The sequence below is a fragment of the Curtobacterium sp. RIT-PI-V genome (assembly GCF_025642935.1).
Lineage (GTDB): Bacteria > Actinomycetota > Actinomycetes > Actinomycetales > Microbacteriaceae > Curtobacterium.
Map to the genome: position 1 here is coordinate 55,045 of NZ_JANZKM010000010.1, position 52,318 is coordinate 107,362.

General features: G+C 71.1%; 49 protein-coding genes (1 of these 49 cut by a window edge). 25 read left to right on the forward strand and 24 right to left on the reverse strand.

Annotated features, from left to right (window positions below):
• Nucleotides 1-580, forward strand: partial view of an FAD-dependent oxidoreductase gene (locus OGL88_RS08345; RefSeq protein WP_263091149.1) — the end only. It extends 1,664 nt beyond the left edge of the window; the window shows 580 of its 2,244 coding nt (coding positions 1,665-2,244); the start codon falls outside the window, past its left edge; the stop codon is at nt 578-580.
• A gap of 29 nt (nt 581-609) precedes the next feature.
• Nucleotides 610-1,386, forward strand: coding sequence for an IclR family transcriptional regulator (locus OGL88_RS08350; RefSeq protein WP_263091151.1), 777 nt, complete (start codon nt 610-612; stop codon nt 1,384-1,386).
• 105 nt (nt 1,387-1,491) lie between these two features.
• On the opposite strand, the gene OGL88_RS08355 is transcribed toward OGL88_RS08350, so the two are convergent.
• Together OGL88_RS08355 and OGL88_RS08360 are read right to left on the reverse strand one after the other, a co-directional pair.
• Nucleotides 1,492-2,142 carry a GntR family transcriptional regulator gene (locus tag OGL88_RS08355; RefSeq protein WP_263091152.1) on the reverse strand — a complete coding sequence of 217 codons (651 nt, stop codon included), beginning with the start codon at nt 2,140-2,142 and terminating at the stop codon, nt 1,492-1,494.
• 12 nt (nt 2,143-2,154) lie between these two features.
• Complete coding sequence (locus OGL88_RS08360) at nt 2,155-4,275, reverse strand: MMPL family transporter (RefSeq protein ID WP_263091153.1); 2,121 nt, start codon at nt 4,273-4,275, stop codon at nt 2,155-2,157.
• A gap of 110 nt (nt 4,276-4,385) precedes the next feature.
• Between OGL88_RS08360 and OGL88_RS08365 the strand changes: the two genes are divergently transcribed.
• Together OGL88_RS08365 and OGL88_RS08370 are read left to right on the forward strand one after the other, a co-directional pair.
• A complete protein-coding gene (locus OGL88_RS08365) occupies nt 4,386-4,799 on the forward strand; it encodes a MarR family winged helix-turn-helix transcriptional regulator (protein ID WP_194648946.1) in 414 nt (137 codons plus the stop codon).
• Between the two features lie 78 nt (nt 4,800-4,877).
• Nucleotides 4,878-5,918, forward strand: coding sequence for an LCP family protein (locus OGL88_RS08370; RefSeq protein ID WP_263091155.1), 1,041 nt, complete (start codon nt 4,878-4,880; stop codon nt 5,916-5,918).
• Nucleotides 5,919-5,984: 66 nt separating this feature from the next.
• Here OGL88_RS08370 and OGL88_RS17795 read toward each other — a convergent pair whose 3' ends face one another.
• From OGL88_RS17795 to OGL88_RS08405, 6 genes are all read right to left on the reverse strand, one after another.
• The gene (locus OGL88_RS17795; protein ID WP_276583056.1) at nt 5,985-6,677 is read right to left on the reverse strand and encodes a LysM peptidoglycan-binding domain-containing protein; all 693 of its coding nucleotides are present in this window, start codon (nt 6,675-6,677) and stop codon (nt 5,985-5,987) included.
• A gap of 302 nt (nt 6,678-6,979) precedes the next feature.
• Nucleotides 6,980-8,131, reverse strand: a complete 1,152-nt coding sequence (gene rlmC / locus OGL88_RS08385) for a 23S rRNA (uracil(747)-C(5))-methyltransferase RlmC (protein WP_263091157.1) — start codon at nt 8,129-8,131, stop codon at nt 6,980-6,982.
• A gap of 7 nt (nt 8,132-8,138) precedes the next feature.
• Nucleotides 8,139-9,014: an SMP-30/gluconolactonase/LRE family protein gene (locus OGL88_RS08390; RefSeq protein ID WP_276583074.1), complete on the reverse strand. Its 876-nt coding sequence runs from the start codon at nt 9,012-9,014 to the stop codon at nt 8,139-8,141.
• Nucleotides 9,015-9,054: 40 nt separating this feature from the next.
• The gene (locus OGL88_RS08395; RefSeq protein ID WP_263091160.1) at nt 9,055-9,675 is read right to left on the reverse strand and encodes a DedA family protein; all 621 of its coding nucleotides are present in this window, start codon (nt 9,673-9,675) and stop codon (nt 9,055-9,057) included.
• A 66-nt stretch (nt 9,676-9,741) separates the two neighbouring features.
• On the reverse strand, nt 9,742-10,401 hold the full coding sequence (locus OGL88_RS08400; RefSeq protein WP_263091162.1) for a FadR/GntR family transcriptional regulator: 660 nt from the start codon (nt 10,399-10,401) through the stop codon (nt 9,742-9,744).
• Nucleotides 10,398-11,120: an SDR family oxidoreductase gene (locus OGL88_RS08405; protein ID WP_263091163.1), complete on the reverse strand. Its 723-nt coding sequence runs from the start codon at nt 11,118-11,120 to the stop codon at nt 10,398-10,400. Before OGL88_RS08405 ends, OGL88_RS08400 begins: the two co-directional genes overlap by 4 nt.
• Before the next feature lie 58 nt (nt 11,121-11,178).
• On the opposite strand from OGL88_RS08405, the gene OGL88_RS08410 reads away from it, so the two are divergent.
• On the forward strand, nt 11,179-11,928 hold the full coding sequence (locus OGL88_RS08410; protein ID WP_263091164.1) for an SDR family NAD(P)-dependent oxidoreductase: 750 nt from the start codon (nt 11,179-11,181) through the stop codon (nt 11,926-11,928).
• A gap of 4 nt (nt 11,929-11,932) precedes the next feature.
• Here the strand turns inward: OGL88_RS08410 and OGL88_RS08415 are convergent, their stop codons facing one another.
• Complete coding sequence (locus tag OGL88_RS08415) at nt 11,933-12,340, reverse strand: MarR family winged helix-turn-helix transcriptional regulator (protein WP_111085883.1); 408 nt, start codon at nt 12,338-12,340, stop codon at nt 11,933-11,935.
• A gap of 81 nt (nt 12,341-12,421) precedes the next feature.
• Between OGL88_RS08415 and OGL88_RS08420 the strand changes: the two genes are divergently transcribed.
• The 8 genes from OGL88_RS08420 (at nt 12,422) to OGL88_RS08455 (ending at nt 21,100) form a co-directional block, all read left to right on the forward strand.
• The gene (locus OGL88_RS08420) at nt 12,422-13,366 is read left to right on the forward strand and encodes a quinone oxidoreductase family protein (protein WP_263091165.1); all 945 of its coding nucleotides are present in this window, start codon (nt 12,422-12,424) and stop codon (nt 13,364-13,366) included.
• Nucleotides 13,367-13,475: 109 nt separating this feature from the next.
• The gene (locus OGL88_RS08425) at nt 13,476-16,388 is read left to right on the forward strand and encodes a Na+/H+ antiporter subunit A (RefSeq protein WP_263091166.1); all 2,913 of its coding nucleotides are present in this window, start codon (nt 13,476-13,478) and stop codon (nt 16,386-16,388) included.
• Nucleotides 16,385-16,837 (forward strand): Na(+)/H(+) antiporter subunit C, encoded by a 453-nt coding sequence (locus OGL88_RS08430; protein WP_308202611.1) that lies wholly within the window; start codon nt 16,385-16,387, stop codon nt 16,835-16,837. Before OGL88_RS08425 ends, OGL88_RS08430 begins: the two co-directional genes overlap by 4 nt.
• A complete protein-coding gene (locus OGL88_RS08435) occupies nt 16,834-18,525 on the forward strand; it encodes a Na+/H+ antiporter subunit D (protein WP_263091167.1) in 1,692 nt (563 codons plus the stop codon). The genes OGL88_RS08430 and OGL88_RS08435 overlap by 4 nt, the downstream gene beginning before the upstream one ends.
• A complete protein-coding gene (locus OGL88_RS08440; protein WP_263091168.1) occupies nt 18,522-19,106 on the forward strand; it encodes a Na+/H+ antiporter subunit E in 585 nt (194 codons plus the stop codon). The genes OGL88_RS08435 and OGL88_RS08440 overlap by 4 nt, the downstream gene beginning before the upstream one ends.
• Nucleotides 19,103-19,447: a sodium:proton antiporter gene (locus OGL88_RS08445; RefSeq protein WP_263091169.1), complete on the forward strand. Its 345-nt coding sequence runs from the start codon at nt 19,103-19,105 to the stop codon at nt 19,445-19,447. Before OGL88_RS08440 ends, OGL88_RS08445 begins: the two co-directional genes overlap by 4 nt.
• A gap of 5 nt (nt 19,448-19,452) precedes the next feature.
• A complete protein-coding gene (locus OGL88_RS08450) occupies nt 19,453-19,800 on the forward strand; it encodes a cation:proton antiporter (protein WP_228505532.1) in 348 nt (115 codons plus the stop codon).
• 67 nt (nt 19,801-19,867) lie between these two features.
• Entirely contained in the window at nt 19,868-21,100 is a 1,233-nt protein-coding gene (locus OGL88_RS08455; protein ID WP_263091170.1) for an ATP-binding protein, read from the forward strand.
• 55 nt (nt 21,101-21,155) lie between these two features.
• Here the strand turns inward: OGL88_RS08455 and OGL88_RS08460 are convergent, their stop codons facing one another.
• Nucleotides 21,156-22,421 carry an MFS transporter gene (locus OGL88_RS08460; RefSeq protein WP_263091171.1) on the reverse strand — a complete coding sequence of 422 codons (1,266 nt, stop codon included), beginning with the start codon at nt 22,419-22,421 and terminating at the stop codon, nt 21,156-21,158.
• Nucleotides 22,422-22,627: 206 nt separating this feature from the next.
• Here OGL88_RS08460 and OGL88_RS08465 point away from each other — a divergent pair, with 206 nt between their 5' ends.
• A complete protein-coding gene (locus OGL88_RS08465) occupies nt 22,628-23,674 on the forward strand; it encodes an aldo/keto reductase (protein WP_263091172.1) in 1,047 nt (348 codons plus the stop codon).
• 8 nt (nt 23,675-23,682) lie between these two features.
• On the opposite strand, the gene mgrA is transcribed toward OGL88_RS08465, so the two are convergent.
• A complete protein-coding gene (gene mgrA, locus OGL88_RS08470; protein ID WP_205463631.1) occupies nt 23,683-24,726 on the reverse strand; it encodes an L-glyceraldehyde 3-phosphate reductase in 1,044 nt (347 codons plus the stop codon).
• A 138-nt stretch (nt 24,727-24,864) separates the two neighbouring features.
• Between mgrA and OGL88_RS08475 the strand changes: the two genes are divergently transcribed.
• Both OGL88_RS08475 and soxR read left to right on the forward strand, forming a co-directional pair.
• Nucleotides 24,865-25,911 carry a YdcF family protein gene (locus tag OGL88_RS08475; RefSeq protein ID WP_263091173.1) on the forward strand — a complete coding sequence of 349 codons (1,047 nt, stop codon included), beginning with the start codon at nt 24,865-24,867 and terminating at the stop codon, nt 25,909-25,911.
• Between the two features lie 79 nt (nt 25,912-25,990).
• Entirely contained in the window at nt 25,991-26,473 is a 483-nt protein-coding gene (soxR, locus tag OGL88_RS08480) for a redox-sensitive transcriptional activator SoxR (RefSeq protein WP_263091174.1), read from the forward strand.
• Here soxR and OGL88_RS08485 read toward each other — a convergent pair.
• Nucleotides 26,470-26,919: a MarR family winged helix-turn-helix transcriptional regulator gene (locus OGL88_RS08485; RefSeq protein ID WP_263091175.1), complete on the reverse strand. Its 450-nt coding sequence runs from the start codon at nt 26,917-26,919 to the stop codon at nt 26,470-26,472. The genes soxR and OGL88_RS08485 overlap by 4 nt on opposite strands.
• A gap of 46 nt (nt 26,920-26,965) precedes the next feature.
• Here OGL88_RS08485 and OGL88_RS08490 point away from each other — a divergent pair, with 46 nt between their 5' ends.
• Nucleotides 26,966-28,207: a multidrug effflux MFS transporter gene (locus OGL88_RS08490; protein WP_263091177.1), complete on the forward strand. Its 1,242-nt coding sequence runs from the start codon at nt 26,966-26,968 to the stop codon at nt 28,205-28,207.
• Nucleotides 28,208-28,288: 81 nt separating this feature from the next.
• Here OGL88_RS08490 and OGL88_RS08495 read toward each other — a convergent pair whose 3' ends face one another.
• Nucleotides 28,289-28,987: a phosphatase PAP2 family protein gene (locus tag OGL88_RS08495; RefSeq protein ID WP_263091178.1), complete on the reverse strand. Its 699-nt coding sequence runs from the start codon at nt 28,985-28,987 to the stop codon at nt 28,289-28,291.
• 89 nt (nt 28,988-29,076) lie between these two features.
• Between OGL88_RS08495 and poxB the strand changes: the two genes are divergently transcribed.
• Nucleotides 29,077-30,801 (forward strand): ubiquinone-dependent pyruvate dehydrogenase, encoded by a 1,725-nt coding sequence (gene poxB / locus OGL88_RS08500; RefSeq protein WP_205463627.1) that lies wholly within the window; start codon nt 29,077-29,079, stop codon nt 30,799-30,801.
• 66 nt (nt 30,802-30,867) lie between these two features.
• Here the strand turns inward: poxB and OGL88_RS08505 are convergent, their stop codons facing one another.
• Nucleotides 30,868-31,551, reverse strand: a complete 684-nt coding sequence (locus OGL88_RS08505) for an SDR family NAD(P)-dependent oxidoreductase (protein WP_263091179.1) — start codon at nt 31,549-31,551, stop codon at nt 30,868-30,870.
• A 101-nt stretch (nt 31,552-31,652) separates the two neighbouring features.
• Between OGL88_RS08505 and OGL88_RS08510 the strand changes: the two genes are divergently transcribed.
• Nucleotides 31,653-32,495 (forward strand): helix-turn-helix transcriptional regulator, encoded by an 843-nt coding sequence (locus OGL88_RS08510; protein ID WP_263091180.1) that lies wholly within the window; start codon nt 31,653-31,655, stop codon nt 32,493-32,495.
• A gap of 145 nt (nt 32,496-32,640) precedes the next feature.
• Here the strand turns inward: OGL88_RS08510 and OGL88_RS08515 are convergent, their stop codons facing one another.
• Nucleotides 32,641-32,940: a Dabb family protein gene (locus OGL88_RS08515; RefSeq protein WP_263091181.1), complete on the reverse strand. Its 300-nt coding sequence runs from the start codon at nt 32,938-32,940 to the stop codon at nt 32,641-32,643.
• Between the two features lie 29 nt (nt 32,941-32,969).
• Entirely contained in the window at nt 32,970-33,857 is an 888-nt protein-coding gene (locus OGL88_RS08520; RefSeq protein WP_205463624.1) for an SDR family oxidoreductase, read from the reverse strand.
• Between the two features lie 187 nt (nt 33,858-34,044).
• On the opposite strand from OGL88_RS08520, the gene OGL88_RS08525 reads away from it, so the two are divergent.
• Together OGL88_RS08525 and OGL88_RS08530 are read left to right on the forward strand one after the other, a co-directional pair.
• Nucleotides 34,045-35,811, forward strand: a complete 1,767-nt coding sequence (locus tag OGL88_RS08525) for a hypothetical protein (protein ID WP_263091182.1) — start codon at nt 34,045-34,047, stop codon at nt 35,809-35,811.
• Between the two features lie 17 nt (nt 35,812-35,828).
• Complete coding sequence (locus tag OGL88_RS08530) at nt 35,829-36,662, forward strand: glycoside hydrolase family 16 protein (protein ID WP_263091183.1); 834 nt, start codon at nt 35,829-35,831, stop codon at nt 36,660-36,662.
• A 98-nt stretch (nt 36,663-36,760) separates the two neighbouring features.
• Here the strand turns inward: OGL88_RS08530 and OGL88_RS08535 are convergent, their stop codons facing one another.
• From OGL88_RS08535 to OGL88_RS08545, 3 genes are all read right to left on the reverse strand, one after another.
• Nucleotides 36,761-37,492: a S1 family peptidase gene (locus OGL88_RS08535; protein WP_111085905.1), complete on the reverse strand. Its 732-nt coding sequence runs from the start codon at nt 37,490-37,492 to the stop codon at nt 36,761-36,763.
• A gap of 307 nt (nt 37,493-37,799) precedes the next feature.
• On the reverse strand, nt 37,800-39,938 hold the full coding sequence (locus OGL88_RS08540) for an Ig-like domain repeat protein (protein ID WP_263091184.1): 2,139 nt from the start codon (nt 39,936-39,938) through the stop codon (nt 37,800-37,802).
• Between the two features lie 93 nt (nt 39,939-40,031).
• A complete protein-coding gene (locus OGL88_RS08545) occupies nt 40,032-41,327 on the reverse strand; it encodes a HupE/UreJ family protein (RefSeq protein WP_263091185.1) in 1,296 nt (431 codons plus the stop codon).
• A gap of 122 nt (nt 41,328-41,449) precedes the next feature.
• On the opposite strand from OGL88_RS08545, the gene OGL88_RS08550 reads away from it, so the two are divergent.
• Nucleotides 41,450-42,172 carry a hypothetical protein gene (locus OGL88_RS08550; RefSeq protein WP_263091186.1) on the forward strand — a complete coding sequence of 241 codons (723 nt, stop codon included), beginning with the start codon at nt 41,450-41,452 and terminating at the stop codon, nt 42,170-42,172.
• 23 nt (nt 42,173-42,195) lie between these two features.
• Here the strand turns inward: OGL88_RS08550 and OGL88_RS08555 are convergent, their stop codons facing one another.
• The 5 genes from OGL88_RS08555 to OGL88_RS08575 all read right to left on the reverse strand — a co-directional run bounded on the left by OGL88_RS08555 (nt 42,196) and on the right by OGL88_RS08575 (nt 48,602).
• Nucleotides 42,196-43,119, reverse strand: a complete 924-nt coding sequence (locus OGL88_RS08555; RefSeq protein WP_263091187.1) for an ROK family protein — start codon at nt 43,117-43,119, stop codon at nt 42,196-42,198.
• A complete protein-coding gene (locus OGL88_RS08560) occupies nt 43,116-44,804 on the reverse strand; it encodes a dipeptide ABC transporter ATP-binding protein (RefSeq protein ID WP_263091188.1) in 1,689 nt (562 codons plus the stop codon). Before OGL88_RS08560 ends, OGL88_RS08555 begins: the two co-directional genes overlap by 4 nt.
• Nucleotides 44,804-45,697 (reverse strand): ABC transporter permease, encoded by an 894-nt coding sequence (locus OGL88_RS08565; RefSeq protein ID WP_263091190.1) that lies wholly within the window; start codon nt 45,695-45,697, stop codon nt 44,804-44,806. The genes OGL88_RS08560 and OGL88_RS08565 overlap by 1 nt, the downstream gene beginning before the upstream one ends.
• 55 nt (nt 45,698-45,752) lie before the next feature.
• Nucleotides 45,753-46,712, reverse strand: a complete 960-nt coding sequence (locus tag OGL88_RS08570; RefSeq protein WP_263091191.1) for an ABC transporter permease — start codon at nt 46,710-46,712, stop codon at nt 45,753-45,755.
• A 93-nt stretch (nt 46,713-46,805) separates the two neighbouring features.
• The gene (locus OGL88_RS08575; RefSeq protein WP_263091192.1) at nt 46,806-48,602 is read right to left on the reverse strand and encodes a peptide ABC transporter substrate-binding protein; all 1,797 of its coding nucleotides are present in this window, start codon (nt 48,600-48,602) and stop codon (nt 46,806-46,808) included.
• A gap of 216 nt (nt 48,603-48,818) precedes the next feature.
• Here OGL88_RS08575 and OGL88_RS08580 point away from each other — a divergent pair, with 216 nt between their 5' ends.
• The 3 genes from OGL88_RS08580 to OGL88_RS08590 are packed head-to-tail and all read left to right on the forward strand — an operon-like array spanning nt 48,819 to nt 52,289.
• The gene (locus OGL88_RS08580; RefSeq protein ID WP_263091193.1) at nt 48,819-50,003 is read left to right on the forward strand and encodes an ROK family transcriptional regulator; all 1,185 of its coding nucleotides are present in this window, start codon (nt 48,819-48,821) and stop codon (nt 50,001-50,003) included.
• The gene (locus tag OGL88_RS08585; protein ID WP_263091194.1) at nt 49,996-51,552 is read left to right on the forward strand and encodes a M81 family metallopeptidase; all 1,557 of its coding nucleotides are present in this window, start codon (nt 49,996-49,998) and stop codon (nt 51,550-51,552) included. Before OGL88_RS08580 ends, OGL88_RS08585 begins: the two co-directional genes overlap by 8 nt.
• Nucleotides 51,549-52,289 (forward strand): copper homeostasis protein CutC, encoded by a 741-nt coding sequence (locus tag OGL88_RS08590; protein ID WP_133938931.1) that lies wholly within the window; start codon nt 51,549-51,551, stop codon nt 52,287-52,289. The genes OGL88_RS08585 and OGL88_RS08590 overlap by 4 nt, the downstream gene beginning before the upstream one ends.
• Nucleotides 52,290-52,318 lie beyond the last annotated feature (29 nt).

Here is a 52,318-nt window from a genome sequence, read left to right on the forward strand (position 1 = left end):
CCTGGTCCTGACCGACGGCCACCCCTACGGCGTGATGGCCCTGCGCGCCCGCACCGCCGACGACGAGCAGTTCGACGACCACATCCCCGAGGAGTCCGGACAGCCCGTGACGGACTGGGAGGCGCGCGCCCTGCGCGGACACGCGTTCGCGTTCACCGCAGCCGGCGAGACGGACGCGTGGCGGGCCTCCCGGGTCAGCGACGGCCACCAGCGCCCGTTCGGCGGACCGCACATGTGGTCGTCCGACGCGGGTGCCGGCGCAGCCGTGCTCTCGCTCGACTGGGCGGAGCCCGTCGACGTCCGCCAGGTGCGCATCGTCTGGAACGACGACGTCGACGCCGACCTCGTCAACCTGCACCACCACCGCACCCCCTGGGACGCCGTGCCCACACTCGTCCGCGACTACCGGATCGAGGCGTGCGTCGACGGGACCTGGCGGACGCTCGCCGCGGTCGACGCGAACCGGCACCGCCACCGCGTCCACGACGTCGATCCGGTGCGCACGGCCGCCCTGCGGGTCGTCGTGACCGCGACGAACGGATCCCCGTTCGTCACCGCGAGCGCCGTGAAGGTCTCCTGACGCGCGCCGGGACGGGCCAGAATGAGGGGATGGCAACCACCCCTCCGAACCAGAGCATCGAGCGAGCCGCAGCGGTCCTCGGTGCGCTCGGCGCGTCCGAGGGCGCGGTGCGCGCCTCTGACATCGCGCGGGCGATCGGACTGGGGACCTCGACCACCGGGCGGCTCCTGGCGACGCTCGAGTCGCTCGAGTACGTCCGACGCGACGCGGAGACCCAGGCCTACTCGGTCGGTCGGGCCGTGCTCGAGCTCGCCAGCCAGGGGCTCAACCACAACCCGGTGCACCGCGAGAGCCGCTCGGCGGCGCAGGAACTCGCGCAACGCGTCGGCCTGACCGCCAACGTCGGCGTGCAGGACGCCGCGTCGTGCATCTACCTCTGCCACTTCGAGGGGTCGCTCGCGCCGAAGTCGCACACGATGATCGGGATGCGGCAGCCGATGCACGCGTCCGCACTCGGCAAGGCGCTGATGCTCGACCTGTCGCCGGACGAGCGACGCTCGCTGCTCGGGGACGACCTGGCCCGGTACACCGACCACACGATCACGACGCACGACGCCCTGACGGCCGATCTCGCCGCCTCGTCGAAGCGCGGTTGGTGCGAGGAGAACCAGGAGCTGGCGCTCGGCCGGTTCTGCATCGCGGCACCGATCCGCAACGCCTCGGGGCGGATCGCGGCGGCGCTGTCGATCTCGGGGCGCCTGACGCAGCTGCGTGACCGCGACCTGGACTCCCTCGCCGAGGACCTCATCGAGGTCGCCGACCGCATCAGCGTCGGTCTCGGGATGATCAGCGCCGTCGCGCACTGACGCGCGCGTCGCGGCTCGCGACGCGCGTGACGGCGGACGGGAGGCCCGTGGCGGGATCGCCACGGGCCTCCCGTCCGTCTCCTGGTCGCGCGGGGCGACGGGGCGCTACGCGCGCGACGGCAGCAGGTGGATGGCCTCCATCGCGAGCTCGGCCGCGATCGGGTCCTTCGCGAGGACGGCTGCCTTGAGCTTCTCGATCTCGGGCAGGATCGCTTCGGGCGGCACGACCTCCGCGAGCTCCGGCACGCGGAGCTTGAACGCGAGTCCGTCGGTGGTCGACCGGCAGAGGTGCACGAGCGACGGGTTGCCGCAGGCGTCCGCCCACAGCGAGTAGAGGTCGGCGCCGTTGCGGAAGACGTCGGCCTGTCCGTCGGAGCCGATACGGGAGTGGGCGTCGTCGAGCATCTTCACGATCTTCTTGCGCTGCGGCTCCGTGAGGTTCGGCACGGCCAGGCGCACGACGCCGCCGTAGATGACGCCGAGCGTGCGGTAGGCGTCGAGGAGCTCGTCCTTCGTCGGGGCCGCCACGCGGGTGTAGCGGTTCGGTGCCATCTCGATCAGGCCGGCGCGGGCGAGTTCCGCGAGCGCCTCGCGGATCGGGGTGCGGGAGACCCCGAGCCACGCGATCAGGTCGTCGTCGTTGAGCCGTTCGCCGGGCTCCAGCGTGCCGTCCATGATCGCGTCGCGGATCTTGTCCTGCACGGTGTCACGGAGGAGTTTGCGCTCGGCGGCGGGCTGCGTCGAAGGAACTGGCATGCACCCAGCGTGTCACATGTGATGGTTCGCGCGCGAGAGGCGCGACGGCCACCAGGCCCGCCGACCGAGGTCGTACGCGATCGCCGGCACGAGCAGCGAACGGACGACGATCGTGTCGAGCAGGACGCCGAACGCCACGACGAACGCGATCTGCACGAGGAACAGGATCGGGATGACGCCGAGGGCCGCGAACGTCGCCGCGAGCACCACCCCCGCCGAGGTGATCACGCCGCCGGTGACCCCGAGTCCGCGCAGGACCCCCTCGTGCGGACCGTGCCGCAGCGCCTCTTCTCGCACCCGGGTCATGAGGAAGATGTTGTAGTCCACCCCGAGCGCGACGAGGAACACGAACGAGTACAGCGGCACGCTCGGGTCCGCACCGGGGAAGTGGAACACGTGGTCGAACACGAGCGCTCCGACGCCGAGGGCTGCGGCGAACGACACGATCACGCTGCCGATGAGCACGAGCGGGGCGACGACGCTGCGGAGCAGGAGCATCAGGATGAGCAGGATCACGACCAGCACCACGGGGATGATCAGCGTGCGGTCGCGGATCCCGGTGTCGTTCGTGTCGACGGCCGTCGCGGTGACGCCGCCGACGAGCGCGCCGGGATCGACCCGTTCGACGGCCGTGCGGAGGTCGCGGACCGTCTGTTCGGCGGCGTCGGAGTCGGCCGGGTCGGACAAGGTCGCCTCGAGCAGCACGTCCCCGCGCGACACCGTCGGAGCGGCAGCGCCGCTCGATGCCGAGTCGCCCGCAACGCGCACCGTGCCGGACGGGGCGTCCTTCGCGGCGGCGACGACGCCGTCGACGCCGTCGACCCCGGTGACGGCGTCGACGAGTGCGTCGAGGTCGCGCTCCGACCCGATGACCTGCGCCGGGCTGCCGGAGCCGCCGGGGAAGTGGTCGGCCAGGACGTCCTGGCCGTCGCGTGCCTGCGCGGCCCCGATGACCAGGTCGCTCTGCGGGACCCCGTCGGCCTTGAGCCCGACCAGGCCCGTGCCCATCGCGAGCAGCCCGACCGTGCAGACGATCCACACCACCCGGGAACGCCTGGCGACGAGCCGACCGACGCGGGCCCAGACACCGCGGGCGTCCGGCCCGGTGAGCACCGGGTGGGCGCTGCCGTACGCGGGACGGAGCGGCCAGAACGCAGCACGACGGAACGCGAGCAGCAGGGCGGGCAGCAGCGACAGGGCGGCGAGCAGGCTGAACGCGATGCCGATCGCCGCGACGGGGCCGAGCGCCTTGTTCGAGTTGAGGTCGGAGAGCAGCAGGCAGAGCACACCCACGATGACGGTGCCGCCCGAGGCCAGGATCGGCTCGAGGCTCCCCCGCAGGGCCGCCTTCGTCGAACCCCAGCCGGTGCGGTGGTCGCGCAGCGCCTCGCGGAAGCGCGCCGTGTAGAGCAGCGCGTAGTCCGTCGCGGCACCGATCACCAGGATCGACAGGATCCCCTGCACCTGGCCGTTCACGGTGACGACGTCGGCCTTGGCGAGCCACCACACCACGAGGATCGAGGCGCACAGGGCGAACGTCGCGGTGCCGAGCACGAGGATCGGCAGCAGCGGTGAGCGGTAGACGATGATCAGGATCACGAAGACCGCGGCGAGCGCCACCCCGAGCAGCAGGCCGTCGATGCCGGCGAACGCCTCGGTCAGGTCGGCGGTGAACCCGGCCGGTCCGGTGACGTACCCGCTGACACCGCTGGGCAGGGCGTCGTCGACGTCGGCGCGGATCGCCTCGACCGCGTCACCGGTGTCGGCTGCCGTGGTGAGGGTCGCGACGATCTCCACCGCGTCGCCGTCCTCGCTCGGGATCACCGGGCTGACGGCTTCGACGTCGTCGCGGTCACCGAGCTGGGTCGCGAGGTCCTTCGCCGCGGTCAGGTCGGACGACGACATGCCGCCGTCGCGCTCGAGCACGATGATCGCGGGTGCGCCCGACTCCTGCCGGAACTCCGACGACCGCTCCTGCACCTTCGTGGCGTCGGCCGACGCCGGCAGGAACGAGGTCTGGTCGTTCGTGGACACCTCGGAGATCTTGCCGAAGTACGGACCACCGACGGAGGCGATCGCGAGCCAGACCACGATGACGAGCGCGGGGAGGACGATGCGGAGGAAGCGGGACACGACGGTGAGCGTACACCGGTCGTCAGCATGCTGATTACTAGACGGTCGCGAAGACACTGCGAAGCCGCCTGCGGGCCGACTGCGACAGCCGTCGACCGTAGACTGCGCCCATGGACGACACGACCGAGCAGTGGCCCCTCGGCCGGCTACTGTCGGCCGCGGCGCGCTCGGTCGAACGGGACTGGGACGAACGCCTCCGCGCCATCGGGCTGCCGCACGCCGCCCTCATCGCGGTCGACATCCTGATCCGCACGGGCCCCACCGGCGCCGACACGATCGCCCGCACGGCACGGGTGCAACCGCAGACGATGTCACGGACCCTCGAGCGCATGGAGCGGGACGGCCTCGTCGAGCGCACCCCGCACCCCGACGACCGACGCCGGCGCCTCGTGACCGTGACGGATCACGGGCGCCGAGCGTGGGAGACCGCTCGGCACATCGAGCGCGAGGTCCTGCCGGACGATCCAGCGCTGCGGACGGCGCTGACGGAACTGCTCGGGAAGTCGCGTCGGCCGACCAACTGACACGCTGTACCTGAAATACTACACGCGGTACGATGGGGTGGTCGGTTGCACGCCGACGCGAACCCGTTGGAGTCCCGCATGTCCGAACGACGGGCGGCCCGCCTGGCCGCCGAAACCGCCGCACGCAGCGAGCGCCGCCCCCGACGCCGACGCCCGTTCCTCGTGGCGCTCATCGCGACGATCGGCTCGCTGGTCGGCATCGCCGCGGTGATCGCGATCGTCGCGAGTGTCTTCGTCGGCAACATCGCGCGGAGCTACGACACCCACACGGAGACGATCCCCGACGCTCTCCCGGAGGGCGATCGCCCCGCTGCGACCGACGGCGCGGAGAACATCCTGCTCGTCGGCTCGGACCGTCGCACGAAGGACGACCCGGACGTCGGCAACGCTTCGGGCGGACGATCCGACGTCCTGATGCTCGCGCACGTCCCCGCCGACCGCAGGGTCGTGTACCTGATGTCGATCATGCGCGACTCGTGGGTCGACGTCCCCGGACACGGGCGCGCGAAGATCAACGCCGCGTACGCCTGGGGCGGCATCCCACTCACCGTGCAGACGGTCGAACAGCTGCTCGACGTCCGGGTCGACCACGTCGCCGAGATCGGGTTCGGCGGTTTCAAGGGCATGACCGACGCACTCGGTGGCGTGACGGTCGACTCCTCTCGAGCCTTCGACGCGGGCGGCCACGACTTCGTCGCCGGGGCGAACCGGCTCGACGGTGACGCTGCGCTGGCCTTCGTCCGCGAGCGGTACTCCTTCGCCGATGCCGACCACACCCGCGTCCGGAATCAGCAGGCGTTCATGCGGGGCATCGCACAGGGGCTGTTCTCGCGGGGCACGATCACGAGCCCCAGACGCATCCAGGACTTCGTCACCGCCACGAGCAAGCACCTCGCGGTCGACCCGGGGCTGACGTTCCCGACCCTGGTCGACCTCGGGTGGTCCCTCCGCGATCTCCGGCCCGACGACCTCAAGACCTTCACCGTGCCGACAGCCGGATCGGGGACCGCGCCGGACGGGCAGTCCTACGTCACGCTGAACGACCTTCAGGTGCGCTCGCTGTCGCAAGCGCTCCGCTCCGACGACGTCGCGAGCTGGCTGGCGGACGAGCCGCAGTAGCCCAGGACAGCACGACGCCCCGCGACCGAGGTCGCGGGGCGTCGTCGTGTCCGTCCGGTGGAACGATCAGGCGGGGAGCTGCAGCTCCTGGCCCGAGTAGATGAGGTTCGCGTCGTCGATCGTCGACGTGTTCGCGGCCCACAGCTTGTTCCAGCCACCGTCGATCTTGAGCTTGGTGGCGATGCTGTCGAGCGTGTCGCCCGAGGCGATCGTGTACGTCTTGCCGCTCGTCTTCACGGCGGCGGGCTTGCTCGGCGCGGTGGCTGCCGGGGCGGCCTCCTGCGTGGGTGCCGGAGCCTGCGTGCTCGGCGCGGCCTGCTCGGGGGCAGCGGGGGCCGGTGCGGCCTGCTGCGTCGGGGCCGGAGCAGCAGCGGCTGCCGGAGCCGGGGCAGCGGCGGCCGGTGCGGCACCGCTCGTGCCGCTCAGTCCGAGCTGGGCCGAGCAGGCGGGCCAGGCGCCCCAGCCCTGCGTGGCGAGGACACGCTCGGCGACGGCGATCTGGGCTTCGCGGCTCGCGCCGGCAGGGCTGCCGACGCCGCCGTTCGCCTGCCAGGTGCCGAGGTTGAACTGCAGGCCGCCGTAGTAGCCGTTGCCGGTGTTGATGGCCCAGTTGCCGCCGGACTCGCACTGCGCGAGGGCGTCCCAGGTCGAGCCGGACGCAGCGTTCGCGGGGGTTGCCGCGAGGCCGACACCGGTCGCGGCGATGCCGGCGAACGCGAGGCCGCCGACGATGGTGCGGGTACGGGAAAGCTTCTTCATGTGATTGCTCCACCGGGGTCACGAGCCGCTTCGAACGCGGAATCCACTGCCCACCCCGACCGATCGCGGTCAGTTGTGGGGTGCGCCACCGGGGGCAGTGGTCATCGGGCCGGCGGCACCTCGGTCGGCAACCATAGGAAACTCTTCACCGTTATCAAACCGAGACAAACGGTTCTACCCGTTGGTGCTATGTACCCCGCACTCGAACCTGTACGCCTCGATGCCCATGGCCATGGTCATCGACCCGTACCCGGGTACGTCACCTTGGCAATTCCCTGGCAATGACGGCCAGGAGGCCCGGATCACGCCCGCGACAGCAGCGTGACGGCCTCGAGATGGCCGGTCTGGGGGAACATGTCGAGCACGCGCGCGCGGCGCAGCCGGAACGACGGCATGCGTGCGAGGTCCTTCGCCAGGGTCACCGGGTTGCAGCTCGAGTAGACGACGTGCTGCACGTCGGACGCCTCGAGCCAGGTCGACAGCGCCTCCCCGATCCCGCGACGTGGCGGGTTCACCAGGACGAGCTCGGGCACCGTGTCGGGTCGGGCGCGCAGTGCGTGCTCGGTGGCGTCGTCGGCGGCGAACCGGAGCCCCTCGAGCCCGGCCTCGCGCGCGGACTGCTTCGCCGACCGGATCGCCTCGGCACTGGTCTCGATGCCGGTCACCGCTCGGCCAGGTCGCGCAGCGTGCAGGGCGAACCCACCCACGCCGCAGTAGAGGTCCCACATCGACGCCGGGTCGAGCTCGTCGATCCACGCCGAGGCCTGCGCGTACAGCTCGGTGGCGACGACGGTGTTGGTCTGGAAGAAGCTCTGCGGCCGCAGGTGCATCGTGATCCCGCCCAGGCGCATCGGCAGCGTCTCCTGCTCGGTGAGCACGATCTCCCGGTCGCCCTCGGTCACGGCCTTGTGCTCGGGCAGCAGGTTCGCCGTGACGACCACCACGTTCGGAAGGGCGTCGCGCAGCACGTCGAGGTACTGCCGGATCCGAGCCACCTGCCCTTCGGACCGCAGGACGAACCGCACCATGAGTTCGCCGTCGGGCGACTCGGTGACCAGGACGTACTTCAGCTCGCCGCGTCGGGCAGCGACGTCGTACGGGATCAGCCCCGCGGTCTGGACGAACTCGGCGAGCAGGGGCAGCGCGTGTCGGATGCCGGGCGTGCAGATCCCGCAGTGCCGCAGGTCGACGCCGCGCTGCCGGTGGTCGAGGATGCCGACGGTCGGGTGCTCGGTCGAGCCGCCGACCACCATCTTCGCCTTGTTCCGGTAGCCGGACTCGGGGCTCGTGATCGCCGGTGACCACGTGACGGCTCCGGGGCCACCAGCCGCCTCGACGGCGTCGTGCAGGAGCTCGCGGGTGCGGAGCTCCTTGTCGAGGACCTGGTCGGCGTAGGGCTGTCCCATGAGCGTGCAGGACCGGCACACCCCGCGGTCGAAGTAGTCGCACTGCATGGCCGAGTCAGGATACGGCAGCGTCCCGCGTCGTCGTGGCGATCCGGTACACCGACGTCGTCGCCGTCAGGAACAGCGTCGTGCCGTCGTCTCCGCCGAAGCACAGGTTCGACGTCACCTCGGGGACGGCCACCTCGCCGATCCGCTCGCCGGAGGGGTCGAACACCACGACGCCGCGGTGCGACGAGGACCACACGTTGCCGTGCACGTCGACCCGGATGCCGTCCGGTGCGCCCTCGCCCGGCTCGAGTCGCGCGAACACCCGCCCGTTCTTGAGCAGGTCGCCGCCGTCACCGCGGCGGTCGTAGGCGCGGATGACCGGTACGTCCCCCGATGAGCTCGCGATGTAGAGGACCTGCTCGGACGGGTCGAAGGCCAGGCCGTTCGGCTCGTCGACGTCGGTCGCGACGGGGCGCAGGTCCTCACCGGACGGTCCGCACCGGAACGTCCAGTGGTCGCCGTACTCGCGCACGCCCGGGTGCCCTTCGCGCGGCTGGGTGATGCCGTAGGCCGGGTCGGTGAACCACACGCTGCCGTCCCGGGCGACGACGACGTCGTTCGGCGAGTTGAACCGCCCGCCGGCCCAGGCGTCGACGATCGGCGTGACGACACCGTCGCGGTCCCGCTCCACCCGCCGGAGCCCGTGCGAGCACTGGACGACGCCGCCGTCGCGGTCGAGGGTCCGGCCGTTGGTGAACTCGACGCCCTCGGCGTACGTGGAGGTCTTGCCGGAGTCGGCGTGCCACTGCAGGATCCGGTCGCCGGGGATGTCCGACCAGCGCAGGGTGCGGGACGACGGGATCCAGCAGGGTCCCTCCGCCCAGGTGCTGCCGGTGGCGATGCGCTCGAGCGCGTCAGGGTCGGGCACGAGGTCGTCGAGCAGCACGGGTTCTCCTTCGAACGGTGTACCCACACTACGTTCGTCAGGCCGCGGCCGCCGCCTCGCTTCGTCGTCGCACGGCCTTCTCGATCGCCGAGATCGCGAGGCCGAGCAGGATCGACGCCACGACTGCGAGGGTCGTGACGAGGAAGGGCTGCTCGCGGCTCCAGCGCCCGGTGGCCGCCGCGATGCCGACGCAGTACGCGGCCCACACGACGTCGGCGAGCACGCAGCTGACCAGGAACCGCCGGACGTCGAGCCCGCTGTCCGCGCCGACCAGGTTGGTCGTCAGCCGGCCCATCGGGATGAAGCGTCCGAGGACCGCGACGCGCCCGGGAGCGGCACGGTAGCGGCCGTCGATGGCGTCCCGGGCCCTGCGGACCTTCGGACGCGCGAACCACGACCTCGAGCCGAGGTCGACCGAGCGCGCCAGGTGGTACAGCCCGAGGTCGCCGATGACCATGCCGATCGCGGCCGCGACGACGAGGACGAGGACCGGCAGGAGACCGCCGTCACCACCCACCAGGAGCGTGCCGACCGCGACGACGAGCGCCTGGCTGGGGAGGAAGACCGCGACACTGCCGACGGCGAGCACGAGGCCGACCACGACGAACGTCCACGGGGTGCCGATGAGCTGGACGACCAGGTCCTGTGCTGCGTCCACGCTCACCCTCCTCGAGCGCCGGAGGAGCGCACCGGACTCCATCTTCCCAGGTCCGAGGCGCTCCGCTCACGTGCGGTCGACGATCGCCCGCATCGTCGAGGCCGCCTCGTCCGGGCGACCGTCGAGGACGGCATCGGCGAGCGCGAGGTGGAGGCCGACGTCGTGCCGGTCCGGGCGGATGCTCCCGCGTTCGCGCAGCACCTGGCCGACCACCTGGTGCAGCCGTCGGTACAGCGCGTTGCCGGACAGGTCGAGCACGAGCGCGTGGAACCGCACGTCGGCGGCCACGAAGTCGAGGCGGTCGTCGCGGGTCGCGGCAGCGGCGAGTTCGTCCGCGGTGGTGCGGAGCGCCTCCCGTCGGTCCGCGCACGCGTCGAGCGGCGCCCGCCGGGCTGCTGCGGCAGCTGCGGCGGGTTCGACCGCCGCGCGGAGTTCGCGGAGCTCGATCGCCACACGGTCACCGTCCGGGCCCCGGAGGCGCCACCGCACCACGCGCGGGTCCAGGACGTCCCACTCCCGCACGCCGAGGACGGTCACGCCGACCCGGCGCCGCGCGGTGACCAGGCCGAGGGCGACGAGGACGCGGACGGCCTCGCGGACGATGCTGCGACTGGCCCCCGTCGACGCCACCAGGTCGTCGATGCTCCGGCGGCTGCCCACGGCGATGGCGCCGGAGACGACGGCGGCACCGATCTGGTCGAGGACGCGGTCGAACGTGCTGGTCACCGCTGGGACACCGGGCTGACCACGAGTTCGTCGACGCGCATGTACGACGGCGCCTCGAGCACGAACGACACCGCCCTGGCGATGTCCTCCGGCTGCAGCATCACCGATCGTGCGGCGGCGTCGGGCACCGTGGGCCGCTGGTCGAGGAAGTCGGTCGCGACGTCACCGGGGCACAGGTGCGTCGCCCGGACCCCGTGGTGCGCCTCCTGCTGGTTGAGACTCCGGACGACCGAACCGAGCGCGGTCTTCGAGGCGGAGTACGCGACGCCGGCGCCGGGCTGGAAGGACCACCCGGCGTAGGACGACACCACGACGACCACGCCGCCGGACTCGCGCAGCGCAGGCAGTGCGGCGTCGACGACCGTGACCACCGCGGTGAGGTTCGTGTCGACGATCGCGCGGAAGTCCGGCAACGACTGGTCGTCCCACCGGCGGCGCGGCGCGTTCAGCCCGGCGGCGAGCACGACCGCGTCGAGTCGTCCGAACCGCTCGAGCACGGCGTCCCGCGCAGACGCGACGGCAGCGGGATCGGCAGCGTCGAGGGGCAGGACCTCAGCCGTGCCGCCGGCGGCCGTGATCGTCGCCGCGACCTGCTCGAGCCGCTCCACGCGCCGCCCGCTGAGGACCACCGTCCACCCGTCGCGCGCAGCGGCCTCGGCACTCGCGGCCCCCATTCCGCTGCCGCCGCCGGTGACCCAGAGCACACGCTGATCCGTCATGCTCGAATAGTATGCCTATTGCGGTCACCGATGATCCGCACCGACGACAGGAGCAACGATGCACCTCGACCTGACCGACCGTGTGGTGGTCGTGACCGGCGCAGCACGCGGGATCGGACGCACGCTCGCCGATCGCTTCGCTGCCGAGGGCTGCCGCGTCGTCGCCCTCGACCTGGCCTTCGAGCCCGACTTCCCGCTCGACCACGTCGTGTGCAACGTCGCCGACCCCGAGTCGGTCCGGGCCGCCGTCGACGAGGTCGTCGCCCGCCACGGCACGATCGACGTGCTCGTGAACAACGCCGGCATCAACGTCGAGGGCACCGTCGCCGAGTTGCAGTGGGACGCCTGGCGCCGGTCCATGGACGTCAACCTCGGGGGCACCTTCCTGATGAGCCAGGCCGTCGCGCCGGTGATGCAGGCCGCGGGCCGGGGGCGGATCATCAACGCCGCCTCGTTCGCCGCGATCATCCCGAGTGTCGGCAGCGCTGCCTACGCGGCGTCCAAGGCCGCGGTCGTCTCGTTCACCCGGGTGCTGGCGTCGGAGCTCGGCCCGTGGGGCATCACCGTCAACGCGTACGCGCCGGGCATGGTCCCGACGGCGATGAACGGCTTCGCGACCATGCCGACCGAGGCCCAGGACCGCCTGCTCGACACCCTGTCGCTGCGCCGGTGGGAGACCGCGGACGACGTCGCCGACCTGCTCGTCTTCGTGGCGAGCGACGCCTCGGGCTACATCACCGGCACCCTGCTCGACGTCTCCGGCGGCAAGCTCGCGACGCAGATCCCGGCACGCGCACACGGCCGCTGAGGGTTCAGCGCAGCATCCGCTCCAGGAGCGCGCGCAGCTGCCGCCGGTCCCGCTCCGGCAACCGAGCGGTGAGCGGCAGCAGTGCATCGCGGATCGCGCCCTCGAGCGAGCGCGCCACCTCGAGACCGGCGTCGGTGATCACGACGTCCACCGCACGGGCGTCGTCTGCGTTCGGCTGCCGTGCGAGCAACCCCTTCTTCTCCGCGCGCGCCACCAACCCGGTCATCGTCGACTTCTCGAGCCCCAGGTACTGCGCCAGGTCACCGATCCGCAGACGACGGTCACGCAGGATCGCGAGGACCCGCAGCTGCGTCAGTGACAGCCCCGCATCGGCCGCGAGCCCGGTCAGCGGGCCCATCGTCCGGAACGCGGCCTCGCCCAGGGCATCGACGAGCTGCTCGTCCTCGGTCATCTCCTGCACGGCTCCAGCGTAGTTGACGAACTTCGTGATGCGAACTACTTTGTTCGTAACACGAAGCAAATGGAGGACACCATGCACGCAGCAGTCGTCACCGAGTTCGGCCACGTCCCGACCTGGCAGGAGTTCGACGAACCGGCTCCCGGACCCGGCGAGGTCGTCGTCGACGTCGTCGCGGCCGGGCTCCACCCGCGGGTCCGGTCGCAGGCCGACGGTTCGCACTACACGAGCGAGGGCGCGCTCCCCCTGGTCCCAGGCGTCGACGGCGTCGCCCGGTTCCCCGACGGCACGCTCCGCTACGTCGCCGTCGCGAGCGACACCCGCGGCACCATGGCCGAGCGCGTCGCGGTCGACCCGCGGGCGAGCGTCGTCCTGTCCGACGGTGCCGACCCGGTCACCGTGGCCGCCGGCGTGAACCCGGTGCTGTCGTCGTGGGTGGCCCTGCGCCGGCGGATCGACTTCGCCCCGGGCAGCCGCGTCCTCGTGCTCGGCGCGACCGGGGCCTCGGGCACTGTGGCGGTGCAGGTGGCGAAGCACCTCGGTGCCGCACAGGTCGTCGCGAGCGGGCGCAACCCGGAGCGGCTGGCGGCGCTCACCGCCCTCGGCGCCGACGTCGTGCTGCCGTTGACCGACGTCGACGCCCTCGGTGCAGCGGCAGCCGACGTGGACGTCGTCATCGACTACGTCTGGGGCCAGCCCGCGGCCGACGTGATGCGGGCCGTCGTCACCGCCCGCACCGACCCGGGCCGCCGACTCGACTGGATCGCGATCGGCTCCACCGCGGGACACGAGGCGACGATCCCGTCCGCTGCTCTGCGCGCCTCGGGCCTGACGATCGTCGGCAGCGGGCAGGGCTCGGTCGGCCGCGCCGGGTTCGTCGCCGAGCTGCCGGGCATCGTCGGTGCGATCGCGGACGGCACCGTCCGGGCGGACGCGACGGCCGTGCGGTTGGCGGACGTCGAGGCGACGTGGGCCGGACAGCCCGCCGGGAGCACGGGCAGAGTGGTGTTCACAGTGTGAACCGAGCGCGGGCAGGCTGTCCGGTCGCACAGGTTCTCCACATGCCACTCTTCGTAGGCTGTGAGGGCCCAGTGAGCCGGACTGCAGCCCGACCCCGAGGAGGTGCCCGATGATCCTCGTCCTCGTCGCGTTCGCGATCGTCGCCCTGATCGTCCCCGCCCTGACCCCCGTCCTCGGCCGCCGCGTGTTCTACGTCGCAGCCCTCGCGCCCGCAGCCGCCGCCGTGCTGACGGTGCTGCAGACGGACGCAGCCCTGCACGGCAGCGTCGTCGAACGGCACCGGTGGGTCCCGCAGCTCGACCTCGAGATCACACTGCGGATGGACGCCCTGTCGTGGGTGCTCGCGCTCGTGGTGTCGATCGTCGGGGCCCTCGTGCTCGTCTACTGCGCCTCGTACTTCGGGCGCGACGAACCGGGGATCGGCCGGTTCGCAGGCGTGCTGACCGCGTTCGCCGGGTCGATGTTCGGCCTCGTCCTCGCCGACGACGTCATCGTGCTCTTCGTCCTGTGGGAAGCGACCACGGTCTTCTCGTACCTGCTCATCGGACACGACGCCGACAAGCGTGCGAGCCGTGCGGCCGCGATGCAGGCCCTCGTCGTCACCACCGCCGGCGGTCTGGCGATGCTCGCCGGTCTGGTCATGCTGTCGGTCGCGGCGGGCACGACCTCGCTCTCCGGCATCATCGCCGCTCCGCCGACCGGACCGATCGTCACCGTCTCGGTGGTCCTCGTCCTGCTCGGCGCGCTGACGAAGTCGGCGATCGTGCCGTTCCACTTCTGGTTGCCGGCGGCCATGGCCGCTCCGACCCCGGTCAGCGCGTACCTGCACGCGGCTGCGATGGTGAAGGCCGGCATCTACCTCGTGGCCCGGCTCGCCCCGGCGTTCGCACTGCTCGACGGCTGGCGCGAGACCATCACCGTGCTCGGTGTCCTCGGCATGCTCATCGGTGGCTACCGGGCGCTCCGCCAGACCGACCTCAAGCTCCTGCTCGCCTACGGCACCGTCGCGCAGCTCGGGTTCCTCGTGCTCGCCGCCGGGTGGGGCGCGCCTGCGGTGGCGCTCGGCGGAGTCGCGCTGCTCGTGGCGCACGCCGCGTTCAAGTCCACGCTCTTCCTGGTGGTCGGTGCGATCGACCACACCACCGGCACCCGCGACCTCGGGCGCCTGAGTGGCCTCGGTCGGAAGACACCGTGGCTGGCCGTCGTGGCCGCCCTCGCGCTCGTGTCCATGGCCGGCATCCCGCCGACGATCGGCTTCGTCGCGAAGGAAGCCGTGCTGACCGGCTTCACCGAGTCGCTGCACGGTCCCGACGCCGGCTGGGCATGGTTCGCCCTCGTCGGCGTGACGCTCGGCTCGGTGCTCACCGTGGCCTACTCGCTCCGCTTCTTCTGGGGAGCGTTCGCCCGCAAGCCCGACGTCGCCCAGACGGAACCGCACGCGCTGCACGGCCTGGGTGTGGTGCCGTCGATCCTGGCGCTGACCGGTCTCGCCCTCGGCCTGCTGACCCCGGTCGTCGCGCACGGTATCGAGCCCGCGGCGACGATGGCCTCGCTCCCCGGCGAGGAAGTGCCCCACCTCGCGCTCTGGCACGGCCTCGAACCGGCGCTCGGCATCTCGGCCGTCACCCTGGTCGGCGGTCTCGCACTGTTCGCCCTCCGACGTCCGGTCGAGGCACTGCAGCACCAGCTCGCCGGGTTCCCGAGCGCCTCGGGCACCTACCGGCACCTCATGCGCGGCCTCGACCGGTTCGCGACGGGCCTGACCGCCGGTGTCCAGCGGGGTTCGCTCCCCTACTACCTGACGGTGATCCTGTCGGTGTTCGTGGCGGGTGCGCTCGCGAACCTCGTGCTCGGCGGGCCGTGGGAGTTCCACGTCCGGTTCTCCGACTCGTGGGGCCAGATCCCGGTCGTCATCGTGATGTCCGTCGGCGCCATCGCCGTCCTCACCGCGAAGACCCGGTTCGCCGCCGCCGTCCTGGTGGGCGTGACCGGCTACGGCATGTCCGTCCTGTTCGTGCTGCACGGCGCGGTCGACCTCGCACTCACCCAGCTCGTGGTCGAGACCGTCACCCTCATCGCGTTCGTCCTGGTGCTCCGGCGGCTCCCCCCGCGCATCGCGACGACGAACCCGAGCCGGTTCCGCATCGTGCGCGCGCTCTTCGCGGGGCTGGCCGGCCTCACGCTGGCGGTCGTCGTCATCGTCGCCGCCTCGGCGCGCACCGCCGACCCGATCTGGCCGGACCTACCGGCGCTCACGAGCTCGTTCGGGCACGGCCTCAACGTCGTCAACGTCGCCCTCGTCGACCTGCGCGGCTGGGACACCCTCGGTGAGCTCACCGTCGTCGTCGCCGCGGCCACGGGCGTCGCGAGCCTCATCTTCGTGAACTCCCGCGAGGACACGCTGCCCCGGCTCCGCGACCTGCCGGAGACCCTGACGGCCGACGGCCAGCGCACCGACGGCGAGCCGCGCGCCTGGCTGCCGACGAGCGCCGCCATCCCGACCGGCCGCTCGGCGCTCCTCGACGTCGTGGTCCGACTGCTGTTCCACGGGCTCATCGTCCTGTCGGTCTACCTGCTGTTCGCCGGGCACAACGCGGCCGGCGGCGGCTTCGCCGGTGGCCTCGTCGCCGGCATCGCGCTGGCGGCGCGCTACCTGGCGGGCGGCCCGGCAGAACTCGGCGCCGCCGCCCCGGTCCGGGCCGGTCGACTGCTCGGGCTCGGTGTCGCGACGGCGGCGATCACCGCGATCGTGCCGCTGTTCTTCGGTCGCGAAGCCCTGTACTCCGAGTTCTTCGAGGCGACCGTCCCGATCCTCGGCCACGTCGAGTTCGTCACCGCCACGTTCTTCGACATCGGCGTGTACCTGGTCGTCGTCGGCCTGGTGCTCGACGTCCTCCGCAGCCTCGGCGCCGAGGTGGACCGGCAACGCCTCGAGGACGCCTCGGCGCCCACCCGCGACACCACCGAGGGGTCAGTCCGCGACACCCTCGAGGCCCCCACCCCGGAAGGGAGCGCCACATGACCGTCACCCTCGTCCTCGTGATCGCGATGGCCGTGCTGTTCTCCTGCGGCGTCTACCTGCTGCTCGAACGGTCCCTGACCCGGATGCTGCTCGGCTTCCTGCTGCTCGGCAACGCCCTGAACCTGCTCCTGCTGGTGATGTCCGGCGCCGCCGGCAACCCGCCGATCGGCAAGTCCTCCGAGGGCATCACCGACCCGCTCCCCCAGGCCTTCGCGCTGACCGCGATCGTCATCACCTTCGCCGTCAGCGCGTTCCTGCTCGCCCTCATCCACCGCTCGTGGCAGCTGTCCCGCGCCGACGAGGTCGAGGTCGACGAAGCCGACGTCGCCATCGGCCGCCCGCGCGACGACCCCGACGACGACCCCGAAGCCGACTTCGACCCGAAGTCCCCCGAGGACGCCGACGATCCGCACGAACACCAACCGCACCAGGACGGAGTGACCCGATGACCTGGCTCGTCCCGCTCCTCGTCCTCGTCCCGCTGCTCGGCGCAGCCGTTGCACTCGGCCTCCTGCGGCACCAGAAGCTGCAGCGCGCGATCACCGTCGTGGTGCTCGTCGTCGCACTCGCCGTCGCCGCGACCCTCATGGTGCTCGTCGACCACCACGGCACGATCGTCGTGCAGGTCGGCGGGTGGGACGCCCCGTACGGCATCTCGCTGGTGGTCGACCGGCTGAGCGCCCTGCTCCTCACGGTGAGCGCCAGCGTGCTGCTCATCGTCCTGCTGTTCTCGATCGGCCAGGGGCTCGCAGCCGACGACGGTGAAGCCCCGGTCACGATCTTCTACCCGACCTACCTCGTGCTGGCCGCGGGCGTGCTCGACTCGTTCATCGCCGGCGACCTGTTCAACCTGTACGTCGCGTTCGAGATGCTGCTCGTGGCGAGCTACGTGCTCATCACCCTGGGCGGCAGCGAGCAGCGGGTCCGGGCCGGCACCACGTACATCGTCACGAGCCTGATCGCGTCGGCGATCTTCCTCGCTGCGATCGGCCTGGTGTACGGCGCGACCGGCACGGTCAACATCGCACAGATCAGCGAGCGCGTCGCCGACCTGCCCGAGCACGTGCAGCTGCTCCTGCACACCATGCTGCTCATCGGGTTCGGCATCAAGGCGGCGGTCTTCCCGCTGGCCTTCTGGCTTCCGGACTCGTACCCGACCGCCCCGGCCCCGGTCACCGCCGTCTTCGCCGGTCTGCTGACGAAGGTCGGCATCTACGCGATCATCCGCCTCGAGACGGTGATCTTCCCCGGGCCGCAGTTGAACAACGTGCTGCTCGTGGTGGCTGTGCTGACGATGGTCGTCGGGGTGCTCGGTGCGGTGTCCCAGACCGACGTCAAGCGTCTGCTGTCCTTCACGCTCATCAGCCACATCGGCTTCATGGTGATGGGTGTCGGGCTCGGTACGGTCGCGGGGACGGCTGCCGCGGTGTTCTACACGGTGCACCACATCGTCGTGCAGACCACGTTGTTCCTGGTGTCCGGCCTGATGGAACGCGTCGGTGGGACCACGTCGACCCGATCGCTCGGCGGGTTGTTGAAGGCCGCGCCGCTGCTGGCCGCGCTGTACCTGGTCCCGGCGTTCAACCTGGGCGGCATCCCCCCGTTCTCCGGCTTCATCGGCAAGCTCGGGCTGTTCCGCGCCGCCGCCGAGGACGGCTCCCCGCTGGCGTACGTCACGATCGCCGCCGGCGTGGTCACGTCGCTCCTCACGCTGTACGCGCTGATGCGCGTGTGGGACGCCGCCTTCTGGCGGCCGAAGCCCGCGGCCGAGGCCGCGGCGCCGCACGCGACGACCGCCGAACCGCACGCCGCCCTGCGGTCGCCGGAACCCGCCCCCCTGACCGTCTCCGAGGAGACGGGTGAGGCCTTCCACCCGGGAGGCTCGGTGACGGTCACCGACGCACCCCACGCGAGCAGTGCCTCCCGTCCGACCACCGGGTCGACCGAGACGGTCGGCGAAGCGCCGACCAAGGTCCGGCTGCCACGCATGCTCGTCGGCGTGACGACGGTCGCGGTCCTCGGATCCGTCGCCCTCACCGTGGTCGCGGGACCGCTCTACGGGTACGCGAGCCGCGCAGCGGAGTCGCTCGAGTCGCCGGACCGGTACGTGCAGGCCGTCCTCGGGGGTGACCGGTGAACACCGACACCCGACACGTCGCCAACGCCCGCCGCATCGCGGTGGCGTGGCGGTACGACGTCCCACTCGTCGCCGGTCTGACCGTCCTGTGGGCCCTGCTCTGGGGCTCGTGGACGCCACTGACCCTGCTCTGCGGCATCGTGGTGGCGCTCCTGGTCACCCAGGCGCTGCCGCTGCCGCCGGTCCCGCTGTCAGCCCGGTTCTCGATCGTGCACGCCGTCCGGTTCCTCGTGGTGTGGTCAGGGCTCGTCATCGCGGCGTCGTTCCGGGTCGCCTGGGTCGCGTTCCGCCCGCGGGGCGTCCGCCGCAGCTCCATCACGCTCGTGCAGCTGCACTCCACCGCCGAGATGACCTTCACGCTGGCGACCCTCGCGATCTCGCTGGTGCCCGGCTCGTACGTCGCCGACGTCGACCTGCGGCGCCGGCGCCTGCTGCTGCACGTGCTCGACACCGAACGGGTCGAACAGGTCGAGGCCGCCCGTCGCGAGGCCCTCGGCATCGAGGCCATGGTGATCCGTGCCCTGGGGTCGAAGCAGGACGTCTCCGAACTGTCCGAACCGCTGCCGGAGGTCACCCGATGAGCGCCGCCGTCGTCGTCATGGGGATCGGCATCGCCCTGGTCCTGGCGCTGCTCGGCGCCACCCTCGCGCTCGCGGTCTTCCGGATCGTGCGCGGCCCGACGATCCTCGACCGGATGATCGGATCCGACATGGTCCTGACGACCGTGCTCGTGGTGATCGCAGCGTCGATGGTGGTCCGGCGCGACCTGACCGGGATCCCCGTGCTCGTGGTGATCGCCGCGACGAGCGTGTTCGCCACCGTTGCGGTGGCCCGTGCGGTCACGCCCTCGTCGGACCCGTCCGACGAAGGGCTCACCGTCACCACCCCCGAGCACGCCGCAGAAGCAGAGGAGCAGTCGTGACCGAGATGATCCAGGCGTTCCTCGACGGCGCCGGCGTGCGGGCGTGGATCGCGCTCGCCCTGCTGCTCATCGGTTCGCTGCTGTCCCTCGGCGCCGGGGTCGGCATCGTGCGGTTCCCGGACCCGCTCGTCCGCCTGCACGCCATGGCGAAGCCGCAGGTGCTGGGGCTGGCGTTCGCCCTGGCCGCGATCGTCGTCGCGGTGGGGACCTGGACGGCGTTCTGGGTCGTCCTGCCCATCATGGTGTTCCAGCTGTTCCTGGTGCCCGTCTCGACGCACATGATCGCCCGCGCCGGGCTGCGGGCGGACGACTACCGGCACGAGGACCTGCTGGTCGACGACACCGAGTCCTGATCTTTCGAGTGTTATCCCATTTTATCTGCGATGACTAAAACGAGGTAAATCCGCTAAGGTCTGGCGCATGGACAGCGTGAGGAATCCGTACACGCCGAACGCCGGAGCGACTCCCGAGATCGTTGCGGGACGCTTCGAACACACCCGCGCTTTCGAAGTGCTCCTCCAGCGGCTCGCCCGCGGGCGTACAGACCAGTCACTGATCATGACCGGGCTCCGAGGCGTCGGGAAGACGGTGCTGCTCAACGAGTTCGCGGAGCTGGCACGAACGGCGAACTGGGAGGTCGTCGAGCTCGAGGCGAGCAAGCACGACGATGGACAGTTCCGGCAGACGATGGCCTCGCTCCTCCGGTCGGCACTGCTCCAGATCTCTCCACGCAAGCGATGGACGGATCGCGCGCGACGGGCGGCCGAAGTCCTGACCGCCTTCGGCATGTCCGTGGACCACACCGGTACATGGTCGATGACCTGGGATGTCGAGCCGGCGGAGGGGTTGGCTGATCACGGCGACCTCGCCCTGGACCTGACGGACGTCCTCGTCGCGCTCGGACAGGCTGCGCAGGAACACGGTCGGGGCGTCGCGATCCTCGTGGACGAAGTACAGTTCCTGCGGTCAGCGCAGCTCGAAGCCATGATCCAGGCCCTGCACAAGACAGTCCAGCGCAAGCTCCCGATCACCTTCGTCGGCGCCGGGCTCCCCCAGATCGCCGAGCTCGCTGGCGACGCGAAGTCCTACGCGGAGCGCCTCTTCAGGTTCCCGGAGATCGACTCGCTCGGCGACGACGACGCCAGGGAGGCGCTCATCCGCCCGGCCGAGCTGGAGGAGGCCTCGTTCGCTTCCGACGCCGTCGACCTCGCACTGGAGATCACCAAGGGGTACCCCTACTTCCTCCAGGAGCTCGGATACCAGGCCTGGGAGATCGCCGCTGGTCCGGAGATCACCGCCGACGACATCGACGCCGCTCGCGAGGGGTACCTCACCAAACTGGACCGGTCGTTCTTCCGGGTGCGCCTCGACCGCGCAACAGGATTGCAGACCGCCTACCTCCGGGCCATGGCGGAGCTCGGACCGGACGCGCACAAGGCCGCCGATGTTGCTCGAGTCCTCAAGCGGGAGTCCACGCAACTCGGGCCGACTCGAGCGGAGCTGATCGACATGGGCCTCTTGTACACCCCCGAACACGGATACGCAGCGTTCACCGTCCCGGACTTCGACCAGTTCATGCTTCGAGCTGTGCCGGAGCTCGTGGTCCCGGAAGTCCGACGCCGTGCTCGTCGGACCAGCGACGGCCATCCCTGAACGGCGACAGGGCTCGGACGCCAAGGAGACCGCGATCGGCGCGGTGCGATCTGCTTCAGGCAGCCGTCCGGCGACGCAGCAGCAGGTTGACGACGGCCGCCAGCACGACGACCGCTGCCGAGGCCGCGGGGAGGACCATCGCCGCGGCTGCGCCGTGCTGCTCGGCCAGGTCGCCCGTGACGGCGGAGGCGATCGACTGCCCGACGATCACGGCGGAACCGAGGATCGTCATCGTGGTCGCGGACCGGCCGACCGGTGAACGGTCAGAACCGAGGCTGTACTGGGCGACGAGGGTCGGGCCGATGCCGACGCCCATGATCGCCAGGACGATGCCGACCGCCACGACGGAGTCGGCCTGCGAGAACGCGATCGCGCCGCCGAGCAGCACGACGCCGAACACGAGCCAGCGCCAGCCGAGGCCGAACGACCGCGGGAACGCTGCGGACCCGAGCGCGAGTCCGGCAGAACCGATGCCCATCAGGCCGTAGAGCAGGCCGGCCTGGGACGCCTCGCCGTGGGTCTCCATGAACGCCGTCAGCGACGTCAGGGTCGAGCCGAAGAACAGGCCGATGCCGAGGATCCCGACGACGACCACCACGAGCCGCGGACGCAGGAGCTGACGCGCCGGGGCCTGGGTCAGTTCCTCGTGCTGCCCGAGCACGAGCTTGCCGGTGGGGTGCAGCGCGAACGCGGTCACGAACACGAAGGTCAGGGCCGAGGCGCCGGCGACCGCGACCCACGGGGCGATCGCGCTGGCGAGGATGCCGACCAGGAACGGGCCGATGATGAAGACGGTCTCGTCGGCGGCCGACTCGTACGCCATCGTGCCGCTGAGGGTCTTCTCGCGGCGGGCCGGCCGCATGCGCTGCGCGATGATGGCGACGAGCCGGGTACGGGACATCGGCGCGACCTGGGGCGCGGACGCCCCGATGCAGAACGCCATCGCGAGCACGGCCAGGTCCGGCGCGCTGCCGCTGACGACGAAGGGGAACGCGCCGAGCAGCGCCGCGTTGACGAGGCCGACGGGGACGAGCACGGCACGCTGGCCGAACCGGTCCGCGGCGGCGCCGACCATCGGTCCGAACACCGCGGCACCGATGCCGACCGAGGCGGAGTTCACGCCGCCGAGGGCCACGGAGTCACGCGCCGCCACCACGAGGGTGAGGACCCCGACGACCATCATGGCGAACGGCAGGCGGGCGATGAACGCCACCGGGAAGTACCAGCGTCCGGCGAGGGAGACGAGCGAGGCGTCTCCGGCGGTCGCGGTGGCCGTGCGCTCCGGGGCGGGCGCGGACGGGGAGGGACTGGTGTGGAGCATGGGGGTGTGCCTTCTCGGCCCGGCCCGGTTCGGCGGGGGCGGACCCATCGGGTGCCGCCGTTGTCCGCCGGGGAGCCGGCGGCCGGTAGATACACACTGCGTGTTTCAGAACTGCGCCCATCGTACCAACCGTTCCGGTCGGGGCCAGGGGTAATGCTTCGTCACCGGACCGTCCTGCGGCCCGCACGGCCCATATCGTGGCGCGCATGGAACAGCGACGCATGGGGCGCACGGGGGCGCCCGTCAGCTCGCTGACGCTCGGGACGCGTGCCGTCGCCGGCGTCGCGGCCAACGACCCGTCGGCCGGTGTGACCCTCGTGCTCGAGGCACTCACCCGCGGCGTGACGTCGGTCGACGTCTCGGACGCCGACGGCGCGGGCCTGGCCGAGACCGCGGTGGGCGCGGCGATCGGCGGACGGCGCGAGGACGTGTTCCTGTCGGTGCGGTTCGGCGCCCCGGTCGACCAGGACCCGGCGCACCGGGGCAACGGGCGGCGGTGGATGTTCCGTGCCGTGGAGCGGAGCCTGCAGCGACTCGGCACCGACGTCATCGACCTGTACCAGCCGGCGCTGCCGGACCCGGCGACGTCGCTCGACGAGACGCTCGACGCCCTCGCCGACCTGGTCGCACAGGGCAAGATCCGCGCCTTCGGCCTCCCCGGGTTCCCGGCCGAGGAACTCGTCGAGGCGCAGTGGCTCCGGTCCGGGGCGAAGAGCGCCACCGCGACGCACGTCCCCTACTCGATCCTCACCCGCACGGCGGAGCGCTCGGTGTTCCCGGTCGCCCGTCGCTTCGGCCTCGGGGTCCTGGCCGGAGCGCCCCTCGCCGGCGGCTGGCTCGCGGGGACCTACCGCGCCGGCACCGTCCAACCACGCTCACCGCACGTCGACGAACAACCGGACGCGTACGACATCGGCGCCCCGCGGAACCGTCGGAAGCTCGAGGTCGCCGACCGGCTCGGACGCCTGGCCGACGACTCCGGCTTCACGGTGTCGGAGCTCGCGGTCGCCTTCGCCCTGACACACCCCGACGTGTCCTCGGTGGTGATCGGGCCGCGCACCGTGTCGCACGTCGACGCCTACGTGCAGGCGTCCGAGATCGTCCTCGACGACGGGCTGCTCGACGCGATCGACGCGATCGTCGCGCCGGGCACCCACGTGCTCGAGCGGGACACCGGGTTCGCGCTGCCGGCGCTCAGTCGCGAGCGACTCCGCGGTCGCACCCCGGTGGGTGCGGCACCGCACCGCTCGTAGGTCCGCGGTCAGGAGACCTCGCCGGCACGCGCTCCCGCCCACAGGTCGACGTCGGTGATGCCGACGGAGTGCTGGTCGATGGTGCGGAGCTCCTCGTCGGTGAACGAGGTGTTCGCCAGCGCCGCGACGTTGTCCTCGAGCTGCGACACCTTCGACGCCCCGATCACGAGCGAGGTCACCCGCTCGTCCCGGAGCGCCCAGGCCAGTGCGAGCTGCGCCAGGGACTGTCCACGAGCGGCGGCGACGTCGTTCAGCGCTCGGAGGTGCCCGACGACCTCTGGTGTGATGCTCGAGGCGTCGAGCGACTTGCCGGCGGCGGCTCGGGAGTCCGACGGCACCCCGTCCAGGTACTTGCCGGTGAGCAGGCCCTGCGCCAGTGCGGTGAAGCCGATCACGCCGAAGCCGTGCTCGCCTGCGGCGTCGAGCAGCCCCTCGGTCTCGATCCAGCGGTTGAGCATCGAGTACGACGGCTGGTGGATGAGCAGCGGCGTGCCGAGGTCGCGCAGGATCGCGGCCGCTTGACGGCTGCGCTCCGCGTCGTACGACGAGATGCCGACGTACAGCGCCTTGCCCTGCTGGACCGCGGTGTGCAGCGCGCCCATCGTCTCCTCGAGCGGGGTCGACGCGTCGAGTCGGTGCGAGTAGAAGACGTCGACGTAGTCGAGACCCGTCCGCTGCAGGGACTGGTCGAGCGAGGCCAGCACGTACTTCCGTGAACCGCCACCCTGACCGTACGGCCCCGGCCACATGTCCCAGCCGGCCTTGGTCGACACGATCATCTCGTCGCGGTAGGGCCGGAAGTCCTCACGCATCAGGCGCCCGAAGTTCACCTCGGCGGCTCCGTACGGCGGACCGTAGTTGTTCGCCAGGTCGTGGTGGGTGATGCCGAGGTCGAAGGCCCGACGGCTGATCGCGCGCTGCGTCTCGAACGGCACGTCGTCACCGAAGTTGTGCCAGTACCCCAGGGAGAGCAACGGCAGGTCGAGGCCCGAGCGGCCGGTGCGGCGGTAGGTCATCGAGTCGTAGCGGTCGTCGCTGGCGATGTAGGTCATGGACCGAGCCTGCCACCGGCACCATCGGACGAGCGCAGCACGCGCGAGCGGGTGCATGATCGACTCACCGGCACGGGGCGGTCTCCTGATCCCCGGCCGGTACCGTGAGCGCATGACCGCGCTCCGTTCGGCCGACCGATGACCGCCCTGGGCGCAGCGCCCGTCTTCGCCCTGGTGTTCCTCGTGCTCTACCTGGTGGGGCGGCGGCGCGACCCGCGGATGCTCCGGAACGGCGTGTTCCTGACGGCAGCGGCGTTCTTCGCACTTGCCACGGCCGTGTCCGCCCTGACGATCGTCGTACCGGGGTTCAGCCTGGTCGTCGGCATCGTGTTCCTGCTCGTCCCGCTCGCGGTCGCCGTCCTCGGCGTGGCCCTCATCGCGAACGGTTTCCAGATGCTCCGCTCCGAGGGGCGCAGTCTCGGCAACACGCTGTCGCTGGTCGCCGGGGTGCTCGTGTTCGTGCTGCCCGCGGTCGCCATCGCCCTGTTCGTGTCCGCCAGCGGCGAGGGCTTCACGCTCTGGGACGGCACCCGGATCGCGGTCGCCGTGCTGATGGTGTTCGTCTGCGGGTACTTCGCGGTGTCCCTCGTCGCGTTCGCCGTGTACTCCGTGGTCTACGGCCGGATGCGCCACGGGACGGTGCCGGACGCGATCGTCGTCCTCGGTTCCGGGCTGATCCGTGGCGAGGTGCCGCCCCTGCTCCGCAGCCGTCTCGACCGGGCGCTCGTGGTCTACCGCGCCGAGCGGGCCGCCGGGCGCCGGCCACTGTTGATCCCCTCCGGCGGGCAGGGCGACGACGAGCCTCGCCCCGAGGGCACCGCGATGGCCGAGTACCTGCTGGCGAACGGCGCAGATCCCGAGGACGTCCGGCCCGAGACCGAGTCACGCAACACCCGTGAGAACCTGCGGTTCTCGCGCGCCGTCCAGACCGAGGCCGGGCGCGACGGTCAGGTCGTCGTGGTCACGAACGACTACCACGTGCTCCGCGCCGCCACCCTGGCCCGGCGGCTCGACCTGCCGGCACAGGTGGTGGGTTCGCGGACGGCGCCGTACTACGTGCCGAGCGCGTTCCTGCGCGAGTTCGTCGCGGTGGTCGTCGAGCACCGGTGGCTCAACGTGGTGGCGTGCACGCCGTTCGTGCTGTTCACCGCGTTCCTGCTCTGGGAGTCGTTCCAGCAGCGGTAGACGTGACCGACGGACGGACGGGAGGCCCGTGGCGGGCCCGCCACGGGCCTCCCGTCCGAGCCACCGTAAGATCTCGACCATGGTCGAGATCCAGCCGCCCCGCCCGACCGACCTCCTCCCGATCGGCGAGATCGTCCGACGCACCGGCGTCGCCGCGTCGGCCCTGCACTTCTACGAGCGCAAGGGCCTGATCCGGCCCGAGCGCACCGACGGCGGCACGCGGATGTACCCGCGACACGTCGAACGGCGGATCGCGATCATCCAGGTGGCGAAGCGCCTCGGCATCCCGCTCAGCGAGGTCGCCGAGCAGTTCGGCACGCTGCCGGCCGACCGGATGCCGTCCCTGCGCGACTGGAACCGACTGCACGAGCGGTGGCGTGCACGACTCCGGGCCCGCCAGCTGGAACTCGAGCGGCTGCAGCAGGAGATGACGCAGTGCATCGGGTGCGGCTGCGTCTCGCTCGGGGCGTGTTCGGTCGTGAACCCGGGCGACACGCTCGGCGACGAAGGACACGGCGCTCGGCGGCTGCTGCCGATCGAGGACGACGCGCCGCAGGACTAGACCCCGCGGAGCCCCTCGTCGATCCGGTCGAGCAGCGCGAGCGCCCCGGGCAACCCGGCGTCGTCGTCGCCGAGCGCGTCGCGGAGCTTGCCGGCCCAGTGCGCGCGGAGGCGTCCGATGCTCTCCCGTGCCACGTCGGTCGAGTGCAGCTGCACGGTCCGCGCATCGTCCGGGTCCTGCCGCCGTTCGACCATCCCCTTCGACACCAGGGAGCGCAGCGCGACGCTGAGGTTGCTGCGCTTGAGTGCGGTCGCCTCCGCCGTCGCGCTCGGCGAGGTGCCGGGGTTGCGGTCGACCCAGCGCATCACGAGCGCCTCGGTCCCGGTGAGCGGCACGATGTCGAGCGCCCCGGCGCCGTGCGGGTCGATCTCCCGCGAGATCCGCAGCACGACGTCGGCGAGGTCGGCGAGGTCGGCGAGGACGTGGTCGGACACGGCGGAGTGCATGTCCGTACTGTACCGAGGATCGGCAATGAGTTATGCTTTCATAACAATGACCACGGACACCGGAACCATCCGCGCGCACGTCGCGACACCCACGACCAGGCAGCAGGGCATCACGACCCCGCTGCTGCTGGTGCTCGGCCTGCTCAGCGCCGTCGCCCCCTTCGCCACCGACCTGTACCTGCCGGCCTTCCCGCAGATGACCACCGAGCTCGGTGCGAGCGCCACCACCGTGCAGCTCACGCTGACCGCGTTCCTGGTCGGTGTCACGGCCGGCCAGCTCGTCTTCGGCCCGCTGTCCGACCGGTTCGGCCGCGTGCCGCCGCTCATCGCCGGCGCGGCACTGTGCGTCCTCGCGAGCGTCGCCGCCGTGTTCGCACCGAACATCGGCGTGCTCATCGCGGCCCGACTCCTGCAGGGCCTGGGCGGTGCGGCCGGCATGGTGATCAGCCGTGCGGTCATCTCCGACCTGGCGACCGGCAAGCCCGCAGCCCGCGCGTTCTCGCTCATGATGATCGTCGGCGGGGTCGCCCCGGTCGTCGCTCCGCTGCTCGGCGGCTTGCTCACCGGCCCGATCGGCTGGCGCGGACTGCTGTCGATCGTCCTCGGTCTGTCCGTGGTCATGCTCGTCGCGGTGCTCGCCGTGATCCGCGAGACCCACCTGAAGGCACACCGCGACGTGCTGCGCGAGGAGCGCAAGGGCTCCGGTTCGCCGCTCCGCGCGCTGCGCTCCCGCACCTTCCTCGGCTACATCGCCGTGTTCGGCTTCGCGTTCGCCGTGATGATGGCCTACATCTCGGCCTCGCCGTTCCTGTACCAGGACATGATCGGGCTCGGCACCGTCGGCTACGGCCTGGCCTTCGGGCTGAACGCGCTCGCCCTGACGGGTGTGAGCATCGTGTCCGCCAAGCTCACCGAGACCCGTTCGGTCACCGGCGTGCTGTCGCTCGGCATCGCCCTGGTGTTCGCGTCGACGGTGGCGTTCGCGTTGCTCGTCGTCTTCGCGGCGCCGGTGTTCTGGCTCGCCGTCCCGCTGTTCACCGCGGTCGGCTCACTCGGCCTGGTGCTCGGCAACGCCACGGCGCTGGCGCTCGGTGCGGTCCCCGCCGCTGCCGGGAGCGCGTCGGCCGTGCTCGGTGCGCTGCAGTTCGGGCTCGCGGCGCTGGTGTCCCCGCTCGTCAGCATCGGCGGCTCGGCGACGGCGGCACCGCTGGCGATCGTGATGCTCGCGTCCGCCGTGGTGGCCGTCGTGGCACTGCTCGTCGCCCGGGGTCGCACCCGCCTGGCCTGACCCGGTCGGGGTCGACCCGGAACGACTTCATCGACGTCGCACGACAACGAGGACGTCGTTCCGAGTCAGCAGCCCCGTCGACTACCGCCCCCGCAGGAACGGGATCCGCGGCATGAGCCAGTCGACCCACACCACCCGCACCCCCGGGGCCACGGCGAGCGCCCACAGGATCGAGGCCACCGCGTCGGTCGGGTAGTGCACCGCGTCGATCGACACCGAGAAGAACACCACCACGATCGCGACGACCCCGAGCGTGCGTGCGAGCCGGTGCCACCGGGTCTCGCGCAACAGCCAGATCAGCGCGATCACGAACGCCGTGATGTAGACGGTGTGCCCGCTCGGGTACCCGGGGTCGGGCTGCACGGGGAACGGGTGCGGCAGCACGGCGACGTCGGGCCTGGCGCGGTGGACGATCTCCTTCACGACCGCGGACGGCACCCACGTGATGGCGATCGTGCCGCCGAAGGCCAGGGCCGGGCGGAGACTCCGGGTGCGCCACCAGATCACGGCCACGACGACGACGGTGATCCCGATCGCCGGACCCGGACTGATGACGTGGTAGACGGCGGTGGTGAACACCCCGATCGCGCCGGTGTGCAGGGCGTTCAGAGCCTTCGACAGTCCGAGGTCGACCGTGCCGAGGGCGAACCCGACGAGCGTGATGACGACCACGGCGATGACCGCGATCGCGACGGAGACGAGCGGGTACGGCGACGGCTCGAGGATCCCGGTGCCGTCGGACTCCGGTCGGCGGGGGCGGAGCAGCGGCGCGTCGGTCATCCGACCATCGTCCCAGCCCGGACTCCGACCGAGGGCCCTGCGAGCCTCTGAAAGCACTCAGCGCAGCCGCCCGCGAGTAGACAGGAGGCATGCCAACCGTTGCCGAGAACATCGTCGCCACCCTCCGCAAGAACGACGTCGCCCGCGTCTACGGCCTGCCGGGGGACTCCCTCAACGGCTTCACCGACGCGCTGCGCAAGGACGGCACGATCCGGTGGGAGCACGTCCGCCACGAGGAGGCCGCCGCCTTCGCCGCGAGCGCCGAGGCCGAACTGACCGGCGAGCTCGCGGTCTGCGCCGGCAGCTGCGGCCCCGGCAACCTGCACCTGGTCAACGGCCTGTTCGACGCCAACCGGTCGCGCGTCCCGGTCCTCGCGATCGCCGCGCACATCCCCACCGCCGAGATCGGTTCCGGCTACTTCCAGGAGACCCACCCGCAGGAGCTCTTCCGCGAGTGCTCGGTCTACGTCGAGTACGTCGCCGATCCGACCCAGATGCCCCGCCTGCTCGAGATCGCGATGCGCGAGGCCGTCGAGAAGCGCGGGGTCGCGGTGCTCGTGATCCCCGGCGATGTGCTGCTCGCCGAGGCGAAGGACGACCGCACCACCCGCATCGAGCGCACGACGCCCCGCATCGTGCCGAGCGAGGCCGAGCTGCTCCGCACCGCCGAGCTGCTGAACGGTGCCGACAAGGTCACGATCCTGGCCGGTGCCGGCGTCGCCGGGGCGCACGACGAGGTCATCGCGCTGGCCGAGCGTCTGCAGGCCCCGATCGTGCACGCCCTGCGCGGCAAGGAGCACATCGAGTGGGACAACCCCTACGACGTCGGCATGACGGGCCTGCTCGGCTTCGCGTCCGGGTACCGCGCGATGGAGGACGCCGACGTCGTGCTCATGCTCGGCACCGACTTCCCGTACCAGCAGTTCTTCCCCGCCAAGGCGAAGCACGTGCAGGTCGACATCCGCGGGTCGCAGCTCGGCCGGCGGCACCCCGTCGACATCGGCCTGGTCGGCACCGTGAAGGACACCGCGCTCGCGCTCATCCCGCTGCTGACCGGTTCGCACCCGACGACGCACCTCGACAACGCCCTGAAGCACTACCGGAAGACCCGCGAGAAGCTCGACGACCTGGCCGTCCCAGCCGGCCGGAAGAAGCCGCTGCACCCGCAGTACGTCGCTCGTGTGCTCGACCGGATCGCTGCAGACGACGCCGTGTTCATCCCGGACGTCGGCTCCCCCGTGGTGTGGGCGTCGCGCTACCTCACGATGAACGGCAAGCGTCGTCTGATCGGCTCGTTCGTGCACGGCACGATGGCGAACGCCGTCCCGCAGGCGATCGGTGCGCAGACGGCGTTCCCGGACCGCCAGGTGATCGCCCTCGCGGGTGACGGCGGTCTGACGATGCTGCTCGGCGAGCTCATCACGATCGTGCAGAACAAGCTGCCGGTGAAGATCGTCGTGTTCGACAACTCGTCGCTGAACTTCGTCGAGCTCGAGATGAAGGCCGCCGGGTTCGTGAACTACGGCACGGAGCTGCAGAACCCGGACTTCGCCGCGGTCGCCGAGGCGATCGGCATCAAGGGCTTCAAGGTCGACGTGTCCGACGACTTCGAGGACGCGATGGCCGCCGCGCTCGCACACGACGGCCCCGCGCTCGTCTCGGTGCGCGCGAACCGGCAGGAGCTGTCGATGCCCCCGGCGGTCACGCTCGAGCAGGCGAAGGGCTTCACGCTCTACGCCATCCGCACGGTGTTGTCCGGACGCGGCGACGAGCTGCTGGACCTCGCGTCGACCAACGCGCGCCAGCTGCTGTAGACGCGACCGCACGGCGGACGGGAGGCACGGTGCCAGCTGGCACCGTGCCTCCCGTCCGTCACGACGTCACCACCCGAGCGGCTGGCCGTCCTCCAGGAACACGCCGGTCGGGCCCTCCGGGCCCACGCTCGCGGCGGCCGCGACGGTCGCCGCGCTCACCTCGACGGGGCGACCGTGCGGGTTCGGCACCCCGCCGAGCTCGGTCGCCGTGTAGCCGGGCTCGAGGACCACGAAGCGCACCTCGGATGCGATGCGGGCGTACTGCACCGTGAGCATCGAGACGGCCGACTTGCTCGCGCCGTAGACCGCGGCCTGCACGGTCGACGCCGCGCTGTCCGGGTCGTGGACCGCCGTGAACGAGCCGAGCGCGCTCCCGACGTTGACGACGAGGGGGCGCTCCGATCGGCGCAGGATCGGCAGCGCGGCCTCGGTCGTGCGGACGATGCCGACGGCGTTCGTGTCGAAGACGGCGAGCGCGTCCGGCCCGTTCAGACCCCACATCGCGATGCCGGCGTTGTTGACCAGGACGTCCAGGCCGCCGTTCGCGTCGATGTGCGCGAAGGCTGCGGCGACCGACTCGTCGTCGCGGACGTCGAGCTGGACGGAGCGTGCGCCGATCTCGGCGGCGACGGCCGCTCCCTGGTCGGCGTCGCGAGCGCCGATCCAGACGGTGTGGCCGGCTGCGACGAGCTGGCGGGCGGTTTCCTTGCCGAGGCCACGGGTGGCGCCGGTGATGAGTGTCGTTGTCATGGGTCCAGCGTCACGCTCGACGCAGTCGGCAGGGAGTCGCCCGGTTGTCGTAGGACTGGCGGGGCCAGGACGCGGCCGCGACGTGCGCGCAGACTGGTGGCATGGCGGACACGGACTTCGGGCACACCCTGCGACGGCTCCGCGACCACGTCACCCCCGCGGCCGCCGGCATGACCGTCGGGCCGCGACGTCGGGCGGCGGGGCTGCGGCGCGAGGAACTCGCGGGCCTCGCGGGGATCTCCGCCGACTACCTGACCCGCTTGGAGCAGGGACGCGCGACGTCGCCGTCCGCCCAGGTGGTCGAGGCCCTGACACGTGCCCTCCGGGTCTCGGATGCCGAACGCGAGCTGCTGTACCGGCTCGCCGGGCACGCGGCCCCGGGCGCGGACGTCGTGCCGTCGCGGATCCCGCCGAGCGTGCAGCGGCTGCTCGACCGGCTGGCGGACACCCCGGTCGCGGTGCTCGACGCCGCCGGGAACCTGCTCGTGACCAACGCTCCGCACGAAGCCCTGATGGGGCCGATCGGCGGGATGCGCGGGAACGAGCGGAACACCACATGGCGGCACCTGGTCGGTGCCGGCAGCCGCGCCGTGCACACACCCGCGGAACAGGCGGCGTTCGAGGAGAACCTGGTCGCCGGACTCCGCATGACCGCGGCCCGCTACCCGCTCGACCGGCAGTTGCAGCAGCTCGTGCGCGACCTGCGGGCGGCGAGCCCGCGGTTCGTCGAGCTGTGGGACTCGGGTGCGACGACCCTGGGCGAGACGGCCCGCCGCAAGGTGATCGACCACCCCGACGTCGGGCTCATCACGCTCGACTGCGACACCCTGGTGGTCGGGCCCGAGGACCTGCGGATCCTGGCGTACACGGCGGTGCCGGGGTCGGTGGACGCCGAGCGGTTGGCGCTGGCGATCGTGCTCGGGACGCAGTCGTTGGTGGAGTAGTCGGACACTGCGGAGGGAGCCGGGCGTGGTGCGGACGCGCTTCGCACGACCAAAGTGACTGCGAACCGTGAGTTCGTGCGGCTCGCGGTCACTTCGGTCGTGCGGCCCGCACGGCGCGCACCCGTTCGGACGGAGACGCTGCCGGCTACGCAGCGTCCTCGACGTCGAACACCACGACCCGGGCACTCGCCCCGCCGATGAACTCGGCCACCGGACGGTGCTCCGGGTGCGGCAGGTAGCCGGCGAGCGCTGCCCGATCGCGGAACCGCACCACGAGCATCCACTGGAACCCGCCCTCGAGCCCCTCGGTGCTCACGCTCGTCCCCGACTGCACGGACTCGACACCGTCGATCCGCGGTAGGTGCTCGCGGGACAGGGCGTCGGCCTCGGACGACCGGTCCGTTCCGTCCCACTCGACCAGCACGGTGTGCGTCACTCCTGACACGTGGTCTCCTTCGTCTGTCACGACGCCGATCAGAACGCGGGCGTTCCGCCGGCGATCGTGATCGTCGACCCGGACTGGTAGCTCGACTCCGGGCTCACCAGGTGCACGTACGCGGCACCGAGCTCGGCGGGCTGTCCGGGGCGGCCGAACGGCGACGTCTCGCCGAAGTGCGACACCGTCTCAGCGTCGTCGGAGCCCGGCTGCAGCGGCGTCCACACCGGTCCGGGGGCGACGGAGTTCACGCGGATGCCCTTCGGCGCGAGCTGCTGGGCGACGGCCTCGGTGAAGAGCTTGATCGCACCCTTCGACACGGCGTAGTCGATCTTGTCGGCGGAGGGCGTCGATGCCTGGATCGAACCGGTCGTCACGATCGTGGAGCCGGGCTCGAGGTGCGGCACCGCTGCCTTGGTCAGCCAGAACAGCGAGTAGATGTTGGTCTTGAACGTCGAGTCGAACATCGACGTGTCGAGGGTCAGGATGTCCTCGTTGCTGTCCATCCGGCCGGCGACCATGACCAGGGTGTCGAGACCGCCGAACTCGTCGACGCCCTTCTGCACCAGGTCCGTGCAGTACTGCTCGTCGGAGATGTCCCCGGGGAAGAGCACGGCGCGACGTCCCTCTGACTCGAGCAGGTCGCGGACCTCTTCGGCGTCCTCCTGCTCGTCCGGCAGGTAGGACAGCACCAGGTCGGCGCCCTCACGCGAGAGGGCGATGGCGGCGGCGCGACCGATGCCGGAGTCGGCGCCGGTGATGATGCCGCGGTAGCCGGTCAGCCGCTCCCGGCCGACGTAGCTCTCCTCACCGTGGTCGGGCTTCGGGTCCATCTTCCACGCGGCACCCGGCAGCGACTGCTCCTGCTCCGGGTACGGCGGGGCCGGGTAGAGGGTGTTCGGATCGCGCTTGTCGTACTGGCTCATGCGTTCCACTGTCGTCGTCGCGCGTGGACGCGCGTTCAGCGTCGTGCGCCGGGGTCGGTCCGCTGCGAACAGGGACCGCCACTGGTCCCCATTTCGTCCGACTGTCTGCGCGCTCCGACAGGTCTACGGTCTGTTCCGTGTGGCAACGACGCCGCACGATGACGAATCGAGCATCATGCAACGACGGATGAAGCAACTCGTCGCGATCGCGTTGAGCGCCGGTGTCGTGGGGGCCCTCGTCCCCGCGATCTCCGCCCAGGCGGTCACGACGAGCGACACCCCGGACTTCGGGAGCAACGTCAAGATCTACGACCCCTCGGTGCCCGCGTCGACCATCCAGGCCGACGTCGACGCCGCCTTCACCGGTCAGCTCCGCAGCACGAGCGCGCAGTTCGGCACGCAGCGGTACGCGTTCCTGTTCAAGCCCGGCAACTACGGCCGCGTCTGGGCGAACCTGGGCTTCTACACATCGGTCGCCGGTCTGGGGAAGAACCCCGACGACGTGACCATCAACGGTGCCGTGAACGTCGATTCCGGATGGAACGCCGGGGACGAGAAGAACGCGACGCAGAACTTCTGGCGGTCGGTCGAGAACGTGGCGATCGTGCCAGAGGGCGGCACCGACCGGTGGGCGGTCTCGCAGGCCGCGCCGATGCGTCGGGTGCACATCAAGGGGAACCTGACGATGGGACCGTCGAACCAGGACGGTGGCCAGGGGTACTCGTCAGGCGGCTACATCGCCGACACCAAGGTCGACGGCACCGTGACGTCCGGGTCGCAGCAGCAGTGGTACACCCGGAACTCGACGATCGGTTCGTGGCAGGGCGGCAACTGGAACATGACGTTCTCGGGCGTGAACGACGCCCCCGCGAACGACTTCTCGAAGAGCTACACCACGCTCGCAACCACCCCGACGACACGGGAGAAGCCGTACCTGTACGTCGACTCGTCGAACAAGTACCACGTGTTCGTCCCGTCGCTGCGGCAGAACTCGAGCGGCGTCACGTGGCCGAACACCGGCGGCACCGACATCCCGATGCGGAACTTCTACGTCGCCCACCCGGGCGACTCGGCGGCGACGATCAACGGCGCGCTGGCCCAGGGGCTGAACCTCTTCTTCACACCCGGCACCTACCAGCTCGACGCGGCGATCAACGTCACCCGGGCGGACACCGTCGTGACGGGCATCGGGTTCCCGACGCTCGTGCCGACCAAGGGCAACGCCGTCCTGACCTCGACCGACGTCGCCGGGGTGAACGTCTCGAACCTCGTCGTCGATGCCGGGACCCAGAACAGCGCGCAGCTCGTCCGCCTCGGCACGTCCGGGTCGCACGTCGACCACGCCGGCGACCCGCAGAGCATCCAGGACGTCTTCTTCCGCGTCGGCTCGAGCGTGCAGGGCAAGGCCTCGACCACGCTGCAGGTGAACGCCGACGACACGCTCATCGACCACATCTGGGCCTGGCGCGCGGACCACGGCGGCGCGCCGACCGGATGGACCGTGAACACCGGCGCGACCGGCGTCGAGGTGAACGGCAACGACGTCCTCGCCACCGGGCTGTTCGTCGAGCACTACCAGAAGTACGAAGTGCAGTGGAACGGCAACAACGGCAAGACGATCTTCTTCCAGAACGAGATGCCCTACGACGTGCCCGACAACGCCTCGTGGCAGAGCCCGACCGGCGCCGGATACGCCGCCTACAAGGTGGCCGCGAACGTGACGAGCCACGAGATCTGGGGCGGCGGCGTCTACTGCTTCTTCAACACGAACCCCGCGGTGCACGCCGACCGGGCGTTCGAGGTCCCGCAGACCGCTGGCGTCCGCGCGCACGGCCTGGTCACGGTCTCGCTCGGCGACACCGGCACCATCTCGAGCGTCATCAACGGCGTGGGTGGTGCGGTGCCGACGCCAGCGGGCAACACCGCCCCGAACCGCGTCGCCTCGTACAACTGATCCCGGGAGGACCGATGATGCACACCACGCGGAAGCGGCGACTGGTCGCTCTCACGGTCGCCGGAGCGGCGGCCCTCGCACTCGGTGCGGGCCCCGTCCTGCAGGGAGCGGACCCCGCGAACGCCGCGAGCGGCGACGTGGTCTGGTCGCAGGACTTCGACGGAGCCGCGGGCAGCGCACCGGATCGATCGGCCTGGACGAACGAGACCGGCGGCGGCGGCTGGGGCAACAACGAGCTCGAGGACTACACGGACTCGCGCGACAACTCGGCGCTCGACGGGCAGGGCAACCTGGTCATCACGGCGAAGCGTGAGGCCGACGGTTCGTACACCAGCGCCCGACTCACGACGCAGGGCAAGTACACGCCCCGGTACGGCCGCGTCGAGGCCCGGATCCAGATTCCCCGCGGCCAGGGCATCTGGCCGGCGTTCTGGATGCTCGGCTCCGACCTGCCCCAGGTCGGTTGGCCGAACTCCGGCGAGGTCGACGTGATGGAGAACGTCGGGTACGAGCCGGCGACGGTGCACGGCACGGTCCACGGGCCCGGGTACTCCGGCGGCCAGGGCATCACGTCGAGCTACCAGCACCCACAGGGGTGGTCGTTCGCGGACACGTTCCACACGTTCGCGGTCGACTGGAAGCCCGGATCGATCACCTGGTCGGTCGACCGTGTCGCCTACAAGACGGTCACGCCGGCCGACACGGGTGGCAACCCGTGGGTCTTCGACAAGCCGTTCTTCATCGTGCTGAACCTCGCCGTCGGCGGCAGCTGGCCCGGGTACCCGGACGGCACGACGCAGTTCCCGCAGCAGATGAAGATCGACTTCGTCCGCGTGATCGACAACTCCTGACCCAGCGCGGGGGGGGCGACCAGCCGCTCTGGACGCGGCTGATGACGGACGGGAGGCCCGTGGCGACGTCGCCACGGGCCTCCCGTCCGCCTGTTGGTTCAGACGCCCGCCGTGGTCTTGATCCAGGACGAGGCCTGCGACAGCAGGGCGTAGTTCGAGCCGGCCTTGGTGTCGGCACCGGGGTCGGCGCTGTCACCGGTGGAGCAGACGGCGACGACCTTGCCGTTCACGAGCAGGGGGCCGCCGGAGTCGCCGTGGTTCGAGGCGCCGGTCACTCCCGTGAGGTGCTGGGCACGACCGCTGTACGCGTCGGTGCTCGCACCGGTGAGCGAGACGGTGGCCTGGTAGAGCCCGTCGGACTGGGTCGCGTTCGCGCGCAGGCCGTAGCCCTGGATGGTGCCGGTCCCGCTCGACTTGGCGGTCGCGGTGAGGTCGAGGGGCGCGTAGGTGGACAGCGAGTAGGCGGTCCGCAGGTGGACGAGGGCGATGTCGCCCGCGGGCGAGGCACTGACGCGGTCGACGGCGACGGCGGTGCCCCGGTTGGTCGTGGAGTTGGAGTGGTACACGTTCATCGCACCGATGCCGTCGATGCAGTGACGGGCGGTGAGGATCCACGAGGCGTTGATCTGCTCGCCGGTGCAGTTGCTGACGTAGCCCGACGGGATGGAGCCGCCCGACGCTTCGAGCTGGACCGCCCACGAGGTGGTGGGGGCCTTCTCGCCGCCGACGACCTTCGTGCTGGCCGGCAGTGCCGAGGCGGGTGACGCGGCGAACACGCCCGCGGTGATGACGGCCGCGGCGGCGAACGCGGCTGCGATGGACTTCTTCATGACGACTCCTCTGTCGGGGGGAAGCACCTGACCCGTTGCGTTGTGCAACTGGTCAGCATCCTGACCCTCGTTCGAGGGCCGCACCAGTCCGCACTTCGGCGGACGGGGCGTCGTCAGCGGGTGCTCCGGGAGGAGATCGACCGGCTCTCGTCGCGGATGACGATCGTGCGCCCCACCGCGCCACCGCGCCACCGCGCCACCGCGCGGGCGAGCTCTCGACCGAACGGGCGTTCACCATCGCGCAGTCCTGAACGACGCACGAGGGCCCCGCGACCGGAGTCGCGGGGCCCTCGCTGGTGCACTGGTGCTACTTGATGACGATCGACTGCACCGGGCTGGTGCTCGTCGCCAGGGTGCTCGTGCCGGCGAAGACGGCGTGCAGCTTGTGCGTGCCCTTCTTCTTCAGCGTGAGCGCCGAGGTGACCTTGCCGTTCTTGACGGTGACGGTCGCCAGGCGCTTCGTGCCCTGGTAGATCCGTGCGGTGCCGTTCACGGTGAAGCCCGTGGCCTTGACCTCCACGGTCGCCTTGCCAGGGCTGTACTTGAGCGCCGTGTGGGACGGGGCCTTCGTGACGGTGACGGTGACGGCCTTCGCGGTCGCCGAGTTCGTGCCGGAGAACGTCGAGTCCGCGTTGACGAACTTGGCCGTGAGCGAGTGCTTGCCGATGGCCAGGGCACTCGGGAGCGTCATGGTGGCGGTGCTGTTCTTGACGGGGACGGTGCCGAGGACCTTCTTGCCGTCCGAGACCGTCAGCGTGCCCTGCTGCTTGCCGATGCCACCGGCGATGGTCGCGGTGACCGTGACGGGCTTGGCCGTCTTGTACGGCTGCGACGCGGCGGAGACCGCGAGCGTGGTGGTGGTCGCCGGCAGCGTGGCGTGCAGGTCGAACTGGTCGACGGTCGAACCGATCGCAGCCGGGTCGGCGGTGGCGGTCGGCTGGAGCGTCACGCCGCAGCTGTCGACGTTGCCGTGCTGGACCGCCGAGTTGAGCGTGGTGCAGTCGCCGGCGCGGATGTCCTGCACCGAGAGCTTCTCGTCGGTGACCGAGACCTTGACGAAGGAGCGGACGTGCTCCTGGTTCTCGACCGAGTTGGCCCAGTGGCGCTTGCCCGTCGGGTCGAGCGGGTCTGCGCCGTAGCCGCTCTGGGTGGCGTCCGGAGCGGTCAGGTCGTAGTACTTCGAGCCGGACGCCGAGTTGGCCGTCATGTAGATGACGCCGCCGGGGCCGGAGAAGACCTCGGGAGCTGCAGGCTGCTCGTTGACGTTGGCCTTCTTGCCGTTCTTGATCGCGTAGCTCCGCGAGTAGGAGTGGTCGTGACCCTGCAGGACGAGGTCGACGCCCATGTCGGAGAACGCACGCGTGAAGTCGAACCGGCGCTGCTGGTTGTCCTTGTCGTTCGCGTGGTCGGCCGGCGAGTAGATCGAGTGGTGGTAGACCAGCGTGGTCCACTTCGCGTCGTCGCCGTAGCGGGTGATGACGTCGCGCACGTAGTTCACGTGGGCAGCGTCCGAACCAGCCGCGTAGGCATTGGAGTTGATGTCGATGAACAGGACGCCCTTGTACATGTACCAGTAGTCGCCACCCGAGTTCGCGGTGGTGTTGCCGCCCGGGTAGAAGTCCGGCACCTTGAGCGAGTTCGGCACCTGGTTGTGCTGCTCGTACGCCTTGCCGCCGACGTCGTGGTTGCCGATGGTCGAGGCCCACGGGTAGCGCTTGAGGACGTCGCTGCTGTCGGCGAACGCACCCCACTCGTACTCGTTGTTGGCGTGCTCGATCTGGTCGCCACCGGAGACCAGGAGCTCGGCGTCCGGCTCGGTCGTCGTGGCGTACTTCAGCGTGTCGGCCCAACCCGCGCCGTCGTCGTCGACGTAGCCCGACGAACCGATCTGCGGGTCACCGAAGAACAGGAAGTCGAAGTCGCCGGAGAAGCTCTTCGTGGTGAACGTGTACGACGCCGACCAGGCCGATCCGTCCGCCGCACCGACGTGGTAGGTGTACGAGGTGTTCGGCTCGAGGTCCGAGATCGTGGCGTGGGCGTTGATGTAGCCCGACTCGGCGGCGATGCCGTCGATGCTCTTCGTGTTCGAGTCCGTCGTGCTCGTGTCGACTGCGGTGTTCGCGGCCTTCGACGCGGCGATCGTCGACTTGGCGTCGGTGAAGACGCCGTCGGTCATCGACGCGGTCTTCTGGATCTCGAGCGACTGCGCGACGTTCGTCGGGAAGTACCACGAGGCGATGCGCTGGCTCTCGGTGGCACCGACGCCCAGCAGGATGTGGATCGGGCCGCCGGTGGAGATGTTGGTGGTGGGGGTGTTCGTCGCGGCGGAGGCGACGTTCGTGCCGACCATCGAGGCACCGGCGATGAGCGCGGCCCCGACGACGGCTCCGCACACGCGGAGGGTGGTGGTTCTGCGCCGTGTGTTGGCGCCGGACAGGAGACTCATGGTGGTCCGTTTCTCAGACGTGGGATGGTGCAGCACGGAAGACTCTGCATGCACTGCAAAACGTCTTGGTAAACGCTGAGTGACAAGTCGTGGTCATCCCGCTGCGAGCCGCTCGACGAACCAGATCATCCCCATCACGAACACCCCGGCGGTCACGACCCCGGTGACCCAGAGCGAGACCCGGTGGGCCTTCCGACGCAGGAGGGACAGCGGCGGGAAGACGATGACGATGATCGCGAGCTGCACCGCCTCGATGCCGACGTTGAAGACGAGGAGCGACACGAGCAGCTGCCACGAGAACGCCTCGTGGATGCCCAGCGCCCCGGCGAACCCGAGTCCGTGGATGAGCCCGAACGCGAACACGACGGCCAGGCGCGTCCAGCCAGCCCGGTCCAGCGAGAAGTGCCCGTGTCCACCGACCACGAGCTCGTCGGCCCGCGACCGGCGCCGCCAGAGCCGCCACAGGTACCAGCCGGCCACGGCGGCGATGGACAGGGCGATGAGCGGCTCGACGACGATCGCGGGCGGGCTCACCACCCCGAGCGCGGCGAGGATGAACGTGATCGAGTGCGCGATCGTGAACGCCGACGCGGTGTAGACCACCTCGCGCAGGCGCCGTGACCCGGCGATGAGCGCGACGAGGAACAGGATGTGGTCGATCCCGGTCAGCAGGTGCTCGGCACCGAGGCGGAAGAACTCCCAGAAGCGCTGCCCGGCCGACTGTTCGGTCGAGAACGACGGCTGCGAGGCGTCGAGCGTCGCCGATCCCTGCTTCGCGTCGACGTCGTAGGTGACGATCGTCTTGGTGTCCCGGACGAAGGACTCGCTGTCCGGGAAGAGCCGCGACGTCACGACGTGTCCGGTCTGCGTCTCCGACGGCTCCGGGCAGGTGAAGTCCGCGGCCACGTGGGCGTACGGCACCTCGTCCTGCAGGTCGACCGTCACCGTCTTCCCGAGCACGGCCGTGCAGCGCTGCCCGCCGGCCCCCGTCACCGAGAAGCGGTCGACGACGTACTTCCCGAGCGCGTCGGTGTGCGCCTCGGCCGCCGACACCATCCCGGGGAAGTCGCCGTCGTCCCAGGCCGCCTGCCCCTGCGTGTGGAACGCATCGTCGTGCTCGCTCGTGGCGACCGACACGAGCATCAGGTCGTACTCGAGCCCGAGCTCCGCGTGCACCACCGTGGGCCCCGTCGACGTCACCTTCGCGTAGACCACCGAGCTGAAGCCGTGCGCCGACGCCGGTGCCGCCCCGGCCAGCACGCCGACGACGACCACGCCGAGCAGCAGGAGCGCGGCGACGACCCGTGCGACCAGCGCGGACGGGCCGGACGGACGGACAGGGCTGGCAGGGCGGGCGCGCACCAGCGCGACGGGGGTTCCGGAAGGCACGCGCAGACGATCCGGCTCTCGAGCGACCGGCAGGTGAACAGGTGGTGACCAGCAGTGGGACAGGCGTCGGACAGCCGCCGGAGCCGGCCCGGTGCGGCGCACCGACGTGCTTCGATGTCGCAGTGACCCGCCTCGCTGCCCGGACGACCGTCCTGCTGACCGCCGTCGCCCTCGTCGGCACCGGCGCCGCTCTGCTGGCCGGGTGCTCGGCGACGCCCGGCGGGACCGACGCACGAGCCGACGCCGGCACCGGCACGTCGGCGACGGCGCACGCCACGGCCGGTGCCCTCGGCACGGGCTTCTCCGACCCGACGCCGCCGCCGGCACCCGAGGCCACCATCCACCCGGAGCCCGGTTCGTGGTCCGGGGTGCACGCCCCCGACGGCTACGACGTCGTGCTCCTGTCGGACGCCGGCGACGCCGACGACGCCCCGACCCGGACCCTGCTCGACGCCGTCACGTCGTGGGCGGCGGACGAGGACGTCACCGTCACGAGGGTGTCGGCGACGGACGCCGACGACCGGATCGCGGCGGTCACCCGGGCGGTCGACGAGCGGTCCGACCTGGTGATCAGTGTCGGCAACCGCATGGTCGACCCGCTCGCCGCGGTGTCGCCGTCGGCGCTGCACCAGCAGTTCCTGGTGGTCGGCGCCGAGATCGCCGAGCCGACGTCGAACGTGACGGCCGCGGACTGGACCGGCGGCGGCTTCCGCGGCGAAGGGCTCGGGCCGTCGAGCCACTACGACCCGTCCACCTTCACCGAGGACCGCGCCGACCGCGCACTGCGTGCGGGGCTCGCGGCGGTGCTGCACGACCTGCGCGGCATCGTCGTCTGGGTGCGCTGACCCGAGCCGTCCCCGGTCCGCCGCTACGCCGGCTCGGCTTCGAGCACGAGCGCGCGCACCTGCGACGCGGCGCCGAGCGCCACGGCGTCCGACCCGAGGGTCGACTGCGCCAGCCGGATCGTCGCACCGCTCACCGGCGGCTCGGCCGCGATCGCCGCGGTGATGGCCGGTTCGAGCAGGTCCCACGACCGCGCGATGCCGCCGCCGATCACGATCGTCGTGACGTCGAGGATCCCCGCGGTGAGCAGGGCGGCGCGCGCCAGTCCCCACCCCGCGACCTGGAAGACGGCAGCGGCGTCCGTGTCACCGGCCCGTGCGGCGACGGCGACGTCGCGCGCCGACAGCCGTCGGCCGGATCGTTCGGCGTACCGGTCGGCGATGCCCCGCGCGCCCGCGATGGTCTCGAGGTGTCCGACCTGTCCGCAAGTGCACAGCGCGTCGCCGAATCCCGGCACGTGGCCGATCTCGCCGGCGGCGCCGCGCGGCCCCGCGAACAGCCGTCCGCCGAGCACGAACGCACCGCCGACCCCGGTGCCGAGGGTCATCCCGAGCACGTCGGACTCCCCCGCGACGGCACCGGTGGCGATCTCGCCGAGCAGGAACGCGTTCACGTCGTTGTCGAGCGTCGCCGGCACGCCGAGGGCGTCGTTCACCGCGCGGGTCACGCCGTAACCGGCCCAGCCGGTGAACGAGTTGCCCGTCACCAGGACGGTGCCCGTGGCCGCGTCGACCACGCCGGCCGCGCCCACCCCGACACCCGTCAAGGAGGCCCGGTGCCGGACGAGCAGGCCCGTCACCGCCCCGACGGCGGCCGTCACGATCACCGCCCCGCCCGCGTGGGCGGGCGTCGGCAGGTCGACGCGGTCGATGACCTCGAGGTCCGGGGTCGTCAGGACGACCTTGGTGTTCGTGCCGCCGACGTCGACGCCGGCGATCACCCGGGTCACGCGGTCACCGCCGCGAGCGAGGCGAGGCGCTCGGTCCGGCGCTGCCGTTGCAGGACGGGGTCCGGCACGGGGACGGCGGCGAGCAGGCGTCGGGTGTAGTCGGTCGTGGGGTGCAGCAGCGTCGTGCCGGTGGTGCCCTGCTCCTCGACGACGCCCTGGCGCATCACCACGACGCGCTCGGCGAAGTGCTGCACGACGGCCAGGTCGTGCGAGACGAACAGGCACGCGAAGCCCAGGTCGTCCTGCAGTTCGCCGAGGACCTCGAGCACGGTCTCCTGCACGCTGACGTCGAGCGCCGAGGTCGGTTCGTCGGCGACGAGCAACCGCGGCTCGAGCACCAGGGCACGGGCGAGGGAGACCCGCTGGCGCTGGCCACCCGAGAGCTCGCGGGGTGCACGCGACGCGAGCGACCGCGGCAACCGGACGGCGTCGAGCACCTCGTCGATCCGGCGACGACGGTCCGCCGACGACATCCCCCGGCGGTGCACGGCGAGCGGTTCGGCGATGCACTCCGCCACGGACATCCGGGCGTCGAGCGAGGCCACCGGGTCCTGCAGCACGACGCCGATGCCGGACCGGAGCGCCCGTCGATCACGACCACGGGCGCTGCGCAGGTCCTGCCCGAACAGCGACACCGTGCCGGACGTCGGCTTGACGAGCCCGAGCGCCACCCGGGCCGCGGTGGACTTGCCGGAGCCGGACTCGCCGACCAGGCCGACCGTCTCGCCCGCGTGCACGGCGATGTCGATCCCCTGCAACGCGTGGACGGCGCGCGCCCCGCGCCCGAACGTCACCGTGACGTCCCGCAGGTCGACCACCGGGGCCGCACCGGGCCTCCCGGCTGCCGCGTCAGCGGACCCCGTGTCGACGGGAGCGGCAGGACGGTCGCCCGCCACGTCGAGCCGTGGCACCGCGGCGAGCAGCCGCTTCGTGTACTCGTGCTCCGGACGGAGCAGGACGTCCTCGACGCTGCCGGTCTCGACGATCTCGCCCTGCAGCATGACCGCGACGCGGTCCGCGAAGTCCGCGACGACGCCCATGTTGTGCGTCACGAGCAGCACGCCCGTCCCGGTGTCGACGGCGAGCTTCCGGAGCAGTTCGAGGATCTCGGCCTGCACGGTCACGTCGAGGGCGGTCGTCGGCTCGTCCGCGATGAGCAGCTTCGGCGAGTTCGCGATCGCCATCGCGATCACCACGCGCTGGCGTTGCCCGCCGGACAGCTGGAACGGGAACGACCGGGCCCGCTGCTCCGGCGACGGGATCCCGACGCGACGGAGCAGGTCGACGGCCTCGGCCGCGGCCTGCGCGGCGGTGACCGTTCGGTGGTTCCGGATCACCTCGGCGATCTGCGCGCCGACCCGGGTGAGCGGGTCGAGGGCCGTCGCGGGCTCCTGGAAGACCATCGAGACGGTCGAGCCCCGCAGTGCACGGAGCGACGGCTCGGACGCGCCGACGACCTCGTGACCGGCGACGAGCGCGCTGCCCGTCGCCGTCGCGTTGCCGGAGAGCAGGCCCATCGCGGCGAGCGCCACCGTGGACTTGCCGGAGCCGGACTCGCCGACCAGGGCGAGCGTCTCACCCGGCGCGACCGTCAGGGACACGCCCCGGACGGCCGACACGGTGCCGGACTCGGTGCTGAACGAGACGCCGAGGTCGGTCGTTCGCAGGATCGGTTCGGTGGTCATCAGCGGCCCCTCACGTCGAAGGCGTCCCGGAGTCCGTCGCCCACGGCGTTGAACGCGCAGACGATCAGGATCACGGCCAGGCCCGGCGGCACGATGAGCCACCAGCGTCCGGAGTACGCGGCGGTGAGTCCCGCCGAGAGCATGCCGCCCCAGTCCGTCGCGGGCGGCTGCACGCCGAGCCCGAGGTACGAGACGTAGGCGACGAGCAGGATCGCGTCGGCGACCTGGAAGGTGGCGGCAACGACGATCGTGGACACCGAGTTCGGCAGCAGGTGCTTGCCGATGGCGCGGGCGTGCGAGCCGCCGATCGCGCGCAGGGTGAGCACGTAGTCGCGGTTCTTCAGCGTCAGGGTCTCGGCGCGGATCAGGCGGGACGGCACCAGCCACGAGACCAACCCGAGGATCAGGATGAGCCCGGCGACGCCGGGGGTCGTGATGGCCGAGATGACGAGCAGGATGAACAGCGCCGGGATCGCGATGCCCGCGTCGACGACGCGCATCATCAGCGCGTCGACCCAGCCGCCGACGTAGCCGGCGACCGAACCCCACAGGGTGCCGACGACGGTGGCCAGGACCCCGGCGGCGATGCCGACCATGAGCGAGACCTTGCCGCCGTACATCAGCCGGCCGAGCACGTCGTGGCCGACGGCGTCGGTGCCGAGCCAGTGCGCCGCGCTCGGACCCTCGTTGGCCTGCTCGAGCAGGGTGTGGGTCTGGTCGGTCGGGTACAGGAACGGCCCGACGAAGCAGAACAGGACGATGACGACGATCACGGCCAGGCCGATCACGGCGAGCGTGTTGCCGCGGAACCGGCGGGCGGCGAGCCGGAACCCGGTGGCCGCGACGGTGACGGGAGCGCCCGGTGCTTCGGGTGCCAGTTGTACGGCGCTCATGCGCGGTCCGCCTTCACGTCATGGGTGGACGCAGTGTCGATGACTGACGTGGCGCTCATGCGCGGCTCGCCTTCACTCGGGGATCGATGAGGGACTGGGCGACGTCGGCGAGCAGGGTGCCGATGACGGTCGCGATGGAGATGACGAGGACGCAGCCGAGCAGCGTCGGGTAGTCCGACGACTGCGCCGCGTTCCAGAACAGGAGCCCCATGCCGGGGTAGTTGAACAGCTGCTCCGTGACGAGGGCACCGCCGAACAGCACGGGCAGGTAGTAGCCGAGCATCGCGACGACGGGCGTCAGCGAGTTCCGGAACACGTGCCGGCGCAGGATCGTCATCGTCGAGGCACCACCGGCGCGCGCGGTGCGGACGTAGTCCTCCTGCAGGTTCTCGAGGGTCGATGCCCGCATGTACCGGCTGAACACGGCGATCATCGCGAGCGCTCCGGTGACGACGGGCAGGACGAGCCCGGCGGGGTCCTGGAACACCTCGGCGAGCGTGTTGCCACTCGGCGCCTGCGACGGCAGCCACGGCAGCTGCTGGCTGAACACGATGATCAGGACGAGGCCGAGGAAGAAGGCCGGTGTCGAGTAGAAGACGAAGGCCAGCGCGGTGGCGGCGTAGTCGACCGCGCCGTTGCGGCGTGCGGCCTGGAGCATGCCGACCGGGATCGCGACGACGAGGCCGAGGACGGCGGAGATGCCGGTGAGGACGAGGGTCTTCGGCAGGCGCTCGGCGATGAGCTGTGACACCGGTTCGTTGAGCGTGTACGAGGTGCCGAGGTCTCCGGTGAGCAGACGGCCGAGGAACCGCACGTACTGCACCGGCAGGGCCTGGTCGAGTCCCTGCGCCTGGTTGAACGCGGTGATCTGCGCGGGCGTCGCGGAGACGCCGAGGACACCGCGGGCGGGTCCGCCGGGCAGCGCGTGCAGCAGGCAGAACACCACGATCGTGACGATGAGGATCACCGCGAGCGCCTGCAGGACGCGCCTGGTGAGGTAGAGGACTGTGGTCATGCGGCTTCCGTCGTCTGGGTTGTTGCGTCGGAGCGGACGGGAGGCGCGGTGCGCGTCGGGCGCGCACCGCGCCTCCCGTCCGTGGTCACGTTCCTACTTGGTCCACTTCCACTGGGCCGGGTGGAAGTTGGCGAGCGAGTCCTGGTCGAACCCGGACAGGCCCTTCTTGACGACCGAGATCTGGTAGTCGGGGCTCGGCAGCCAGATCACCGGCAGGTCCTTCGCGACCGCTGCGCTGTAGTCCTGCACGGCGGTGGCGTCGGTCGAGGTGGTGGTCGCGTCGATGAGGTCGTCGACCTGCTTGTTCGAGTAGCTGCCGAAGTTCGCCGAACCACCGGTCTGGAAGAGCGACTCACCGGTCGGGTAGGCGGGGAAGTACCAGCTGCCCGCGGTGCCGAAGAACGACAGGTCCCAGTCACAGCTGGCCTCGTCGCTCGTGCACGTCGGGGTCTGCGACAGGACGCTCGACACCGGCGCGGTCTTGATGGTGAAGCCGATGCCGGTCTTCGCGAGTGAGGACTGGATCGCGCTCATCATGTTGTCGGTCACGGTCGAACCGGACTGCGACAGCACGTTCATGGTGAACTTCGTGCCGTCCTGCACGCCCTCGCCGCACTGGCTGTCGGACGTTCCGGGGTCGGTGCAGACCATCGTGCCGCCCTGCTCCTCCCAACCGTGGCTGGTCAGCAGCTCCTTGGCCTTCGACGTGCTGAACGGGTACGGGTTGTCCTTCTGCACGTCGGAGACGTAGTCCGACTCCTGCGCCTGCGGGATCGGGCCGTAGGTCGAGGTGGCGGTGCCGTTGAAGACGACCTTCGACAGCGACTTCTGGTCGATCGACATCTGCACGGCCTGGCGGGCGTACAGCTGCTTGAAGACGGCGCCCATGTCCGGGTTGTTGAAGTTGTACGGCATGTAGGTGATGGCCCAGCCGGTCCACGGCTCGACCTCGTAGCCCTTCGCCGTGAACGAGGACTCCTGGTCCATGTCGGTGGCGTTGATGTAGCCGTAGTCGACCTCGCCGGAACGGACCGCGTTCACCTCGGCGTCGGCCGTCGTGAACGGCAGCAGGTTGACGGTCGTGATCGAGGGCTTCTCGCCACCGTCGTACTTCGTGTTCGCCGTCAGGGTGACCTTGCCGGCCGTGGTGAAGGTCTTGACGCCGTAGGGACCGGAGATGGTCTTCCACAGGTCGTCGGTGGCGTAGTCGGAGATCTTGCCGGCCGCGGTGTTCAGGTACTTCCAGACCTGCTTCGCGCCGGCAGTGGTCTCGTCGGCGTCGGTGACCTTCGCGCTCGCGCTCGTCTTGTCCCAGGCGTGCTGCGGCAGCGGGATGATGTGGCTCAGCTGGTTGGCGAGCATCCAGTCCGAGTTGTACGCCTTGTCGAACGTGATCGTGAAGTGGGTGTCGTCGACGGTCTTGAAGGCGGTCCAGTTGTCCGGCGCCTTGCCCTTCGAGTACGAGCCCCACTGGTCCTTGTTCGCCTTGATCAGGTTGAACCAGAACTCGACGTCACGGCTCGTGATCTCCTCGCCGTCGGACCAGTGCCGGTCACCGAGGGTGATCTCGACGCTCTTGCCGTCGTCGGCGAACTTCGCGTCCGTGGCGACGGAACCGTCCTTGTTCCACGCGATCTTGCCGGTGGAGCCGTCGTACGCGACGAGCGGCTCGTACAGCGACTGCGCGATGGAGCCGTTGTTCGTGTTGAGGTGCGCGGCGGTGCCGATCGGCAGGATCCAGTTGGGCGTGAAGTTCGCGGGGAGGGCGTAGTCGATCTCGTCCGGGTTCGCGTTCGAGGTGGCGGAGCCGCCCCCGGAACATCCGGCGAGCAGGGCGCTCACGGCGATCGCTGCTCCGGTGAGGAGCGCCCAGCGGCGGGGCTTGGTCATGTGTGTCTCCTGGTGCGTGGGAGTTCTGGGGAGGTGGAGCACGCGTGCCGAGCGGCACGGACACAGTCAATGGCCAAAGCCGTTGGAAAAACAAACATCTTCGTGTAAAAACTGCGTTTCTGCCGTTTGGACGAAAGGGTGAACGGGCCGTTCCGCCGGTTAGGCTCCGGGTGTTCGGTCGGTTCGACCGTCGTTTCCCCCGGATTGGAGAAAGTCGTGACGGACCTCTCTGCTCGCGTCCTCGAACTCGTCGCGTCGGGTCAGGCGTCGAGTCGCACCGAGATCGCCACGCTGCTCGGCGCCGCTCCGTCGACGGTGTCGCACGTCGTCACCCAGCTGCTGTCGCACGGGCTCCTCGCGGAAGAGGGCACCGACGTCTCGACCGGCGGACGCCCCCGCAAGGTGCTCCGCATCGGCGGCGTCGACGAGTACGCGGTCGCCGCGGACGTCGGCGGCGGGCACGCACGGGTCGGGATCGTGCTGCCGGGAGGCGCGCTCGAGTCCGTCGCGAACGTCCCGTTCGCACTCTCCGACGGCCCGACCGCGGGCCTGCAGCGGTTGGCCGGCCTGCTCGAGCGGCTCGCCGACGACCGTGGCCGCGCCGGTCTGCGCGGGGTCGGGCTCAGTCTGCCCGGACCCGTCGACGTCGAGGCCGGTGTCGTCGACCTGCCGAGCCGGATGCCGGGCTGGAACGGGTTCCCGGTGGCCGCCTGGCTGTCCGACCGCTTCGGCCTGCCGGCGATCGTCGACAACGACGCGAACTGCATGGCCGCCGGCGAGCAGAGCGTGCAGCCTCCGGGACGCCGGCAGACCATCACGATCAAGGCCGGGTCGGCGATCGGCGCGGGCATCGTCATCGACGGCCGCCTGTACCGCGGGTCCACGGGCTCGGCCGGCGACATCACCCACGTGCGGATCGACGCCGCCGGCGACACCCCGTGCTCGTGCGGGAACACCGGGTGCCTCGAGACCGTCGCGTCCGGAGCCGCCCTGGTGCGGATCCTGTCGGGCGCCGGGGTCGACGTCTCCTCGACCGCCGACGTCGTCCGACTCGCCTCGGACGCCCATCCCGAGGCCACCCGTGCCGTGCGCCTGGCCGGTCGGTACCTCGGCGAGGTGCTCGCGGCCAACGTGAACTTCTTCAACCCGGACGCCGTCTACCTGGGCGGCATCCTCTCCACCCTCGACCCCTTCATCGCGGCCGTGCGCAGTCAGCTCTACGAGAGCTGCCACCCGCTCATGACGCAGCACCTGGCCATCGAGCCGGTGTCGCTCGGTGCCGACGCCGGGCTCGTCGGTGCCGGGCAGTTCGCGCTGCAGCGAGGCCTCGCCGCGTCGCTCGAGGAACTGTCCACCCCCATCCCGCAGTCCACCACCAGGAACAGGAGCGTCCGTGTCTGAGACCGTGTCCGCCACCCCCGCCGTCCCCGCCGGTGCCCGTCGTCCGGTCGTCGCCATCGCCGGACTGGCCATCGAGACGTCGACCTTCACCCCCACCCGCACCCACGCGCCGGCGTTCCACCCGGACCGTGGCGACGAGGTCGTGGCGCGGTACCCGTTCCTGTCCGCGATGTCGGACGCGGCGGACTTCCGCGGGGCGCTCATCGGGCACGCACTACCCGGCGGCATCGTGGACCGGGCGTCGTACGAGGAGCTCGCGGCCGAGATCGTCACGCGACTGCGCGCGATCGTCGACGCCGAGCACGTGGACGGCCTCTGGTACGACATCCACGGCGCGATGGTCGTCGAGGGGCTCGACGACGCCGAAGCGGACCTGCTCGGACGGATCCGTGCGGTGATCGGCCCGGACGTCATCGTGTCGGCGTCGATGGACCTGCACGGCAACGTCACGCGCGAGCTCGCCCACCAGGTCGACCTCGTCACCTGCTACCGGATGGCCCCGCACGAGGACGCCATGGAGACCAAGGAACGTGCCGTCCGGAACCTGGTCGACGTGCTCACCACGCGTCCCGCCGGAGCGCAGCGCCCCGTGAAGGCCTGGATCCCGATCCCCGTCCTGTTGCCCGGCGAGCAGACCTCGACCCGCCTCGAACCCGCCGCCTCGTTGTACGCCCAGGTGCCGCTCGTCGAGCAGACCGACGGCGTGCTCGACGCCGCGATCTGGGTCGGCTACGCCTGGGCGGACCAGCCCCGCGACCAGGCCGCCACCGTCGTCACCGGGTGGGACGAGGCCGCCGTGGCCGCCGGGGCCGAGCGCCTCGCCCGTGCCTTCTGGGACGTCCGCGAGGACTTCGTGTTCGTCGCACCCACCGGCACGTTCGACGAGTGCCTCGCCGCCGCGCTCGCGCCCGGCGCCGCACACCCGTACTTCGTGTCCGACTCCGGCGACAACCCCACCGCGGGCGGCTCGGGCGACATGACCTGGGGGCTGACCCAGGTGCTCGCGAACCCGGCCTTCGCGAGCACCGACGGCCCCACCCTGATCTACGCGAGCGTCCCCGGCGCTGCCGCCGTGGCGACCGCGGTCGAGGCCGGTGTGGGTGCAACCGTCACGGTGACCGCAGGTGCGTCGGTCGATGCCGTGCACGCCGGACCGATCACGATGACCGGCCGTGTGCACGCGATCAAGCACGGCGACCGCGACGCCGAGACCGAGGTCGTGCTGCAGGTCGGCAGCGTCTTCGCGATCCTGACGAAGCTGCGCAAGCCGTACCACCACGAGCACGACTTCACCGACCTCGACCTGGCACCACGGCAGGCCGACGTCGTCGTGGTGAAGATCGGGTACCTCGAGCCGGAGCTGTTCGACATGGCCGCCGACTGGATGCTCGCGCTCACCCCGGGTGGTGTCGACCAGGACCTGCTGCGCCTCGGGCACCACAGGATCGAGCGGCCGATGTTCCCCTACGATCGAGTGTTCCCCGAGGCCCCGGACCTGACCGCCAGGATCATCCCGGCCTCGGACCAGCCACTCGGAGCCTCTGCATGACCCCTTCGCCCGTTGCACTCGAGATCGCGGTCACCTCGCCGCAGGGTGCGGTCGTCGCACGGGACGGCGGGGCCGACCGGGTCGAGCTCTGCGTCGGGCTCGAGCTCGGGGGGCTGACCCCGTCGCAGGCCCTGGTCGAGACGACCCACGAGACCGGGATCCCGGCGCACGCGCTGGTCCGGTGCCGCCCCGGCGGGTTCGTGCACACCCCCGACGAGGTCGAGCTCATGGTGCGCGAGGTCCGGACGGTCCTGCGCTCCGGTGCCGCCGGCGTCGTCGTCGGTGCGCTGCGCCCGGACCGGACCCTCGACGAGGACGCCCTGCGCCGCTTCGTCGACGCCGCCCGCTCGGTCAGCACGACCGCCGAGATCACCCTGCACCGGGCGATCGACCACGCGGTGGACCCCGTCGCGGCAGCAGCCACGCTCGCGGCGCTCGGCTTCACGCGCGTGCTGACCTCCGGTGGCGCGCCCACCGCTGGAGCCGGCGCTGCCACGATCGCCCGGATGGTCGACGCAGCCGGGCCGGTGCAGGTCATGGCCGGTGCCGGCGTCACCCCCGCCGACATCCGGGCGCTGGTCGCAACGGGTGCCGCCGCCGTGCACCTGTCGGCCAAGCGTGCCGCGCCGGACAGCGCCCATGCAGGGGTCCCGATGGGTGGGGCCGACGACGGTTCGGCGCACTTCGTGACCGATGCCGAGGTCGTGGCGGCCGCCCGGCGCGCCCTCGACGCCTGACACCGAGCCCGCGTCAGCCGCGACGCCCC

Bases quoted from the DNA above. Each gene is read 5' to 3' on its own strand.
- OGL88_RS08495 (WP_263091178.1), bottom strand. From the start codon at position 28,987: ATGACCGACGCGCCGCTGCTCCGCCCCCGCCGACCGGAGTCCGACGGC.
- rlmC (WP_263091157.1), bottom strand. From the start codon at position 8,131: ATGCAGTGCGACTACTTCGACCGCGGGGTGTGCCGGTCCTGCACGCTC.
- OGL88_RS08505 (WP_263091179.1), bottom strand. From the start codon at position 31,551: ATGACAACGACACTCATCACCGGCGCCACCCGTGGCCTCGGCAAGGAA.
- OGL88_RS08405 (WP_263091163.1), bottom strand. From the start codon at position 11,120: ATGACGGATCAGCGTGTGCTCTGGGTCACCGGCGGCGGCAGCGGAATG.
- OGL88_RS08525 (WP_263091182.1), top strand. From the start codon at position 34,045: ATGAAGCAACTCGTCGCGATCGCGTTGAGCGCCGGTGTCGTGGGGGCC.
- OGL88_RS17795 (WP_276583056.1), bottom strand. From the start codon at position 6,677: ATGAAGAAGCTTTCCCGTACCCGCACCATCGTCGGCGGCCTCGCGTTC.
- OGL88_RS08475 (WP_263091173.1), top strand. From the start codon at position 24,865: ATGACCGCCCTGGGCGCAGCGCCCGTCTTCGCCCTGGTGTTCCTCGTG.
- mgrA (WP_205463631.1), bottom strand. From the start codon at position 24,726: ATGACCTACATCGCCAGCGACGACCGCTACGACTCGATGACCTACCGC.
- OGL88_RS08355 (WP_263091152.1), bottom strand. From the start codon at position 2,142: ATGCCAGTTCCTTCGACGCAGCCCGCCGCCGAGCGCAAACTCCTCCGT.
- poxB (WP_205463627.1), top strand. From the start codon at position 29,077: ATGCCAACCGTTGCCGAGAACATCGTCGCCACCCTCCGCAAGAACGAC.
- OGL88_RS08565 (WP_263091190.1), bottom strand. From the start codon at position 45,697: ATGAGCGCCGTACAACTGGCACCCGAAGCACCGGGCGCTCCCGTCACC.
- OGL88_RS08350 (WP_263091151.1), top strand. From the start codon at position 610: ATGGCAACCACCCCTCCGAACCAGAGCATCGAGCGAGCCGCAGCGGTC.
- OGL88_RS08535 (WP_111085905.1), bottom strand. From the start codon at position 37,492: ATGAAGAAGTCCATCGCAGCCGCGTTCGCCGCCGCGGCCGTCATCACC.
- OGL88_RS08590 (WP_133938931.1), top strand. From the start codon at position 51,549: ATGACCCCTTCGCCCGTTGCACTCGAGATCGCGGTCACCTCGCCGCAG.
- OGL88_RS08560 (WP_263091188.1), bottom strand. From the start codon at position 44,804: ATGACCACCGAACCGATCCTGCGAACGACCGACCTCGGCGTCTCGTTC.
- OGL88_RS08510 (WP_263091180.1), top strand. From the start codon at position 31,653: ATGGCGGACACGGACTTCGGGCACACCCTGCGACGGCTCCGCGACCAC.
- OGL88_RS08415 (WP_111085883.1), bottom strand. From the start codon at position 12,340: ATGACCGAGGACGAGCAGCTCGTCGATGCCCTGGGCGAGGCCGCGTTC.
- OGL88_RS08455 (WP_263091170.1), top strand. From the start codon at position 19,868: ATGGACAGCGTGAGGAATCCGTACACGCCGAACGCCGGAGCGACTCCC.
- OGL88_RS08370 (WP_263091155.1), top strand. From the start codon at position 4,878: ATGTCCGAACGACGGGCGGCCCGCCTGGCCGCCGAAACCGCCGCACGC.
- OGL88_RS08490 (WP_263091177.1), top strand. From the start codon at position 26,966: ATGACCACGGACACCGGAACCATCCGCGCGCACGTCGCGACACCCACG.
- soxR (WP_263091174.1), top strand. From the start codon at position 25,991: ATGGTCGAGATCCAGCCGCCCCGCCCGACCGACCTCCTCCCGATCGGC.
- OGL88_RS08485 (WP_263091175.1), bottom strand. From the start codon at position 26,919: ATGCACTCCGCCGTGTCCGACCACGTCCTCGCCGACCTCGCCGACCTC.
- OGL88_RS08575 (WP_263091192.1), bottom strand. From the start codon at position 48,602: ATGACCAAGCCCCGCCGCTGGGCGCTCCTCACCGGAGCAGCGATCGCC.
- OGL88_RS08425 (WP_263091166.1), top strand. From the start codon at position 13,476: ATGATCCTCGTCCTCGTCGCGTTCGCGATCGTCGCCCTGATCGTCCCC.
- OGL88_RS08530 (WP_263091183.1), top strand. From the start codon at position 35,829: ATGCACACCACGCGGAAGCGGCGACTGGTCGCTCTCACGGTCGCCGGA.
- OGL88_RS08430 (WP_308202611.1), top strand. From the start codon at position 16,385: ATGACCGTCACCCTCGTCCTCGTGATCGCGATGGCCGTGCTGTTCTCC.
- OGL88_RS08435 (WP_263091167.1), top strand. From the start codon at position 16,834: ATGACCTGGCTCGTCCCGCTCCTCGTCCTCGTCCCGCTGCTCGGCGCA.
- OGL88_RS08450 (WP_228505532.1), top strand. From the start codon at position 19,453: ATGATCCAGGCGTTCCTCGACGGCGCCGGCGTGCGGGCGTGGATCGCG.
- OGL88_RS08570 (WP_263091191.1), bottom strand. From the start codon at position 46,712: ATGACCACAGTCCTCTACCTCACCAGGCGCGTCCTGCAGGCGCTCGCG.
- OGL88_RS08420 (WP_263091165.1), top strand. From the start codon at position 12,422: ATGCACGCAGCAGTCGTCACCGAGTTCGGCCACGTCCCGACCTGGCAG.
- OGL88_RS08520 (WP_205463624.1), bottom strand. From the start codon at position 33,857: ATGAGCCAGTACGACAAGCGCGATCCGAACACCCTCTACCCGGCCCCG.
- OGL88_RS08365 (WP_194648946.1), top strand. From the start codon at position 4,386: ATGGACGACACGACCGAGCAGTGGCCCCTCGGCCGGCTACTGTCGGCC.
- OGL88_RS08410 (WP_263091164.1), top strand. From the start codon at position 11,179: ATGCACCTCGACCTGACCGACCGTGTGGTGGTCGTGACCGGCGCAGCA.
- OGL88_RS08465 (WP_263091172.1), top strand. From the start codon at position 22,628: ATGGAACAGCGACGCATGGGGCGCACGGGGGCGCCCGTCAGCTCGCTG.
- OGL88_RS08445 (WP_263091169.1), top strand. From the start codon at position 19,103: ATGAGCGCCGCCGTCGTCGTCATGGGGATCGGCATCGCCCTGGTCCTG.
- OGL88_RS08460 (WP_263091171.1), bottom strand. From the start codon at position 22,421: ATGCTCCACACCAGTCCCTCCCCGTCCGCGCCCGCCCCGGAGCGCACG.
- OGL88_RS08540 (WP_263091184.1), bottom strand. From the start codon at position 39,938: ATGAGTCTCCTGTCCGGCGCCAACACACGGCGCAGAACCACCACCCTC.